Source organism: Xanthomonas sp. A1809, assembly GCF_017746015.1.
GTDB classification, from domain to species: domain Bacteria; phylum Pseudomonadota; class Gammaproteobacteria; order Xanthomonadales; family Xanthomonadaceae; genus Xanthomonas; species Xanthomonas euvesicatoria.
On sequence record NZ_JAGHWZ010000018.1, the window covers coordinates 1 to 57,671 of the forward strand.

General features: G+C 65.0%; 37 protein-coding genes and 3 pseudogenes. 13 read left to right on the forward strand and 27 right to left on the reverse strand.

The genetic code is table 11. The features are described 5' to 3' along the window. The 8 genes and pseudogenes from J7396_RS19820 to tssB form a co-directional block, all read right to left on the reverse strand. Window positions 1-585, reverse strand: a pseudogene (locus J7396_RS19820) (type VI secretion system ATPase TssH); the annotation flags it as partial. 32 nt (window positions 586-617) lie between these two features. Further along, window positions 618-1,628: a type VI secretion system baseplate subunit TssG gene (gene tssG / locus J7396_RS19825; RefSeq protein WP_209261981.1), complete on the reverse strand. Its 1,011-nt coding sequence runs from the start codon at window positions 1,626-1,628 to the stop codon at window positions 618-620. Continuing rightward, on the reverse strand, window positions 1,592-3,469 hold the full coding sequence (tssF, locus tag J7396_RS19830; protein ID WP_209261982.1) for a type VI secretion system baseplate subunit TssF: 1,878 nt from the start codon (window positions 3,467-3,469) through the stop codon (window positions 1,592-1,594). The genes tssG and tssF overlap by 37 nt, the downstream gene beginning before the upstream one ends. A gap of 2 nt (window positions 3,470-3,471) precedes the next feature. Beyond that, a complete protein-coding gene (gene tssE, locus J7396_RS19835; protein WP_008571949.1) occupies window positions 3,472-3,975 on the reverse strand; it encodes a type VI secretion system baseplate subunit TssE in 504 nt (167 codons plus the stop codon). Next, window positions 3,963-4,796 carry a type VI secretion system accessory protein TagJ gene (locus J7396_RS19840; protein WP_209262023.1) on the reverse strand — a complete coding sequence of 278 codons (834 nt, stop codon included), beginning with the start codon at window positions 4,794-4,796 and terminating at the stop codon, window positions 3,963-3,965. The genes tssE and J7396_RS19840 overlap by 13 nt, the downstream gene beginning before the upstream one ends. A 32-nt stretch (window positions 4,797-4,828) precedes the next feature. After that, window positions 4,829-5,332: a type VI secretion system tube protein Hcp gene (locus tag J7396_RS19845; protein ID WP_008571946.1), complete on the reverse strand. Its 504-nt coding sequence runs from the start codon at window positions 5,330-5,332 to the stop codon at window positions 4,829-4,831. A 99-nt stretch (window positions 5,333-5,431) separates the two neighbouring features. Continuing rightward, the gene (gene tssC, locus J7396_RS19850; protein ID WP_033478588.1) at window positions 5,432-6,949 is read right to left on the reverse strand and encodes a type VI secretion system contractile sheath large subunit; all 1,518 of its coding nucleotides are present in this window, start codon (window positions 6,947-6,949) and stop codon (window positions 5,432-5,434) included. Further along, window positions 6,942-7,448, reverse strand: a complete 507-nt coding sequence (tssB, locus tag J7396_RS19855; RefSeq protein ID WP_033478592.1) for a type VI secretion system contractile sheath small subunit — start codon at window positions 7,446-7,448, stop codon at window positions 6,942-6,944. Before tssB ends, tssC begins: the two co-directional genes overlap by 8 nt. Before the next feature lie 683 nt (window positions 7,449-8,131). On the opposite strand from tssB, the gene J7396_RS19860 reads away from it, so the two are divergent. The 3 genes and pseudogenes from J7396_RS19860 (at window position 8,132) to J7396_RS19870 (ending at window position 9,702) form a co-directional block, all read left to right on the forward strand. Then, entirely contained in the window at window positions 8,132-9,094 is a 963-nt protein-coding gene (locus J7396_RS19860; RefSeq protein ID WP_209261983.1) for a hypothetical protein, read from the forward strand. Between the two features lie 27 nt (window positions 9,095-9,121). Beyond that, window positions 9,122-9,289: pseudogene (locus tag J7396_RS19865) on the forward strand (DedA family protein); the annotation flags it as partial. A gap of 134 nt (window positions 9,290-9,423) precedes the next feature. Next, window positions 9,424-9,702 carry a hypothetical protein gene (locus tag J7396_RS19870; RefSeq protein ID WP_029819423.1) on the forward strand — a complete coding sequence of 93 codons (279 nt, stop codon included), beginning with the start codon at window positions 9,424-9,426 and terminating at the stop codon, window positions 9,700-9,702. Window positions 9,703-10,019: 317 nt separating this feature from the next. Here the strand turns inward: J7396_RS19870 and J7396_RS19875 are convergent, their stop codons facing one another. The 3 genes from J7396_RS19875 to J7396_RS19885 all read right to left on the reverse strand — a co-directional run bounded on the left by J7396_RS19875 (window position 10,020) and on the right by J7396_RS19885 (window position 13,024). Next, window positions 10,020-11,054 carry a Gfo/Idh/MocA family oxidoreductase gene (locus J7396_RS19875; protein ID WP_039416772.1) on the reverse strand — a complete coding sequence of 345 codons (1,035 nt, stop codon included), beginning with the start codon at window positions 11,052-11,054 and terminating at the stop codon, window positions 10,020-10,022. Window positions 11,055-11,297: 243 nt separating this feature from the next. Then, window positions 11,298-12,611, reverse strand: coding sequence for a sorbosone dehydrogenase family protein (locus J7396_RS19880; RefSeq protein WP_209261984.1), 1,314 nt, complete (start codon window positions 12,609-12,611; stop codon window positions 11,298-11,300). Continuing rightward, window positions 12,608-13,024 carry a hypothetical protein gene (locus J7396_RS19885; protein WP_011347345.1) on the reverse strand — a complete coding sequence of 139 codons (417 nt, stop codon included), beginning with the start codon at window positions 13,022-13,024 and terminating at the stop codon, window positions 12,608-12,610. The genes J7396_RS19880 and J7396_RS19885 overlap by 4 nt, the downstream gene beginning before the upstream one ends. Before the next feature lie 392 nt (window positions 13,025-13,416). Here J7396_RS19885 and J7396_RS19890 point away from each other — a divergent pair, with 392 nt between their 5' ends. Beyond that, a complete protein-coding gene (locus J7396_RS19890) occupies window positions 13,417-14,790 on the forward strand; it encodes a serine hydrolase domain-containing protein (protein WP_209261985.1) in 1,374 nt (457 codons plus the stop codon). Window positions 14,791-14,934: 144 nt separating this feature from the next. On the opposite strand, the gene J7396_RS19895 is transcribed toward J7396_RS19890, so the two are convergent. The 3 genes from J7396_RS19895 to J7396_RS19905 all read right to left on the reverse strand — a co-directional run bounded on the left by J7396_RS19895 (window position 14,935) and on the right by J7396_RS19905 (window position 17,148). Beyond that, on the reverse strand, window positions 14,935-15,639 hold the full coding sequence (locus J7396_RS19895) for a LytTR family DNA-binding domain-containing protein (RefSeq protein ID WP_057681690.1): 705 nt from the start codon (window positions 15,637-15,639) through the stop codon (window positions 14,935-14,937). After that, window positions 15,636-16,676 carry a histidine kinase gene (locus J7396_RS19900; protein WP_234878346.1) on the reverse strand — a complete coding sequence of 347 codons (1,041 nt, stop codon included), beginning with the start codon at window positions 16,674-16,676 and terminating at the stop codon, window positions 15,636-15,638. The genes J7396_RS19895 and J7396_RS19900 overlap by 4 nt, the downstream gene beginning before the upstream one ends. Before the next feature lie 196 nt (window positions 16,677-16,872). Next, a complete protein-coding gene (locus J7396_RS19905) occupies window positions 16,873-17,148 on the reverse strand; it encodes a hypothetical protein (RefSeq protein ID WP_057681692.1) in 276 nt (91 codons plus the stop codon). Window positions 17,149-18,250: 1,102 nt separating this feature from the next. Between J7396_RS19905 and J7396_RS19910 the strand changes: the two genes are divergently transcribed. The 6 genes from J7396_RS19910 to J7396_RS19935 all read left to right on the forward strand — a co-directional run bounded on the left by J7396_RS19910 (window position 18,251) and on the right by J7396_RS19935 (window position 28,917). Further along, window positions 18,251-20,986 carry a S8 family serine peptidase gene (locus tag J7396_RS19910; protein ID WP_209261986.1) on the forward strand — a complete coding sequence of 912 codons (2,736 nt, stop codon included), beginning with the start codon at window positions 18,251-18,253 and terminating at the stop codon, window positions 20,984-20,986. Between the two features lie 488 nt (window positions 20,987-21,474). Next, window positions 21,475-22,590, forward strand: coding sequence for an efflux RND transporter periplasmic adaptor subunit (locus J7396_RS19915; RefSeq protein ID WP_122272804.1), 1,116 nt, complete (start codon window positions 21,475-21,477; stop codon window positions 22,588-22,590). Continuing rightward, window positions 22,583-25,675 (forward strand): CusA/CzcA family heavy metal efflux RND transporter, encoded by a 3,093-nt coding sequence (locus J7396_RS19920; RefSeq protein WP_029819415.1) that lies wholly within the window; start codon window positions 22,583-22,585, stop codon window positions 25,673-25,675. The genes J7396_RS19915 and J7396_RS19920 overlap by 8 nt, the downstream gene beginning before the upstream one ends. Continuing rightward, a complete protein-coding gene (locus tag J7396_RS19925; protein ID WP_209261987.1) occupies window positions 25,672-27,168 on the forward strand; it encodes an efflux transporter outer membrane subunit in 1,497 nt (498 codons plus the stop codon). The genes J7396_RS19920 and J7396_RS19925 overlap by 4 nt, the downstream gene beginning before the upstream one ends. A 118-nt stretch (window positions 27,169-27,286) precedes the next feature. After that, a complete protein-coding gene (locus J7396_RS19930; protein WP_029819413.1) occupies window positions 27,287-28,309 on the forward strand; it encodes a HAMP domain-containing sensor histidine kinase in 1,023 nt (340 codons plus the stop codon). After that, window positions 28,306-28,917, forward strand: a complete 612-nt coding sequence (locus tag J7396_RS19935; RefSeq protein ID WP_209261988.1) for a response regulator — start codon at window positions 28,306-28,308, stop codon at window positions 28,915-28,917. Before J7396_RS19930 ends, J7396_RS19935 begins: the two co-directional genes overlap by 4 nt. Before the next feature lie 300 nt (window positions 28,918-29,217). Here J7396_RS19935 and J7396_RS19940 read toward each other — a convergent pair whose 3' ends face one another. Both J7396_RS19940 and J7396_RS19945 read right to left on the reverse strand, forming a co-directional pair. Continuing rightward, window positions 29,218-39,411, reverse strand: coding sequence for an autotransporter-associated beta strand repeat-containing protein (locus J7396_RS19940; protein WP_209261989.1), 10,194 nt, complete (start codon window positions 39,409-39,411; stop codon window positions 29,218-29,220). Then, window positions 39,408-39,665, reverse strand: a complete 258-nt coding sequence (locus tag J7396_RS19945; RefSeq protein WP_139790250.1) for a hypothetical protein — start codon at window positions 39,663-39,665, stop codon at window positions 39,408-39,410. The genes J7396_RS19940 and J7396_RS19945 overlap by 4 nt, the downstream gene beginning before the upstream one ends. Window positions 39,666-40,163: 498 nt before the next feature. Between J7396_RS19945 and J7396_RS19950 the strand changes: the two genes are divergently transcribed. Continuing rightward, on the forward strand, window positions 40,164-41,975 hold the full coding sequence (locus J7396_RS19950; protein ID WP_209261990.1) for an EAL domain-containing protein: 1,812 nt from the start codon (window positions 40,164-40,166) through the stop codon (window positions 41,973-41,975). 130 nt (window positions 41,976-42,105) lie between these two features. Here the strand turns inward: J7396_RS19950 and J7396_RS19955 are convergent, their stop codons facing one another. From J7396_RS19955 to J7396_RS19965, 3 genes are all read right to left on the reverse strand, one after another. Further along, the gene (locus J7396_RS19955; protein ID WP_008575406.1) at window positions 42,106-42,804 is read right to left on the reverse strand and encodes a DUF1349 domain-containing protein; all 699 of its coding nucleotides are present in this window, start codon (window positions 42,802-42,804) and stop codon (window positions 42,106-42,108) included. A 333-nt stretch (window positions 42,805-43,137) separates the two neighbouring features. Continuing rightward, entirely contained in the window at window positions 43,138-44,058 is a 921-nt protein-coding gene (locus tag J7396_RS19960; protein ID WP_029819408.1) for a M14 family metallocarboxypeptidase, read from the reverse strand. A gap of 101 nt (window positions 44,059-44,159) precedes the next feature. After that, window positions 44,160-44,669, reverse strand: coding sequence for a DUF892 family protein (locus tag J7396_RS19965; protein ID WP_008575404.1), 510 nt, complete (start codon window positions 44,667-44,669; stop codon window positions 44,160-44,162). A 367-nt stretch (window positions 44,670-45,036) separates the two neighbouring features. Here J7396_RS19965 and J7396_RS22650 point away from each other — a divergent pair. After that, a pseudogene (locus tag J7396_RS22650) lies at window positions 45,037-45,237 on the forward strand (hypothetical protein). 81 nt (window positions 45,238-45,318) lie between these two features. Here J7396_RS22650 and J7396_RS19970 read toward each other — a convergent pair. The 8 genes from J7396_RS19970 to J7396_RS20005 all read right to left on the reverse strand — a co-directional run bounded on the left by J7396_RS19970 (window position 45,319) and on the right by J7396_RS20005 (window position 56,587). Next, window positions 45,319-45,576 carry a KGG domain-containing protein gene (locus J7396_RS19970; protein WP_005916070.1) on the reverse strand — a complete coding sequence of 86 codons (258 nt, stop codon included), beginning with the start codon at window positions 45,574-45,576 and terminating at the stop codon, window positions 45,319-45,321. A 786-nt stretch (window positions 45,577-46,362) separates the two neighbouring features. Further along, entirely contained in the window at window positions 46,363-47,109 is a 747-nt protein-coding gene (cobA, locus tag J7396_RS19975) for a uroporphyrinogen-III C-methyltransferase (RefSeq protein ID WP_170922837.1), read from the reverse strand. Between the two features lie 81 nt (window positions 47,110-47,190). Then, window positions 47,191-50,001, reverse strand: a complete 2,811-nt coding sequence (locus J7396_RS19980) for a nitrate reductase (RefSeq protein ID WP_209261991.1) — start codon at window positions 49,999-50,001, stop codon at window positions 47,191-47,193. Beyond that, on the reverse strand, window positions 49,998-50,366 hold the full coding sequence (nirD, locus tag J7396_RS19985; protein ID WP_209261992.1) for a nitrite reductase small subunit NirD: 369 nt from the start codon (window positions 50,364-50,366) through the stop codon (window positions 49,998-50,000). Before nirD ends, J7396_RS19980 begins: the two co-directional genes overlap by 4 nt. Beyond that, window positions 50,363-52,780, reverse strand: coding sequence for a nitrite reductase large subunit NirB (gene nirB, locus J7396_RS19990; protein ID WP_244669772.1), 2,418 nt, complete (start codon window positions 52,778-52,780; stop codon window positions 50,363-50,365). The genes nirD and nirB overlap by 4 nt, the downstream gene beginning before the upstream one ends. Before the next feature lie 58 nt (window positions 52,781-52,838). Next, the gene (locus J7396_RS19995) at window positions 52,839-54,008 is read right to left on the reverse strand and encodes a nitrate/nitrite transporter (RefSeq protein ID WP_029819404.1); all 1,170 of its coding nucleotides are present in this window, start codon (window positions 54,006-54,008) and stop codon (window positions 52,839-52,841) included. 913 nt (window positions 54,009-54,921) lie between these two features. Beyond that, window positions 54,922-56,010, reverse strand: a complete 1,089-nt coding sequence (locus tag J7396_RS20000) for a CmpA/NrtA family ABC transporter substrate-binding protein (protein WP_136733685.1) — start codon at window positions 56,008-56,010, stop codon at window positions 54,922-54,924. Window positions 56,011-56,014: 4 nt separating this feature from the next. Beyond that, window positions 56,015-56,587 carry an ANTAR domain-containing protein gene (locus tag J7396_RS20005; protein WP_008575394.1) on the reverse strand — a complete coding sequence of 191 codons (573 nt, stop codon included), beginning with the start codon at window positions 56,585-56,587 and terminating at the stop codon, window positions 56,015-56,017. A gap of 80 nt (window positions 56,588-56,667) precedes the next feature. Here J7396_RS20005 and J7396_RS20010 point away from each other — a divergent pair, with 80 nt between their 5' ends. Beyond that, window positions 56,668-57,645 carry an NAD(P)-dependent oxidoreductase gene (locus tag J7396_RS20010; RefSeq protein ID WP_209261994.1) on the forward strand — a complete coding sequence of 326 codons (978 nt, stop codon included), beginning with the start codon at window positions 56,668-56,670 and terminating at the stop codon, window positions 57,643-57,645. The last annotated feature ends 26 nt before the right edge of the window (window positions 57,646-57,671 follow it).

Here is a 57,671-nt window from a genome sequence, read left to right on the forward strand (position 1 = left end):
GCGTGCTTGTGCGGTGAGGTCGACCGTATACAGCGCGAGCGCGGCAGTCCCACCAGCGGCGGCTGGTCCGGCGGGAGCGCTGGCCGCCGCAATATCGGTGGCATCGTCCTCCGGCGAGCCGGCGACGATGGCGTCCAGTTCGTCGGCCAGCGCCTCGGCCCGCAGCTTGCCGAACTCGCTGGACATGGCCAGCAAGCCGTGACGCAGGCTGCGCGTGTGCAGAATCGCCACCAGCAGGTCGCCGCCACGGATGCGCTGCCGGCCGTAGCGCAACGTGCAGTGCACCCAGGCGCGTTCCACTGCCTCCTCCACGCTGGCCGATAGATCGAAGTGCCCGCCACCGCCGCGCGGCAACCGGTCCAGTGCCGCGGTCAGGTCCTGCGCAAGGCGCGCCGCGTCGAGCGAAAAATGGCGCACGATGCGGTGCAGGTCGCCGTCTTGGGCCTGCAGCAACTGATGCAGCCAATGCAGCAGATCTACCTCGCGGTCGCCACGCAGCCTGCAGAAGGCGGTGGCCGATTCGATGCCGCGATACGTGGTCTTGTTGAGCTTGCCGAACAAGGCGGCGCGACTGATGTCTGCCATGGAAACTCCAGAAAAATGGATACAGAGGTCGATCAGGACGGTGTGAGCACCAGCTGGTCGGCATCGCGCGGGCGACGATAGTGACCAAGCCAGAGCGACAGGCCGATGCGCTGGCCCTGCCCCATCAGCGGCAGCGGGACGTCTTCGCGCGCCAGCACCAATTGCAGGTCCCAGGCCTGCTCGTCGCCGACGTAGCCGCGTACTGCGGCGGTCAGTACTTCCAGGGCCTGGCCGCCCGGCAGGAACTCGCGGTAACGGGCGATCTCCAAGGGACCGATCCGCAGGCGAAAGCGGTGTTGGGCGTTGCGCGCCGATGCGCCGAGCGTGGCGTCACGCCCCATGCGCGCAGCAGCACGTCCCATCCGCAGCCGTCCTTCTTCGGGTAACGGCAACCAGTTGGCAACGAATTCCTGCACCTGCACGGCGACATCGAACAGGCCGATCAGCACCGCACGCAGGCCTTCGGCATTGCGTGCCTGGGCGACGAAGCGGCCAGCGAAGTGCCGGCGTGCGGCCAACGGCATCGCATCGCGGCCGCGCAGCGCGGGTTGGTCCACGCCGGTCAGCGCATCCAGCCGCGCGCCAAAGCGGTCCTCGCCCGGACGATCCATCTGCACGGTCGGGCGCGCATCGGCCCAGGCGCGGTACCACAGCGCGATCATGCGGTGGTGGAAGATGTCGGCGAAGGCGGCGAAGGTCGGGTCACCAGCCCCTTCGCGTTCGATCGCGTGTTCGGTCAGATGCAGCGGCAGCGCGCCATGCGGGCCGAACAAACCCAAGGCCAGCGTCCGCAGCGTCGGCGGAAGACCGTCCGGGCCCGGTTGCAGGCTGTCGATATCGCGCGGCGGGAACTCCAGCGAGGCGCGCTGCCCCAAGCGCACCGGCTCCTCCAACGGCCGTGCTGCCTGGCCCAGACGCGGTTGCGCCGGATGCTCGCACTCCAGCCGCCGCAACGCTTCGAACAACTCGAAGTCCTGCGGCTGCGCCTCCAGGTGCGCCAGCAACGCTAGAGGATCGGCCGATTGCCGAGATGGGCTGGCCATCGGACGACCTCGTTACGTTCGAGCGTGCACAGCACGGTTTCGGTAAAGGAATTCAGCGATGCCTGGCGGGCGAAGACATGCCGCAGCACCGAGGCGAGCAGGTAGACGCCCTGCCCTTCGAACGCGGCGTCGTCGCAGGTCAAGGTGATCTCCAGCCCGCGGCCATAGGTGGCCGGGCCCGGCACCGGAATGCGGCGCACGATCGGGCGTGAGGCAATGCGGCGCACGCCCTCGACCTGGCGCCGCGCCGCGGCATCGTGCGGGTCGTGGTAGAGCGTGAGCATCTCGCGCACTGCGGTGGCGCCGTCGTCGCCGGCCTCCAGCAGCGAGAGATAGTTCAACTGAAGATGGCTGATCAGGCGCCAGCGGGTATCGCCGGCGGTCACGCCCGAGCGCGGTCGCGTTGGACCGGCCACGCAGCGGATCGCCGCCACCGGGCCGCCATCGTCCAGCACGAAGTCGGTGCTGGATTTGCCCACCGGCATATGCAGCGGCAGATCGCGGTTGCTGCACCACAGCTGCATGCCCAATTGCCGCAGCTGATGCGGATACGGCGCCTGATCGCCATCGACCAGCGACAGGAACACTTCGCTGCCGACGTAGCTCGAGCGCGGCCCGGTGCGGCGTTGCCCGGTCGACAGCCGCCGCGGCTGACGCCGCAGCGCATAAAACGCCGAGCGCCGCTCATGCCAGCTACGCGGCTGCGCGCCATAGAACGGCTCGAAACGCTGCATCGGCGTATTGCCATCGCCGAAGCCCTCGACCTGCTCCACGCCATGGATCTCGAAGTCCATCGGCCGCGTGCGGTCGGCCAGCACATGATGCTCGCAGATGCCGGGCTGCAGATGGATGCGATCGCCGCGCCTGGGGAACAGGTTGATGGCCGGGGTGCAATGCAGGCGGAAATTGCTCGCATCCACGGCATTGTCGAGCCGTTCGACGGCACGATCGAACCACACCACAATCTCGAACTCGGTGCAGGCCGCGCGCGGCAGCACCTGTGCCAGGCCATCGAAGGCGGCGAACAGGAAGCGCTCTGGGCAAGCGAAGTATTCCTGCAACAGACGATAGCCGCTGAAGGAGCGCTCACTGCGCGGCAGCAATGCCTGCTCATCGTCGAAGCCCTGTGGCTGCAGATGCTCGGGGCCGAAGTTGCGACTGAGCACCTGCCCATCCGCGGCGCGGGCACGCACCACGAATCCCAACGCATTGGCATGCAGTTGCTCATAGAGGCTGCCGGCCAGTCCGTCGGCGCCGGTGATGAAGATCGGCAGTGTGTCCAGCGCCAGCATGTCCAGACGCAGCCCGGCATTCACAGTGAAAACCAACCGCAGGCCGGCGCGCGCGCGCGACTCGACCGGCACGCCAAGCGTGGCCAGCGCCGCCGGCGAGGCCAGGTAGCTGGCGGCGGTCAGACGCAGCGGCCACAGCGTCACCGCATGCGCCGTACGATACTCGCAGGCCGTGCGGTCGCCGTGCCCAATCAACGAGCGCAGCGCGCTGCCACGCGGCACAAGATGCCCCGCCGGACCGATGCCCTCGCCCTGCTCCGGTTGCAGCTCCACCACGGCCATCGACGGCACCGGCGACAGGAAGTGCGGATACAGCATGTCCATCAGGTGCTGGGCGAATACCGGTTGCTGTGCCTCCAATTCGAGTTGCACGCGCGCGGACAGAAACGCGAACCCTTCCAGCAGGCGTTCGACATACGGGTCGGCGCACTCGATACCGCTCATGCCGAGCCGGCCGGCCACCTTCGGATACGCCTGCGCGAACTCCGCGCCCATCCCGCGCACATGCTGCAACTCGCGGTTGTAGTGGTGGAGCAGACGCGGATCCATGCTCAGTGCGCTCCGGACGACAGACTGAAGCGACCGGTTTCCAGGTCGAGATCGGTGCGCAGATACAGCGCCAATGGCAATGGCTGCGCCCAGAGTTCGGAGTCGATGACGAAGGACAGCGACATGCGGTCCATGCGCCCGGTATCGACCTTGGCGGTGACCTGCAGGCTGGCCGCAGCGAGCCGCGGCTCGAACGCCACGATGGCGGCGTGGATGCGGTTCTGCAGCTCGACCACGTCCAGTCCGGCCAGGCGCGCGCCGGCCAGATCGGGAATGCCGTAATTGAGCACCGAGGTGGCGACATGCGGATACGCTTGCAGCGCGTCCTCATGCCAATGGCGGGTGCAGTTGAGCAACCAGGTCAGGTCGCGCATGACGCAGTCGCGCAGCTTGGCCGGACCGATCGCGCGCGCGTCGCGGCTCTCGGCCAGCTCATGCCGACGGTCGTCGATCAAACGGTCCAGCAGCGAGGGCTGCAGCCGCTCTTGTTGGGTCAGTTCGGCCATGGCGCTGCCACCGCGGCGGTGTCGAATGCAATATGGCGAATATCGAGCAAGGGGTAGTCGTCTTCGCTGCCGGCCAGCAGGCGTTGCCCCAGACCGCAGGCAGACAGGTCTTCGCCCTGCCAGGTGGTGCGCTTGCCGAGACGGATCGCGCCGTCGTCGCTGTGGTGGCTGCCGGGGTAACGACAAGGCACCACGCCACGGCTGTGCGTGCCGTCGCGCCATTGAATTTCCACCGATTGCCACAGCATGTCGCGCAGACTGCCAGGCACCTCGAAACGCAGGCTGCGCAGTTGGGCGAACGGCAGCCAGGCGTAGCCCGCTTCGAGGATGACCTCCAGGCAAGGCCCAAACCGTGGATCGGCGTCCGCCAACCAGTCGAAACGTTCGCCATCGACGTGCCCCGCGATGGCATCGGCTTGAGTCAGCGCCAGCGCACGCCGTCGTGCGGCCTGCGCTGGCTCGCCGTCGCGATCGTGTTGCAATGCCTGCAGCAGATCGTGTTGCCACTGCGGTACCTGACCAGGCATCAGTGGCATCATCCGACCGGCCAGCACCTGCTCGCGCTCAAGTTCGGCGTCGAGAATGCACGCATACGCGCCAGCCACGCCGATCCAGGCCTGATCCAGGTCTGCCGCCAGCAGCAACTGCTGCCGCGCCCGCTCCCAGTCGCCCACCACGGCCAGCAGCTGGAACAAGCCGATGCGCGCTTGGGCATCGGCCGGGCATTGCCGCACCCACTCCTTGGCGGTCGCCAACGAGGCCTCGGGATTGTCTGCCTTGATCAGGCGAGCGCAGGCATGTTCGGGATGGACGGTGGACATCGACATTGGCGCTCCGGTCGGACTGCGTTGGCTCAGGACTTCTTCACTTCCTGCATGTTGAAGGTGAAGTCCTTGGTGCCGCCCTGCTTCTTGCCCTTGTCGTCCTGCGGCTGGAACGAGTACTTGAACTTGCCGAAATGCAGCGTCACGTTTTCGGTCAGACGATCTTCGCCACCGCTGCCGCCGGTGGACACCGAGGTGATCATCACGCCCTCGCTCAGCTCGATGGTGACGTAGTCGGTCTGCTCGCCGGTGGCGTTGGTCACGTACAGCGTGGCCGAATCCACACGCGCACCCGTGCAGCAGGCATTGAGCAAGGCGTTGGAGCAGCTGTCGACGTACTTGGTGACGGAAATATCCTGCACGTTGGCCTTGCCGCCGGCCGCATAGCCAGCGCCGGTGTGCAGGTTGCCGGTGTTGCTGGTACCCCACGACCAGGCAATGATCGGCACTTCGTCCTTGTGCTTGGAATGGTTGGACGCGCCCTTGATCTCGACGTCGCCCGAGCCGAATTTGAGATGCATATCGAAAGCCATGGAACTTCTCCAGTGGTGGGTGGTGCAGGAAAGGCAGAGCCGATCCGGCGGCTATGCCAGCCGCAGGTCGTTAGTGTTGAAAGCCAAGCCTGAAAGCGGTCAGGCGGCTTGCGCCGATGGCAAGCGCGAGACCAGGCGTAGCGATACCGTCAGGCCTTCGAGCTGGTAATGCGGGCGCAGGTAGAATTTGGAGGTGTAGTAACCGGGGTTACCCTCGACCTCTTCGACCACCACTTCGGCGGCGGCCAAGGGCTTGCGTGCCTTGGTTTCTTCGCTGGAATTGGCCGGGTCGCCGTCGACGTAGTTCATCACCCAATCGGTCAACCAGCTCTGCATTTGCTGGCGCGTGCTGAACGAGCCGATCTTGTCGCGCACGATGCACTTGAGGTAGTGGGCGAAACGGCAGCAGGCGAACATATACGGCAGCCGTGCGCTCAGCGCTGCGTTGGCGGTGGCATCCGGGTCGTCGTACTCCTCGGGCTTGCCCAGCGACTGTGCACCGATGAAGGCGGCCATGTCGGTGTTCTTGCGATGCACCAGCGGCATCAGGCCCATCTTGTCCAGTTCCGCCGAACGGCGGTCGGTGATGGCGACCTCGGTCGGGCACTTCATGTCCACACCGCCGTCGTCGGCCGGGAAGGTGTGCGTCGGCAGGCCTTCCACCGCCCCACCCGACTCCACGCCGCGAATGCGCGTGCACCAACCGTACTGCTTGAACGAGCGGTTGATGTTGACCGCCATCGCATAGGCCGCGTTCTGCCAGGTGTAGCGCGACGAATCGGCGCCCTGGGTGTCTTCTTCGAAGTCGAACGCTTCCACCGGATCGGTCTTGGCGCCGTACGGCAGCCGTGCCAGCGTGCGTGGCATGGCCAGCGCCAAGTATTTGGCATCCTCGCTCTGGCGCAACGACCGCCATGCCGCGTAATCGGGGGTGGAAAAAATCTTGGCCAGATCGCGCGGGTTGGAGAGCTCGCTCCAGCTTTCCATCCCCATCAGTCCGGGACCCGCAGCGGCGATGAAGGGCGCATGCGAGGCGGCCGCAATCTGGCTGATGCCGCGTAACGTGTCGACATCCTGCGGGCTGTGGTCGAAGTGGTAATCGCCGATCAGGCAGCCATACGGTTCGCCACCCAGCTGACCATACTCGGCTTCGTAGATCTTCTTGAACACCGGGCTTTGGTCCCAGGCGGTGCCCTTGAAGCGCTTGAGGTTCTTGGCGAGCTCCTTCTTGGACACGTTGAGCACGCGGATCTTCAACTGCGTGTCCGATTCGGTATTGCTCACCAGATAATGCAGGCCGCGCCATGCACCCTCCAGCGCCTGGAACTGCGGTGCGTGCAGGATGAGGTTGAGTTGCTCGGTGATCTTGCGGTCGATCTCGGCAACATACGCATTGATGGTCTGCGCGAGATCGTCGCTGATGATGTCGCTGCGTTCCAGCACCTGTTCGGCCAGGGTGCGCACAGCCAACCGCACTTCTTCGCCGGCGCGTTCGCTGCGTGGACGGAATTCGCGAGTCAGCAGCGCCGCAAAGTCGTCGGATTGACTGGTTAGCGGCTGGGCATCGGCAAGGTCTTGGGTAGCGGAAGAATTCTGGGTCGCCATGGGGTTACTCATCCGTCGACTTGGGGGCCGCGACCAGCGAGCGCAGCAAGGTGGGATCCTTGATCGCATCGGCGATCAAGCGCTCGGCGCCGGCCTTTCCGTCGAGATACGTGCCCAGATTGGCCAGTTGGGTACGCGCTTCCAGCAGCTCGGCCAGCGGTGCCACCTTTTTCACCACGGCGGTGGGCGAAAAATCGTCCAGGCTGTCGAAGGTGATATCGACAGGTAATTCGCCGCTGCCGGTGAGGGTGTTGGAAACGCTCATTGCCACCCGCGGTTGCATGGCACGCAGCCGGCTGTCGAAATTGTCGATATCGATTTCCACTGCATCGCGTGCTTCCAGCGCCGGCAGGTTTTCTGTATTGGCGCCGGACAGGTCCGACAACACACCCATGACGAACGGAACCTGCACCTTCTTCTGCGAGCCGTAGATCTCGACGTCGTATTCGATCTGCACGCGAGGCGCGCGATTCCTGGCAATGAACTTCTGACTGCTGCTGCGAACGGACATGCGGCCTCCGATGATCTGCGTGGTTGCTGGACGCTGCGGTTGCAGCGGCCGTGTGGCAAAGGCGTATCCCTTGCACCGGATGTGCATCGTGTGCGTTGCCGTCGGCGGAATGAAATCGAACGCCGGGATGGCAGGTATGGGTGTGCGTGATGGGCTTTCCCGCAGGATCCAATGACAACCACAGCGCACGCCGGCGGAGCACTCGAATGCGCTGGCTTCTTCCGTGCGGCATCCAATCGCTGGCTAGCCGCTGCCCATTGCGTCAAGCGGCGAGGCAATCCCCACGGCCACGCATTCGTTCAGGTAATCGCAGTCCGCGCAGCCTTCGATGGGAGTCGGATCTTGCGCACAGCGAATCGCTGGCATATTTCCGAGATGGACACGCGTGGCACGCGCCGTGGTTAGACCGTGCGAGCAGGCGGCACGATGCGAGCATGCGTCATGGCATGGCGGCGAAGACGCTGATCACGCTGCGCAATGTCCGCTTGCCTGCATGCAGGCACGCGGACATGGAACTGGGCATCAAGATGATCAGTGCACTATTGCGGGGCAGATAGCTTCAATCGGATGCGTGCATAGGTGCCATACGACCTCACCTCGTGCCGCCTAGGCTACGATCCACGGGCACTACATCACTTGTCCGCTACATACGGATGCAACACCGTCTCTGTCGGGTGCCTCTCATGTCTGATTTGCCGAACTACACGTCTGGCCCATTGGCAGGTTGCCTGTTGGCGTCTTTATTGATGTGTGCGAATGTCGGTTGGGCTGGCGCACCCGCGCCGGTCTCGGGTACGCCACCGAAGGCGGACGTCGATCTGTCCAGCACGTCCTTGCGCGCGCGGGTCCAGCCTGCACACGAAGACAGCCTGAACGCCTTCTCTGGTATCGATCAGCGCGCACGGGTGCATCAGCTAAGCGACCGCGAGTGGGCCTTGGTCGAACGCGCGATTGACGCATTGCCTGCGTTGCACCGTCAGATCCTGCAACAGCGTCTGGCGCGACTGAGCTTCGTTGATGCGCCCTGGAGTCCGGGTACGGCATTGACACGCGAGTACGACGGCGCCGATGGCAAACCGCTCTTCGAGATTACCGTGCGTGGAGATGTCCTCGACACCTCGCTCAGCGCCTTTCTCACCGGCAAGGATGCCCGCCTGTTCACTACAGACGCGTCGGGATATCGCATTCAACTGGATGCAGGGGCGGTTCCTGCTCTGGAGTATCTGCTGCTGCACGAAGCAACTCACGTCGTCGACAGCACCTTGAAGATCACCGCCGACGGCGGCCCTTTCCGCGAGATATGGACCGACTACCGCAGCTTGGCCGCTCCACTCGATCGCGGCCCGCTTGCGTCCTCCGTCTACCGGCGCAAACTAGCTCAGCCCCTGTCACAGGCACCGATGCTTTATCGGGCTCTGGCCGAATCTCCATTTGTGTCGTTGTACTCCACCGCTTCGGCAGGCGAAGACTTTGCGGAGCTTATCGCCTGGCGCGAGCTATCGCAGAGTTTCGGTGTCGGATTAACGATCTGGATACGCGACAGCTCCGGCAATGTCGTTGCGCGGTTCGACCCACTTGCCTCGACATCGGTCCAAGCGCGCATGGCCGAGGCAAATGCGCTCCTCATGAAGTTAGAGCGGCCGTGAGGCTTTGACCCATCTCACTTGGGAGATGGCAAATGGACGCTGCTGCTGAGCTGGATGCCGGTCATCGGCGACCCGTTCACGCTCGCCGCTGGGGTCATGCGCGAGTCGCTGCGTGCGGTGGTGCCTCTGCTGGTCGTTGCCAAGACCGCACGCTATGCCGTGGTTGCATGGGCGACGCTTGCGGTTGCACGATGACTGCCTGCCGTTGCTGATGCTGCTGACCCGAAAGCGCCAGATTCCAGTGCCCACGAGCGCTTAACGCGAACCGCCTATGCTGTCGGCGCTGCAGGGTAGCTGCAGCGCATGAGCGACACGACAAAGGAGATTGTATGAAGCAGCTACAGACGATGATCCTGGCTGGTTGCCTGATGGGGCTAAGCTCGATGGCCTACGCCGAAGTTGCCAACCTGACCAACAGCGCCGAAGGCGCCAATCGCGATGCAGGCATCGCGGCGGTGAAGAAGAAATTGCAGGAAGCCTGCACATCGCGCAACGGCACGCCGGATCTCGGCTCGTTTGAAGTGGTGTTCGAGAAGACGAGCAAGAATCCGGATGTTCCCAAGCCGTATTATGTCGACGGCAAACTCAAGTGCGATCTGCCGCAGTAAGTCTGGTTTCGATTGCTTGCACCGCAATATTGACTCACTGCAACGCGCAACTGGACTGGCGCCCCTGCTGTAGTGGGGGCGCCTTTTTCATGATCTTGAAATGCGTGACATGCGCCAGACGCTTTCTCGTCGGCACCAGGACAATCACAGGCCGTTCTACAATGTTCTTGGCTGAATGGCCAATGCTTGCGTGCAGGGAATGCGCGGCCATTGACCAGAGGTACGTGCTGCGATCCTCTGCCTGCAGTCCTCCAAGAGCAGATTCTTCCTGGATGGATGGCCGCCCTGCCCGCGCGTCGTCTCGGGTGGTTGCGGTCCTACACCATCCCTAGCTGCGAGCGCGCCACGTCCAAAGTCGTCATGATCTGAATGACCTCGTCGAGCGGATGCAGCGGCGATTCCATCAATCCCTGGCCGATGTAGCGAGCAGCTGCAGTGGCTTGCCAGGAGAGCGCGCGATAGCCGTCAACACCGGTGGGGTCGGTCCAGAGCAACGGTTCGATGGCGTCGCCGTTGCCGACCAGACGCAGCGTGGTCGGGTTATGGAAATCGCCTGCCAGATCGATACGGCCGGCGCTACCGGTGACATAGGCGGTGGAGCTGCTACGGGCCACGATGGAACTGACCAGGGTGGATTGCGCGTGCCCGCCATGCGACAGCACCACGGTCGAATAGGCATCGACGCCGGTCTGGGTGAGCGCGCCCACGGCCGTGATTGCGCTAGGTGCGCCCAACACCATCGAGGAGAACTGCACGGTATAGACGCCCAGGTCGAGCAACGCCCCGCCCCCGAGTGAAGCATTGCGTTGCCGATGCAGTGGATCGCGAGGCCCCGACTGACTCAGGTCTGCGAACACGTGGCGGACATCGCCCAACGCTCCATCGGCCAGTAGCTTGCGCACTACCGAGGTGTGTGGAAGATAACGGCTCCACATGGCCTCCATCAGGAACAGTCCGCGCCTACGCGCTTCCTGCACCAGGATGCGGGCATCCTGCGCGCAGGTGGTCATGGGCTTTTCGATCAGGACATGCTTGCCCGCACGAAGTGCGAGCAGGCCATGTTCCAGATGTTCGCTGTGCGGGGTCGCAATGTAGACGATGTCGACGTCCGGGTGATGGACGAGCGCCTCATAGCTGTCACAGGCGTGTTCCATCGCCCAGGTATCGGCGAACGTCTGGGCACGTTCGCGGCTGCGCGAGGCCACCGCGAATGGACATTGGCGCGTATTGCGACGCAAGGCATCGACGAATGCGGATGCGATCTTGCCGGGACCCAGCACGCCCCAGCGCAATGCCGGTTCGCCCTGGCCTGGCAAGAACAGGTCCGGCGTCGGGAATGTGGTCGGTAGCATGAGGATGTGCTCTGCATCGATGGTGTGGTGATGCTAGCAAAGCGCCGACGATGTCAACGACGATGCTCCCCAGGATGCGTCGCTTGCAGGGCATCGACACCTGAGTGAGCGCGAAGTCTTCATGGCATGACAGTGCACGCAATCGACATCGCGCCCCGTTGGAAGCAGCAATCAGCATCGCCGACTGCAGCGACGATACCGGAGCGTGCAACACCGGGATCGTCACTGCTCGGCTGGTCCTGCCTACCGGGGCGCAGCGGCCGCGGCGTCTGGTGTGACGCGCCAGACGATGTTGGCCAGATCGTCGGCAACGATCAATGCACCACGCGGGTCGACCGTGACACCCACCGGCCGGCCGCGGGTCTTGCCATCTTCGCCATGGAAGCCGGACACGAAGTCGATTGGGTCGCCTGCTGGTCGACCGTCGCGGAACGGCACGAACACGACCTTGTAGCCAACCGGCGGATTTCGGTTCCAGCTACCGTGCTCACCGACGAAGACGCCATCGGCGAACTTGGCGCCCATTGCGCTGGAAGAAAACGCAACGCCAAGTGCGGCGACATGCGAACCCAGGGCATAGTCCGGCACGATCGCCGATGCCACCTTCTGCGGATCTTGCGGCATGACGCGCGCGTCCACGTTCTTGCCCCAATAGCTGTAAGGCCAACCATAGAAACCGCCTTCGCGTATCGAGGTGAGGTAGTCCGGCACCAGGTTGGGGCCGATTTCATCGCGCTCGTTGACCACTGCCCACAACGCACCGCTACCCGGCTGGATGGCCAGCGCCGTGGGATTGCGGATACCGGTCGCGTACGGTTTGTGCGCGCCGGTTGCGGCATCCACCTGCCAGATCTGCGCGCGGTCGAGCTCGACGGCCATGCCACGTTCGGTGATGTTGCTGTTGGAGCCGATGGCCACATACAGATAGCGGCCATCCGCGCTGGCTGTGAGCGCCTTGGTCCAATGATGATTGATGGCCGACGGCAGGTCGGTCACCTTGGTGGGCGCCCCGCTCGCCTGGGTCTGGCCCTGCCGATACTCGAAGCGTACCAACGCATCCTGGTTCGCTACGTACAGCGCCTCGCCAATCAGCGCCAGCCCGTAGGGCGCGTTGAGTTTGTCGGCAAACACCGTTTTCAGTTCGTAGGTGCCATCGCCATCAGCATCGCGCAACAAGGTCAGGCGATTGCCGCTCTTGGCCTTGGAGGTGCCCTTGGCCTTGATCGCGCCGGCAATGACATCCTTTGGCTTGAGGTTTGGCGCGCCGCCACCACGGCCTTCTGCCACCAGGATGTCGCCATTGGGCAGCACCAGTGTCTGGCGCGGAATGCCAAGATCCTTGGCGATCGCGGTGATGCGATAGCCTGCCGGCACGGTGGGCTTGCGCTCGTTCCAGGCGGTTGGCTCGGCAATCTTCATGTCGGGCAGCAAGCCGCGGTCCGGCTCCGGCAGTTCCGGGGTTGCGCCGCGCTGACTGACCTCCGGTGCTTTGCCGCATGCGGCCAGCGCTGCAGCAAGAATGGAGACGGTGATGAGACTGGTGGTCTGACGCTTCATCGTGCACCTCCTACGCGCAGACCGGACAATCCTGCCCAGGTCGCAACCAATGCGAACAACGTCGCAATCGCGGACAGCGCCAGGGCTGCCGGCATGACGGCCCATGCGTCGCGGGCGTGATGCAAGGCATCGAAAAAGCCCACGATCCACGTAGCAATGAGCGCAATGATGTAGATCAGGTTACGGCTTCCGCGCACCAGCGCGACGATGGCGCACACCAACGCAATCGTGGTCAACACCATCGCGCCTACCAGCAGCCAGGATGCGAAGTTGCTCCACTGGATCTGGTAGCTGCTCCAGTAGGCGTAATCGCTGAGCAAGGCGCCGAGAAACAGCGGCCACACACCGCCGAGCACGGCTGCGTGGAACGGATGGACGGCCCATGGACGGGCCGGAACGGTCGTTGAATTCATAGCGGACTCATTGGGGCAATGGCGAAACGTGCCCCGATGCTGACAGCTTGCATGTGATGAGCAGCGTGATATTCGCGAAATTCGTGCCCGTGCAGATAACCGAAGCTGGCGCTGCCTGGTGCCTTTCGAACGCACGCAGGCTGCATCTATTGTCGCGTTCGATCCCTGGGCAGCCTGCTGCCGGGCTGCCTGGGAGGTGCCACCGCATCCATAGCGCCCACGCCCTGACCCCACGCGATGCCGGGCCATGTGCAGCGCAGACCGTCACTTACGGCTCCCGCTCATCCGCTCCGTCGACCGTTCGATGCCTGTCTCGACCGCACGTCATGCATCGCTGGGCGCTGCACGGCTCCGCTTCCAAGCTGCGCTCCATCCACTGAAGGAGCAGGTGTATGAAGACAATTGCGATGATGCTGCTGGCTACCGCGCTGAGCATGGCCGGCACGACCCGCGCGACGGGAACCACACCGCCGGCGTCAGCCACGGCCGAATTGGCGCGCGAGGCCGCTGCGTTTTTCAAGGACAGCCAGCCGGGCGGCGTGGTGCTGGTGACGCGTGGCGATCAGGTGCTGCTGCGCCAGGCCTACGGCATGGCGGACATCGAAAATGGCGTGGCCATGCAACCGGACGCGGCAATGCGGCTGGCTTCGGTCAGCAAGCAGTTCACCGCCATGGCGGTACTGCAACTGGTGCAGGTGGGCAAGCTGCAACTGGATACCTGCCTGGAGTCAGTGGACCCGGCGCTGAGCGGCCCGCTCGCCAAGGTCACCGTGCAGCAACTGCTCACGCATACCTCCGGCATCAAGAATGTCAGCAGCATCGCTGCCTCGCGCGCCGCGCGACGGGAAGACACCGATGCGCGGAGCCTGATGAACTATTTCAAGGACCTGCCGCTGGAGTTTGCTGCGGGCACGCGCTTTCGCTACAGCAACTCCAACTACATCGTGCTGACCTATCTGATCGAACGCATCACCGCTCAGCCCTACCCGGTCTATATGCAGCAGTCGCTGTTCCAGCCGCTGGGCATGCTGCATACCCGCTACGATGACCATCTCACCGTGATCGCCAAACGCGCGCATGGCTATCGCCGCGCGCAGGGCCAGTTGCAGAACGCCGACTTCATCAGCATGTCGCAGCCGCAAGGCGCGGGCGGTCTGATCAGCACGGTGGACGATCTGGCGATCTGGCACCGCGCATTGCGCGACGGCTTGCCGGTGTCGGCATCGCTGCTGGCGCAGGCGATGCGCACGACCACGTTGGCCGATGGCAGCGCCTCGCCCTACGGCTTCGGCTGGATCATCGGCCAGGTAAACGGCATGGCCGACGTGGAGCATGGCGGCTTCATCAACGGCTTCAACAGCTATGTGGTGCGGGTGACGCAGCCGGACGTCTTCGTGACCGTATTGACCAATGCCGAGTTCCTGGATCCGACCAACCTGAGCGTGCGTCTGGCCGCCATCGCCGCCGGGCATGCCTATGCGGCGACGGTCGCGCTGCGCAGCCAGGACCGCGCATGGCTGGGCCGTTATCGCTTTGCTGCAGATGATGTACGCGTGCTTGCGGAAGTGGACGGCGCGCTGCAACTGCAGCGCGAGGGAGAAGACCCGGTTGCCGTGCTGCCGCATGCCGACGGCCGTTACTACCTGGGCGAGAGCCTGGATGCGTTGAGCTTCAACAAAGACGGCAATGGCAACGCAGTCATGACCATGCACGACCGCTTGATGGGTGACAGCAGCGGCACTCGCGAACCGACCGGGGACAACTGACAAGCGGCTGCGCGGCTGCCCTCCGGCGGAATCGGTGCACAGAGTGGGCATATGCCACACGCATGCCCCGTGGCTCGCGTGCGCCATCGGCACTGATCTGGCAAATTGCCCCCACGTTGCCAGCCACCCAGAAACCGCCGAAAGCTAAAGGCTAAGCAGCTCTCTGAAGCGTGCGCTCTGGCGGCGGGACACTTCCACTTCCAGCCCACCGCGCAGGGTCAGCATCAGGCCGCCGTTGCTCCACGGTGCAACCTGCTCCACGAAGTCGAGATTGACGATGTACTTGCGGCTGGCGCGAAAGAATTTGTCCGGCGCCAGCTGCGTTTCAATCGCCCCGAGCGGCCGATACAGCAGTGGCGCGTGGTTCTGGAAGTACACCCGGCTGTAGTTGCCGACCGCCTCGATCAACCGCACATCGCGCGGCTTGACCAGGAAGCAGCGCTCGCCGTCCTTGATGAAGATGGCGCTGTCCATCGCACGCCGCACCGGCGGGGCGGCAACCGCGTCGCCTAGTTTCTCGATTGCCTGGGCAAGCCGCTGCGGTTCGATTGGCTTGAGCAGGTAGTCCACCGTGTTGTAGCCGAACGCCTTGAGCGCATGCGCGTCGAAGGCGGTGGTGAAGATGATGCGCGGAACCCGACTCAGGCGCTCCAGCACATCGAACGCGTTGCCGCCGGGAAGGTCGATATCCAGAAAGACCACGTCCGGCGTAGCCGATTCGATCAACTGCACTGCACTGTCCACATCATCGGCATGGCCCAGCACACGCAGCTGCGGGTAACCCTTGAGCTGATGCTCCAGTTCGAAGCGGGCCAGCTCCGAATCTTCCACGATCACCGCTTCAATCACGCGCCCTCTCCAATCCATACATGTGCCACCACACACGTGCCTTCTTCATGTAATTGCAGGCCGGCATGTGATCCGAACGAGAGTTGCAGGCGTTGCCGCAGGTTCGCCAGGCCCGTGCCGCCGCTGCCGCCGGCTTGCAATTGCCCGCTGTTACGCACATGGATATGCAGCGCATCATCCTGCACGGCAATGCCTACCTGCAGATCGCCGACGCTGCTGCTGAGCCCCAGACCGTGCTTGATCGCGTTTTCCACCAGCAGCTGCACGCAGAATCGTGGTACCCGTCGCAGCAATGCGGCTGCATCCACGTGTTCGGCATAGCGCAGGCGCTTGCCGAGTTGCATGCCGACCAAGCCCAGATAGTCGCGCACGACCGCCATTTCTTCGTCCACGGTCACCAGGGCTTCTTCGCCGCCGGTGAACTGGTAGCGCAGCGTGCTGGCGAAGCGGGTGATCTGTTCGCGTGCCAGCTCTGGATCGATGAGGATGAGCGCTCGAATATTGTTGAGCGTGTTGAAGGTGAAATGCGGGCTGATATGGCCGAGCAGACGTTGCAACTGCGCCTCCTTGAGCGCCAGCCGCAGATCGTTCTGGTGGCGAGTCGCTTCGGCTAGCCGCGTCTGTCTGCTGATCGACAGGTAGAGCAGGCTCCAGGCAATGTAGGCCGGCCATAGCAGGGCCGTGCCCGCGATCATCGGCTGCGCCTCGGACAGCGCCATCAACCCCGGCGAGAGTCCGCGCAAGCCCAGCAGTGTGCCGTGGACCGCCACATCCACGCCCAGCGCCGCCAGCAGGCTGGCAACCAGCAACAGGCCCAGCCAACGCACTTCGCCGTAGCCATCGGCTTGCAGTGTTCGATAGAGCCGGCGCAGCAGCAGGCTGCCCAGCAACCCGCCCACGCTAAAGCTAGCCACTGCGGCCAACTGCAGCCCATCGGGAACCGCTTCCTCGCTAGGCCGAGCCACGTAGGCAATCGCCAGGAACAGCGACCAGCCCAATGCCTGCATCAGCCAGAACATGCGCCCTACTCCGCGCATGCCGGGTATTTCCTTGCCTCTGTCACGCAGCCTCATCTCCGTCCGGCATGCCAGCGACGCGTTGCCACCGATGCCCGGGCAGAGAATAGGGCCGAGTGAAGGCGATTGCACGATGTGGATGACCGTCGATGCTTTCTCGCTGCATCGCTGATCGCACCGGGCGACAACGCAGTGGCCGTGTGCTGGCGTCTGCGCGCTAGCCCTGTGCGTTGCCGGGCGGGGTCGAGTGCGGGCGCGTTTGCTTCTTCAGCAATTCGCCGATGTATTGCCGGGCCAGTTTGCTCCCGATGTCCACTGCAGCCTGCAGCGAACCGAATGTGGGAGAGCCCGTCAACGGAACCGACTGCCCGCCTACCTGCAAGGTGTCCAGTACCACGCGCTGGCGCTCTAGCTGACGGGCCACCACGGCATAGGCAATGCCATGCAGCGTGCCTTCCATCGTCAGCAGATCCTCGGGCGATGTGGTGCTCATCCCCAGCGAGCATAGCGACGATCGGTCAGCGCGGCAGCAGCACACCTTGAACCGTTTACGCGATCGCAGTCTGCGCTGCAGCGAGCATCGCCAAACCTGTCGCCCGCACAGGTGGTGTTGCGCGGCGATCGGCCTTGTGTGATGTGGAACCGCGATGGGGCCTGGCAGAACCTGGCCACCAGCGTGCGCCGAACGGCGACACCGGACGCAGCCGCGCAGCGGCAGGCGATGCGCTTCCCGCCCATGACGGTAAGCGTCATCGCTGGCGTTTGACCCGGCCTGCCGTCGGGGAATGCAGCTGCGCGTGTCGGAATTTAAATCCACACACAGGAAAAAAACACGCGCCATTCAGCTGCGCCCCCGTCTGAAAGATCAACGACCTGGCTGCGAGATTTATTCGAAATTGCTGCCCGATCTTTAAGCAAGGTGCCGAACTAGTGAATTTGACCCATCTGAAGTGCAGGATTACGCACAATGGAGGTTCGCGCCTGACCTTATTTATTATATTCCCGGGAATATATTCAATTAATCGGCAAGAGGAAATGAGCAAATTAGTATAATTTTGCCAGTATCAGTCCGGCCACGAACGTCCTGCGCTAGAGCCCGTTAGATCCGCTAACTCGCGCTTGAATTCGCTACCCAGCGTAGTGATTTCACCGACAAGGCGGATGCGATTCCCTGATTCACGAAGACCGCAGTCGCATTTAGGATTGTCGCCCCGCGAGATTTGTGACGCATTATTGTTGAGTACGCTCCGACAATAATCTGCAGGCTCACCTGCTAATGCGCCTCTAATTCGTTTTGGCTATGGATTAAATCGGCAAATCCTATTTGGGCGATTTTTCTCTGAATAGCAACTGTCCATTCAGATTTCAGAGATCTCAGATAGCGCCGTTAAACAATCTCGCAAGCACTGAGTAATACCAAACGTATTTTTCAGATGCTCCGCGGGCGCACTCGTGGGGAAGAGGCGCAGCGGTCGAGAAATGAATAACGCGTGAAATTAATGCCTTCGCTGGCGATCGCCGGCGCGGGGTCCTTCTGCGCCAAATTTGAATCATCAGCAGTAGCGGCGCACTCAATAACTGGAACCGACCAACCAATGAATCGCTCGCTACTGGCAACCACCATCGCCTCCTGCCTCGTCCTGACCGCCTGTGGCGGCGGTGGCGGTGGCGGCAACGTGCGTAGCGACGCACCGCAGACCACGGTGATCGCGCCGACACCGACGACCCCGCCGCCGGCAGCGGACCCGCTGCCCAAGACCACGCCCGCGCCGACGCCGGCCCCGCCACGCTATCAGGGCGTGGGCAGCAATCTGCTGGTGCCGACCAACGCGGATCTGGCGCAGCAGGCGGGCGCGCGGGGCCAGGGCGTGAAGCTGGCCGTGCTGGACGACAACCTGGTGCCCAGCTACGCACCGATCAGCGGCAAGGTCGACAGCTTCAACGATTACACCGCCAGCCCGGGCACGCCCGAGTCGTCGGCCAATGCCTTGCGCGGTCATGGCACGATTGTGTCTGCGCTGGTGCTGGGCTCCGCGCAGGACGGCTTCGCCGGTGGTGTCGCGCCGGATGCAGACCTGTTCTATGCGCGCATCTGCGCCGAAAATTCCTGCGGCACGCAGCAGACCCGTCGTGCGGCGGTGGACATGGCCGCGGCTGGCGTGCGGATCGCCAATCTCTCCATCGGTGCCTCCTACCCCGATGCCGCCTCCAGTGCCAACGCTGCGCTGGCCTGGAAATACGCACTGACCCCGTTGGTGCAGGCCGATGCGCTGATCGTGGCATCCACCGGCAATGAAGGCGCGGCAGAAGCTTCCTACCCGGCGGCAACGCCGGTGCAGGAAGCCAGTGTGCGCAACAACTGGCTGGCCGTCGGTGCGATCAACATCGATAGCGCCGGCAACGCCGCCGGCCTGACCAGCTATTCCAATCACTGCGGCGCCGCCGCGCAGTGGTGCCTGGTCGCGCCGGGCAGCTACACCGCCCCGGCCCTGGCCGGCACCGAATTGCAGGGCCAGATTGCCGGCACCTCGTTCTCCACCGCCGCCGTCAGCGGTGTCGCCGCGCAGGTGCTGGGCGCGTATCCGTGGATGAGCGCTTCCAACCTGCAGCAAACCCTGCTGACCACCGCCACCGACCTGGGCGACCCGGGCGTGGACGCGCTGTACGGCTGGGGCCTGGTCAATGCGGCCAAGGCGATCAAGGGCCCGGGCCAGTTCGCAAGCAACTGGGCGGCCAATGTGACCGCTGGCTACGACAGCACCTTCAGCAACGACATCTCCGGCGCGGGCAGCCTGACCAAGAACGGGGCCGGCAAGCTCACCCTGAGCGGCAATAACAGCTATACCGGCGGCACCAGCATTAGCGACGGCGTGCTCACACTGTCCGGCAGCCTGCGTTCGGATGTGATCGTGTTGAACTCGGCCACGTTCGAATCGCGCGGCGGTGTGATCAACGGCAACTACAGCCTGGTCAACAACACCGGCACCACCGCGCTCGAGTTGGGCAAGGGCCTCACTGTCACCGGCCGGGCCAGCTTGAAGGGCAATCTGCTGTTGCTGCCGGAAGCGGCCGGTTACACCGTCGGCAGCACCGAGAAGATCGTCAAGGCGGGCCTCCTGCAAGGCACGTTCGACCGCGTGCAGTACGCCAACAATTTCTTCTGGACCGCGGCACTGTCCTACGACTCGACCACCGTCACCGCGACCCTGACCCGCAATGCCTCCGCGGCCAGCGCACAGGCGGCCGGTGCACCGCAGTCGGTGGTCAACGGTGCCAACCAGGCCGATGCGCTGGTCAAGGTGCTCGATACCCGGGTCGCCTCGGGCGACACCGACAACCTGGGTGGCCTGATCAGCGCCACCGGTTCGCTGATTGCAGCATCCGATGCGCAGGTTGCCGCGTCGCTGCCGACCCTGACCGGCCAGGTGCACGGCATCGAGCGCACGCTGGGCTTCCAGTCCGCGCTCAACGACGCACGTGTGGCCGCCGACCGCCTGCCCTACCTGGCCGACACCACCACGTTGACCACCTGGATGCAGGGCAGCTACCTGGACGGCAATCTGGGCCGTAGCGGTTTCGCTTCGGCCGATTACACCCAGCAGGCCACCACCTTCGGCGTGGATCTGCCGATGGGCAGCGGCGGCACCATCGTCGGTGCGGCCGTGACCTCCGGTCAGGACCGTGCGCACATCGCCGCGTCTTCGAGCCGTCTGCGCTCGGACCGGTATGCGATGACCGCGTACCTGTACCAGCCGATCGGCCAGGCGTATCTGTCGGCGATCGGTTCGTACGGCATGAGCAACGTCCAGACCGAACGCAACGTGCAGGCCGGCAGCATCGGCGAGCGCTTGCAGGACCGTCGCCACGACACCAACTGGTCGGCGCGCGCGGAAATCGGCCTGATGCCGCATGCCGGGTTGTCGCCGTTCGTGGCAGCCGGTGTGGTGAGCCAGACCCAGGATGCTTTCAGCGAAGCCTCGGTGACGGGCCTGGGCCTGAGCGCGAACAGCGATACCCTGCGCGCAGGGTACGGCGAGGTGGGTGTGCGTGGCCATCTGGCGCGCGGCAACTGGAGCTTCGATGGTCTGGTGGCGTATCGCTCGCTGCTGGGCAACCCGAATGCCGACTTCTCTGCGTGGTTCACCGGCCTGCCGGAAGCGCGTTTCAATGTCGCCGGCGAGCCGGTGTCCAAGCAGTCGCTGCGCGCCTCGGTTGGCCTGCGTTACCAGCTCAACGATGCGTTCTCCATCTACGGCAACGTGGGTGCCGAGCGCGCTCGTTCGGACACCAACAGCATCAACGCCAACATCGGTCTGCGCTGGCAGTTCTGATCGCAGCCGATGCAGAAGTGCTGCAGGCGATGCACGTGACGATGTCACGCACACTGCTGCGTGACAGTTAAAAGAAGGCCCCGGCATGTCCGGGGCCTTTTCGTTGACGGCCGCGTGCCAATGGCGAAACCGCCAAGCGCTTGGCTGACACGGCGTCTTGCGTGCCGGCCCCGCGCAGACGATACGAAAGTATATCGATGCGATGTCCATGGACTGGCGAAAACGCCCGAAAACCCCTGGTTTCGCGCGCTGACGGCTGGCACCATGCACGCCATCGACGCGGCTGCAGCACGCGTTGCAACTGCGCCGGCCCGGATGGCTGGCGCGCAACCTCACACCTGTGGCGATGCGCCATGGGTGCCAGGCGATGCCGATGTACGCCGCTGCCGGCAGCGCGCGTAGATCCATCGCCGATGCAACCGCGGCCTGCGTTCGCGCATCGCCGACCGCGGGTGCAACGCCTTCCCTCTCCCCGTACGAGTCATCGCATGTCGTCCCCCTTCCTGCGTTCTACGCTGGCAGCTGCCTGTGTGTGCAGCTTGCTGGCCGGCTGCGGAGCCACGCCGCCGCCGGCTGCTCCCTCGCCGCTGCTGATCCACACCAACACGCAGGTGATGGTGCCGGCGCACTCGCCCCTGCGTGCCAGCCTGCGCGTGCAGGCGGTGCGCAGCCAACCCATCGCCCCCCTGCTGCAGATGCCGGCGGTGATCGACGTGCTGCCCGAGCGCCTGGTGCGCGTCGTGCCGCCGTTGGCCGGGCGCGTGGTCGCACTGCCCAAGACCCTGGGCGACACCGTGCATGCGGGCGATGTGCTGTGCGTGCTGGATTCTGCCGAACTCGCCAGTGCCTACAGCGATGCCGGCAAGGCGCGCGCCACGCTGGAACAGGCGCGCCTGGAACTGGCCCGGCAGAAGGCGCTGGCAGCGGACAGCATTTCCGCTGCACGCGATCTGCAGGCGGCGCAGCAGGCCTTCGACAGCGCGCAGAACGATACACGGGCGGCCAGCGATCGCCTGGCCCAGCTGGGTGTGGCTGCGCAGGCGAGCTCGCACCGGCGCTATGTCGTGCGTGCGCCCATTGCCGGCCGCGTGGCGGAGCTGAGCGCTGCGCTGGGCGGCTTCTGGAACGACACGTCGGCGTCACTGATGACCGTGGCCGATATCTCGCAGGTGTGGCTCACCGCCAGCGTGCCGGAACGCGAGATTGGCCAGGTCTTCGAAGGTCAGCCGGTCACTGCCAGCCTGGATGCCTATCCTGGCCAACGCTTCGTCGGCCACGTGCAACACCTGGACGATTTGCTCGACCCCGCCACCCGCACGTTGAAAGTCAGGGTGGACCTGAATAACCGCGACGGCCTGCTCAAGCCGGGCATGTTTGCGCGCGCCCAGTTCCAGTCGCGCCCGCAACAGGCATTGGTGGTGCCCGATAGCGCGCTCTTGCAGATGGGACTGTACACGCGGGTGTTTGTCGAAACCGCGCCGTTCGCTTATCGCTCGCGCATCGTGGCCACCGGCCGCGCAATGGAGGGCTATACCGAAATCCTGTCCGGCTTGAAGGCCGGCGAGCGTGTGGTGATCAAGGACGGAGCCTTGCTCAATGATTGAGGCGATCATCACCACCTGCTTCCAGCGTCGCGGCATCGTCTGGCTGGTCTTCGTACTCATTGCGTTATACGGCACATGGAGCTGGACGCAGCTGCCGGTGGAGGCTTACCCGGACATCGCCGATGTCACCTCGCAGGTGGTCACGCAGATCCCGGGCCTGGGTGCAGAAGAAGTGGAACAGCAGATCACCGTGCCGCTGGAACGTGCGTTGATGGGCACGCCCGGCCTGCATGTGTTGCGCTCGCGCAGCCTGTTCGCCCTTTCCCTGATCACGCTGGTCTTCGACGATGGGACCGAAGGCTACTTCGCGCGCCAGCGTGTGCTGGAACGCATCCAGGCGGTCACCCTGCCCTATGGCGCAATTCCCGGGCTCGACCCATACACCTCGCCCACCGGCGAGATTTATCGCTATACGCTGGAATCGAAAACACGCAGCCTGCGCGAGCTGTCGGACCTGCAATTCTGGACGGTGATTCCGCGCCTGCAGAAAGTGCCAGGCGTGGCCGATGTGACCAATTTCGGCGGCCTTACCACGCAGTTTTCGCTGGCGCTGGAGCCGGACCGCCTGACCCGGTACGGGGTGTCGTTGCAGCAGGTCAAGAGCGCCATCACCAGCAACAACGCCGATGGCGGCGGCAGCGTGATGGATCGTGGCGAACAAAGTTACGTGATCCGCGGCATCGGCCTGCTGCATTCGTTGCAGGACATCGGCAATGTGGTGGTGAGCAGCAGCAATGGCGTACCGGTCCTGGTCAAGGACCTGGGCCAGGTGCGCTACGACAATGTCGAGCGACGCGGCATTCTGGGCAAGGACGGCAACCCGGACACGATCGAAGGCATCGCGTTGCTGCTCAAGGACAGCAACCCGTCGGTGGCCTTGCAAGGCATCCACAGTGCCGTGGAGGAGCTCAACAACGGCGTGCTGCCCAGGGACGTCAAGGTGGTGCCGTACCTGGATCGGACCGCGTTGATCGACGCCACGCTGCATACGGTGAGCGCCACGCTGACCGAAGGCATGCTGCTGGTGTGCGTGGTGCTGTTGATCTTCCTGGGTAGCCCGCGTGCGGCGGCGATCGTGTCGCTGACCATCCCGCTGTCGTTGCTGATCGCCTTCATCTTCATGCACCACCTCAAGATTCCGGCCAATCTGCTGTCGTTGGGCGCGATCGACTTCGGCATCCTGGTCGATGGCGCGGTGGTGCTGGTGGAAAACGTCTTGCGCCTGCGCGAAGAAAACAGCCAGCGTGCATTGACGGCGCGCGATGCGATCGACGCCACCCTGCAGGTGGCGCGGCCGATCTTTTTCGGCATGGCCGTGATCGGCTGTGCGTACCTGCCGCTGCTGGCGTTCGAACGCATCGAATACAAGCTGTTTTCGCCGATGGCCTACGCGGTGGGCGCGGCCTTGATCGGTGCGCTGCTGGTGGCGCTGACATTGGTTCCTGGCCTGGCGTGGCTGGCGTTCCGCAGGCCGCGCAAGATGATGCACAACCGCGTGCTGGAAACACTGGGGCAGCGCTACCGCGCATTGCTGGAACGCAGCGTGGGCCGACGCGGCTGGCTGCTGGCTTGCGCGGCGCTGGCCCTGTGCGTGCTGGCGGTGTTGGGGGGCAGCATCGGCCGCGACTTCCTGCCGTATATCGACGAAGGATCGCTGTGGCTGCAGGTGCAGATGCCGCCAGGCATCACTCTGGACAAGGCCGCCACCATGGCCAATGCCTTGCGCAAGGCCACGCTGGAATTTCCCGAGGTTTCGTACGTGGTGACCCAGACCGGGCGCAACGACGATGGCACCGACTACTGGACGCCTTCGCATATCGAAGCGAGCGTTGGCCTGCGTCCCTACAAAGACTGGCCGGCCGGCATGGACAAGCAGGCATTGATCGCTGCGCTCGGCGCACGTTATGCACGGATGCCCGGTTACACGGTGAGCATGATGCAGCCGATGATCGACGGCGTGCAGGACAAGCTCTCCGGCGCGCACAGCGATCTGACCGTGAAGGTGTTCGGCGACGATCTGCAGCAGGTTCGCGGCGTTGCCGACCAGGTGGCTGCAACCTTGCACAAGGTGCCGGGCGCTGCGGACATCGCCGTGGATGTAGAGCCGCCCCTGCCCAACCTGCAGGTACGTTTCGACCGCGCGGCGGCAGCACGCTATGGCATCAATGCGGCCGATGTGTCGGATCTGATTTCCACCGGCATCGGCGGCAACCCGATCGGGCAGATGTACATCGGCGAGAAGAGCTACGACCTCACCGTGCGCTTTCCGCAACGGTATCGCAACGATCCGCAGGCCATCGGCGCGTTGCGCCTGCGCACCGCTGCCGGCGCCGAGATACCGCTCTCGGCGGTGGCCAGCATCACCACCACCAGTGGCCAGAGCGTGATCGTGCGCGAGATGGGCCGGCGCAACATCATCGTGCGGCTCAACGTGCGCGGCCGCGACCTGTCCAGTTTCCTGAGCGATGCGCAGGCCACGCTCGCGCGGCAAGTGCACCTCGACCCGCAGCACATGCAGCTGGTGTGGGGTGGCCAGTTCGAGAACCTGCAGCGTGCCCAGGCGCGCTTGCTGGTGGTGCTGCCAACCACCTTGTGCATCATGTTCGTGTTGCTGTTTGGCGCATTCGGCAACCTGCGCCAGCCGACATTGGTGCTTGCCGCCGTGCCGCTGGCCATGATCGGCGGGTTGGCTGCATTGCACCTGCGCGGGATGACCCTCAATGTCTCCAGCGCGGTAGGTTTCATCGCCCTGTTCGGGGTGGCGGTCCTGAACGCGGTGCTGATGCTCGCGCAAATCAACCGGCTGCGCCAGGACGTGGGCATGTCCTTGCGCGAGGCGGTGGTGGCCGGTGCGGTGAGCCGCATGCGGCCGGTACTGATGACCGCGACGGTGGCAGCGCTTGGCCTGGCACCGGCAATGCTCGCCACTGGCCTGGGCAGCGATGTGCAGCGCCCGTTGGCCACCGTGGTGGTTGGCGGCTTGGTCACCGCCACGGTGCTCACCTTGGTGTTGTTGCCATCGCTTTACTACCTGATGGAAGCCTTCGTCGCAACGCGCCAGGGCCGCCCGGAGACGACCGCATGACCGACGTTCGCAACGCATTGCTCGCCAGTGCCGTGGCGGTATCGCTCGCCGCCTGCGCAGTGGGACCGGACTTTCAGCGCCCCGCTCCACCTGATGCCGATCGCTATACCGCCAATGCGTTACCGGCAACGACCGTGGCCGCCGACGCAGCACATGGTGGTGCGCAGCAGTTCGAGCCCGGGCAGGACGTGCCGGCCGCCTGGTGGCGCGCCTTCGGCTCGCCGCAACTCAATGCTGTGGTGGAGCGGGCCTTACGTGCCAATCCGGACCTGCAGGCCGCCGACGCAGCGCTCCGGCAGGCGCAGCAGACGCTGGCTGCACAACGCGGTGCCTGGCTACCGCAAGCGGATCTGCATGTGGATGCCAGCCGGCAACGCGATTCGGTGGTGCCGGCGCCAGATGCCGGCATCGACACACCGTATGCGCTACGCACCGCCCAACTCAGCGTCAGCTACACGCTGGACGTCTTTGGCGGCACGCGGCGGCAAGTGGAAGCGGCCGGTGCGCAGGCACAGGCCCAGCGCGATCAGCGCGATGCGGCGTACCTGAGCCTCACCGCCAACGTGGTGAACGCGGCCATTGGCGAGGCGGCCGTGCGCGCGCAGCTGGAGGCTGCGCGCGCGCAGGTCGCCATCGCCGAGCAGCTCTGCACGCTCACCGAACGCCAGCAGGCGCTTGGCGCCCTCGGTGCAGCGCAGGTGCTGGCCCAACGCACGGCGCTGGCACAGGCGCAGGCCGCGGTGCCGGGGCTGGAAAAACAGCTGGAACAGCAACGGACCCTGCTCGCGATTCTGGGCGGGCAGTTGCCTGGCGACGCTGCGGGTGCGGGTGCGGGTGCGGCATTTACGCTGGACACGCTGCAATTACCGGCGCAATTGCCGTTATCGCTGCCCTCGCGGTTGGTCGATCGCCGCCCGGACATCCGCGCCGCCGAAGCGCAGGCGCAGGCTGCCAGCGCATTGATCGGGGTGGCGGCCGCTGCGCGCTTGCCATCCATTACCTTGAGTGCGGCCGGCGGCGGCTCTGCTTCCAGTGTCGGGCGCATGTTCGCGGCCGGCAATACGCAATGGTCGGTGGCCGGCAGCCTGCTGCAACCGCTGTTCCATGGCGGCGCGCTTGCGCATCAGCAACGGGCGGCCGAAGCTGGCTACGCGCAGGCCATGGCGCAATACCGCAGCGTGGTGCTGAACGCATTTGGCGAGGTTTCCAACGCGCTCACCGCGCTGCAGAGCGACGCGCAGAACCTGCGTGCCTGTGCCGATGCGCAGGCCCTGGCCGAGCGCACGCTGGCGCTGGTGCAACGTCAACAGGCGGTCGGTGCGGTGGGCATGGCAGATCTGCTGCAGGCGCAGCAGGCCTACCAAAGCACGCAGGCCGCCACGGTCCAGGCACAAGCCGCCCGCTACACCGACACCGTGGCGCTGTATCAGGCCCTGGGTGGCGGGCCGTGGTGGTCGCCAGCGGCCCGGACGCCCAAGCCCGCGGCTCCATGAATCACGCACCGCAGCCAGCGCCGGTTGTGTAACGGCGGCGGCGCCAGCTGAGACAATCGCCGCCATGCGCATGACCTCTCTCTTCCGCTCGCCACCCACGCGTACCGACCTGCTCGGCATGGTCGGGCTGGTGGCGGGCATGGCGGCGATCTTCGTGGCCGATACCTTCACCGACTATGCGGTGGCGGCAGCCTTGTTCTATACGTTGGTGGTGCTGCTGTCGGTACGCCTGCTGACGCGCACGGGCGTAGTGCTGCTGGCGGCCACCTGCCTGGCGCTGATCGTGCTCAGCTTCCATCTCACCCCGGCCGGCAGCTACCGCGTGGGCGTGATCAACTCCTGCATCAGTGCGGTGGTGGTGGCGGTCACCACCTATCTGGCGGTGCAGATGGAAGCGGCCAAGGCGAGCGCACATGCCGCACAGGCACGGCTGTTGCGGCTCACCCGCAGCGGCAGCATGGGCGGGCTGGCCGCATCGATCGCCCACGAAGTCAATCAACCCTTGGCCGCCATCGTGACCAGTGGCAATGCCTGCCAGCGCTGGCTGGCGCAGCAACCGCCCAACCTGGCCAAGGCCGATGCAGCACTGGAGCGCATGCTCGCCGACGCCGGCCGCGCCAGCGCCATCATCGCGCGCATGCGTGCATTGGCGCGTGGCGAAGCCAGCCAACGCCAGCCGCTGGATTTGAACCGCACCGTGCTCGACATGATTGCCCTCACCCGTGGCGAAACCGAGCGCCATGGCATCGCGCTGTCGCTGGAGCTGGACCCTGCCCTGCCCGCGGTGCTGGCCGATGGCGTACAGATCCAGCAGGTCATCGGCAATCTGTTGCTCAACGCCGTGGAGGCACTGGCGACCTTGCCGGACGAGGCGCGCAGCATCCATGTACGCTCGCACACCGATGGTGGGTGGGCATGCCTGTGCATCGACGACACCGGCCCAGGCTTGTCCGATGACGCACTGGCGCATGTATTCGAAGCATTCTGGAGCACCAAGGACGATGGCATGGGCATTGGCTTGAGCATCAGCCGCACCATCATGGAAGCCAACGGCGGGCAGATCTGGGCCGAGCCGGCCGGTGTACGCGGCGCGCGCTTCGGCCTGCGTCTGCCCCTGGTCGCGACGGAGCGCAGGCCATGAGCGAGCCGGCCCCGGTGGTGTATCTCATCGACGACGATGCCTCGATGCGCGCTGCACTGGAGGATCTGTTCGCCTCGGTCGGCTTGCAGGTCTACGCGTTCGGTTCCACCGATCAATTCCTCGCGCACCGGTTGCACGAGGCACCCGCCTGCCTGGTGCTGGACATTCGCATGCCGGGCCAGAGCGGGATGGAGTTCCATCGGCGCATGGTCGAATCCGGCGTTGCCCTGCCCACCATCTTCATTACCGGCCATGGCGATATCGCGATGAGCGTGGAGGCGATGAAGAACGGCGCGATCGAATTCCTGACCAAACCGTTCCGCGATCAGGTCCTGCTGGATGCCATTCAGGACGGCATCCGGCGTGACCGTGCGCGCCGCCAGAGCGAGGCGGTGGCCGCGCAATTGCGTGCACGTTGGGAGTCGCTGAGTAGCGGCGAGCAGGATGTCACGCGATTGGTGGTGCAAGGTCTGTTGAACAAGCAGATCGCCGCGCGCCTGCACCTGAGCGAGATCACCGTGAAAGTGCGGCGTGGCCAGGCCATGCGCAAGATGCAGGCTGGCTCGCTGGCCGAACTGGTGCGCCTGGCCGAACGCATCGGGCTGTGATGCGCGCTGTGTGACCGGTGCGCAGGCGTGCTGTGCTAGCTGCCCGCGCACGCGCCATCGGCGGGCATCCAGCCGCCATGACGGCCTGCGTGCTCCAGGATGACAGCGCCATGACGCAGCACCCACGCAGCGCTTTTTCGGCTCTCGATGTCATGCATTGACCTGGTCACCGCAACGCACCTGACGCTCCGGTGCGTATCTTGCGGCGCGCGCGACAGACACAGGAATGCGGGCAAAAAGAACGCCCCGGTATCCGGGGCGTTTTTGTTTCCGGTGTCAGGCATGCGGCAAGACAAGACTTCAGAAGCTCACTCCCCAGGTCACCTGACCACCGTACGCCGTCTGCCCGTCGCCGCTGAGCCCTTGCAGCGACAGTGCCAGCCGGCTGCGTGGCGAGGTGACCAGGCTCACGCCCAGCTCGCCGATGGCCGCATTCTTGGCCAGGGTGACGCTTTGCACCGAGAACTCCGAGGCGGTGCCGACGAAGCCGGCCGAGCGCTGCACGGAACGGTCGCCGAAGGCATGCCGCCAGCCTGCCGACGCATACAACGCCGCCTTCTGGCCGAGGTCCCAATCACCACGTACGCCCAGCGTGGCGGTACTGAAGGTGTCGCTGGCACTGTCCACCGACAGCGCGGAGATGCCGCCGCGTTCGGTGAACCCGTCGGTCTTCAGGCGGGTGTAATCGGCCGCAATGAACGGGCTGTACACCGCGCCTTCGGTGCGCAGATTCCAGGCCGCTTCCAGCGACACCGTTACGGCGGTGGCGTCGTAGCGGCTGTCCATGCGCTCTTCGAGCACGCCGGGCAACATCACCCGGCGCGTGCTGTCGACGCGATAGCTGGCGTAGTCCACCGCACCCTGCAGCGAGAACGCAGACCAATCGGCCCGGCCATACACGCCGGCATGCGTGCCATCCACATCGGCACGGTCGCCCCATTCGCGCGACCAGCTCTCGATATCCTGGTTGCCGACCGCAATGCCCACCACGCTGCGTTCGCCGAAGCGGCGTTCCGCACCGGCCATCACGCCGTTGTCCTCGCGACGTACCGACACCGCATTGGCATCGCCATCGACACGGGTGGGCAGGCTGCGCCCGGTGATCCAGACCATGGTGTCGCCGACCAGCGTGTCCTGGCTGTCGCCACGCAGATGGTTGGCGATGCCGCTGTAGAGAAAGCGGCTGTCCAGCAGGGCCGTTGCAGTGCTGGCATGACTTTCGCCCGACAGCGAGGCAAACGCGGTGCGCACCGCCTCCGGGTCGTCGGGCAAACGCACCACGGCCTGATAGATCGGGCTGGTGTTCGGCAAGCCGTCCACGGCCGCCGCCGTGGACTGCTGGTTCGGCGTGGTGACCGCGTCCACCATGCCCACCGTATTGCGCCCGAACGTCACCGACAATCCGGTCGCGGTGGTGCTGACATCCGGCTCGATAAACGCGTAGTCGGAAATGACGTTGGTGAACTGCCCGGTGAGGCCGCCGCCGGCGCTGATCACCGGAATTTCCGTAAACAGCGGCAAGTCGGTCGCCCGCACCAGCGCCAGCGTGGTGCCGGTTGCCACGCTGGCTGCGCCGCCCACCGCCACCGGCGTGACGACACCGCCGTCGCCGGGCGTCACCTGCAACGTGGAGCCTGGTGCAAACGTGGCATTGCCGCCGACGCTGATGGTGCCACCGGCACCGCCGATGGCGACCGTGCCCGATGACACCAGGCTGCCGACACTGCCGCTGCCGGCGAGCGTGCCGCCCGGACCCACTGTGACCGGCCCGCCCAGCGCCGCGCCCGGGTTGGCCAGGTTGCCGACACTCAGGGTGCCGGCGTTGACCTCGGTCGGGCCGGTGAAGGTGCTGCTGTTGGCGGTGAGCAACAGCGTGCCGGTCCCCAGCTTGATGAAGCGACCGACCCCGAACAACCTGCCTGCATAGCTGCCGGCACTGTTTTGCAGGAAGGTCAGCGTGCTGTTGTTGGTGATGTCGCCCTGCAGGCTGGCGGTGTTGCCAACCAGCGTGCCCGCGTTGACGGTCGTACCGCCCAGGTAACCGTTGACGCCGTCCAGGGTGAGCGTACCGGTGCCGTTCTTCACCAGCACGCCGCTGCCGGTGACGTTGCCGGCGTAGGTCCCATCGGTCGCCTGGTCGAACACCAGCACTGCATTGTCGACGATGTTGCCCTGCAGACTGTCGGTGGTGCCGATCAGGCTGCCACTGGCGACGGTGGTGCCGCCGCTGTAGGTGTTGGGCGCCACCAAGGTCAACGCGCCGGCACCTTGCTTGATCACGCTACCGGTGCCGCTGACCGCGCCGGCGAACACGCCGTCGCTGGCCTGATCGAAGATCAACGTCGCGTTGTCGACCACATCACCCTGCAAGCTGGTGGTATTGCCGACCAGGCTGCCGGCGCTGATGACGGTGCCGCCGGTATACGTATTGGCACCAAGCAATTGCAGCACGCCGCTGCCGGTCTTTTCCAGCGAGCCAGTCCCGCTGACCGCGCCGGCATACACGCCACCGGTGGTCTGGTTGAACACCAACGCTGCATTGTTGGTGATATCGCCCTGCAAACTGGCGGTGTCGCCGATCAGGGTGCCGGCCGCAATGGTGGTGCCACCGGCGTAGCCATTGGCGCCGCTGAGCAGCAATGCGCCGGCGCCCTCCTTGACCACCGTGCCAGTGCCGGTGATCGAACCGGTAAACACGCCATCGGCCGCCTGGTTGAACGCCAAGGTTGCGTTATCGACGATGGCGCCTTGCAGGCTTGCGCTGTCGCCCACCAGCGTACCCGCAGTGAGCGTCGTGCCACCGCTGTAGGTATTGCTGCCGTCCAGCGTGAGGGTGCCGGTGTTTGTCTTGATCAACGCACCGCTGCCGCTGATGTTGCCGGCAAGGGTGAGGTCGGCCGGGTTGTCGACGGTCAGCGCCGCACCCAGCGTGACCGCGTTACCCAATGCCGCGGCAATGGCATTGCTCAGCACCGCATCGCCGGTGACCGACAAGGTGCCGCTCCCCAGGGCGGTGTTGCTGGCCACCGCCAGCGTGCCATCGCTGAGCGTCGTGCCGCCGGCATAGCTGTTGTTGCCGCTGAGCGTGAGGGTGGACGTGCCGTTCTTGATCAAACTGCCTGCACCGCTGATTGCACCGGTCAATGCCAGGTCGTTGCTGCCTGGCAGCGTCAACGCGCCGTCGAGCACCACCGCATTGGCCAGCGCCAATGCTTGATCGGTATCGAGCGTGGTGCCCGCTGCGGCAGTCAGCGTGCCGGTGCCCAGCGCCTGCGCATTGCCCAGCACCAGGCTGCCGCCGCCGAGCGCGGTGCCGCCGGTGTAGGTGTTGGCACCAGTCAGGACCAGCGTGCCGGTGTCGAGCTTTTGCAGCGTGCCGCTGCCGCCGATGGCGACGTCGATGGTGCCGGTCACGCCGGGGTCGACGCGGATGATGGTGTTCGCTGCGTTGGCGCTCAGTGCGCCACCGCCTGCATCGCTCAACACATAGCCATCGGTGACGAATTGCATGCCGGTGATGCCCTGGGTGCCCTGCACGCCCACGTTGCCCGCGGTGCCTGCGAAGACCGCAAAGCTGTTCTGCCAATCGCTGTTGGTCAGCCCATCGACCGACGTCCAATTGGTGGTGCCGGCGGTCCATGTGCCGGTACCGCCCTCGGCGCTGCCGTTGGCGACGGTCTGCGCACCATCCCAGAACTGCACGTTGCTGCCAGAAGCCAACAACACCACGTTGACCTGCTGCGCCAGCGAGGTCTGCAGCGTGAGCTGGGCGGGGTCGACCGTGCCCGGCAAGGTGCCGAAACCCATGCCATTGTTGGTCAAGGTGCCGGTGTAATCGATCAGGCGATACACGCCGGTGCCGAAGCCGCCGATGTCGGTGATGTTGAGCGTGCCATCCAGCGTGAGGTCGCCGTTGACCGCGAGCACACCGGTCTGGCTGGGTATCCCCAAAAACGCATCGAGCGTGGCATTGGGCGACATGCTCAGGCTGCCGGTGGTCAGCAGCGCACCGCTGGTCACCACCAGGCGGCCACCGTCATTCACAGTGACCGCGGCATTGACCACGCCGCTGCCGCTCAACGTGCCGCCGGTGCCCACGGTGACGCCACCGGCACTGCCCAGCGTGCCATCCACATCCAGCGTGCCCGCGGTGATCTGCGTGGTGCCGCCGATCGCGCTGGTGCCGGTGAGTTGCACGGTGCCGGTGCCGACTTTTTCGAGATTGCCGGCATCGTTCAACGCACCTGCGAAGGTGCTGCCGACGTTGCCAACGCCCAGTTGCAAGGTGCTGCCCCCCTGGATCGCGACATTGCCCAGGCCGGTCACGCTGCTCAATGCGGTATTGCTGCCGAGCGAGAGCCCCGCCCCTGCCGCAACGTCCACGCTGGCACTGGTCCCCAACGTGCCGGTGGCGGAGGTGGCCAGCACGCCGCCCTGCACCGACACCGGGCCACTGAACAGGTTGCTGCCGGACAGGGTCAAGGTCCCCAGGCCCGTCTTGGTCAGCGCGCCCGCGCCACTGAGCACGCCGGTCAACGCCAGATCGTCCGCACTGGCGATGGTCAGGTTGGCGCCCAGGTTGACGTTGTTGCCCAGGGCCAAGGCAATGGCATTGCTCAACGTCGCATCGCCCAGCACCGACAGGCTGCCCGTGCCGAGTGCGGTATTGCTGCCCACCGCCAGGGTGCCGGCATTCAACACGCTGCCGCCGAGGTAGCTGTTGCTGCCTCCCAGCGTGAGCGTGGAGGTGCCGTTCTTGATCAAGCTGCCTGCACCGCTGATGGCGCCGGCCAATGTCAGGTCGTTGCTGCCGGGCAGCGTCAACGCGCCATCGAGCACCACCGCGTTGCCGAGGGCCAATGCTTGGTTGGTATCGAGCGTGGTGCCCGCTGCGGCGGTCAGCGTGCCGCTGCCCAACGCTAGCGCATTGCCCAGCACCAGGCTGCCGCCGCCCAGCGCCGTGCCACCGGTGTAGGTGTTGGGACCACTCAGCACCAGCGTGCCGGTATCGAGCTTCTGCACGCCGCCGGTGCCGGTGATGGCCACATCGATGCTCGCCGTGGCACCCGGATCGACGCGGATGGCGGTCAACGGGTCGGTCACCGCCAGTGCGCCCGCGCCGGCATTGGTCAGCTGATATCCATCGGTCACGAACTGCAGGCCGCCGACGTTCTGCGTGCCCTGCACACCCACCGTGCCGGCCGTACCGGAAAACACTGCGAAGTCGCCTTGCCACGTGCTGTTGGCGCTACCGTCCTGGCCGGTCCAGTTGGTGGCTGCACCCCAGGTGCCGGCGCCACCATCGACAGTGCCATTGGCTGTGGTCTGCACCCCATCCCAGAACTGCACGATGCTGCCCGGCGCGGTCACCACCAGATTGAGTTGCTGGCCGATGGCGGTCTGCAGGGCGAGCTGGCTGATGTCCACGCTGCCCGGAAACAGGCCGATCAGCATGCCGTTGTTGGTGAGCGCGCCGGTGTAGTCGATCAACCGGTACACGCCGGTCCCGAAGCCACCGAGATCGGTGATGTTGAGCGTACCGTCCAGGGTGAGATCGCCATTGACGGCCAGCAAGCGGGTTGCGCTTGGCGCGCCCAACGCCACATCGACGAACGCGCCTGGCGCGAGCGTCAACGCGCCCACGCTCAACGACGAACCGCTGGTCAGTGCGAGCCTGCCGCCATCGCTGACGGTGACCGCCGCACCCACATTACCGGCGGCGCCGGTGCCGGTCAGCGTGCCCCCCGATGCGACGTTCAAGGCGCTGGTGCCGAGACTGCCGACCACATCGAGCGTGCCCGCACTGACCTGCGTGCTGCCACCGATCGCGCTGGTACCGAGCAAACGCACGGTGCCGGCCCCCACCTTGTCCAGGTTGCCGCCACCGCCCAGGCTGCCGGCGAAATCGCCGCCGCCTAGTTGCAGCGTGGCGCCGGTATCGGTGTCTACACCGCCCGCACCAGTGAGCGTGTTGATCAAGCCACCGTTGGTCAGGTTCAACAGCGCACCTGCCGCGACATCGACATTGCTGGCGTTGCCCAATGAGGCCGCGGTACTGGCCACCACGGTGCCGGCCTGAATCGCCAGCGGGCCGGTGTAGCTGTTGTTACCGCTCAAGGTCAGCGTGCCAAGACCGGTCTTGACCAGGCTTCCGCTTCCGCTGATGGCACCGCTTGCCAACATGTCTGCGGCGTTATCCACGGTGAGCGCGGCGCCCAGCGCGATGTCGTTGCCTAGCGCCACGGCGACTGCATTGCTCAATACCGAATTGCCGAGCACCGACAGGCTGCCGGTGCCGAGCGCATTGTCGGCTCCCACCGCGATGGTGCCTGCAGTCAGGCTGGTACCGCCGCTGTAGCTGTTGCTGGCCGTGAGCGACAGGGTGGTGGCGCCATTCTTGACCAGGCTGCCGGTGCCGCTGACGCTGCCGTTCAAGACCAGATCGTTGCTGCCCACCAACGTCAGTTGATCGTTCAACGCGAGGTTGTTGCCTACCGTCAACGCGGCAGTGGCATCCAGTTCGGCAGGGCCGTTGACTCGCATGTCACCCACGCCAAGCGCGGCATTGTTCCCAAGCACCAGCCTGCCCGCGTCCAGCGCAACGCCACCGGTGAAGGTATTGGCGTTGCTCAACGTCAGGATGGCGCTGCCCTGCTTGTCGAGGCCACCGATGCCGCTGACGACGCCGTTGAGCGCAATATCCTGCGTGCCAGGCAGGGTCAGCGTGCCATTCAAGGCGACTGCATTACCCAGCGCCACGACGGTGCTTGCATCCAGCGTGGTACCGCCTGCGGCAGTCAAGGTACCTGCGCCCAATGCCGTGTCGCTGCCAACCAGCAACGAACCACCCTGCAGTTGCAGCCCACCGCTCCAGGTGTTGTTGCCATTGAGGGTGAGCGTCTGCGCGCCGGTCTTGATCAGGCTGCCCGCGCCATCGATCGCGCCATCGAGCGTGAGGTTTTGTCCATCGATCGTCAGCGCACCGTTGGTGGTGAGCGCGTTCTGCAAGGTCACCGCAGAGGCAGCGGTGAGCAGCGTGCCGTTGGCAGCAGTAAGTGCGCCGCTACCGAGTGCGGTATTGCTGCCCACGACCAGGGCACCGTCGTTCAACGCGGTGCCGCCGGTGTAACTGTTGTTTCCGTTGAGCGTGAGCGCTCCGGTGCCTTGCTTGACCAGGCTGCCGGCGCCGCTCACGGTACCGCTCAAGCCCAGGTTGTTGTTGCCGGTCAATGACAACGCACCATTGAGCACCACATCGTTGCCAAGCGTGGTGGCGGTGGTGGCCTGCAGTTGCGTTCCGCCGGCTGCGGTCAACACACCGCTGCCCAGCGCCGCGCCGCTGCCGACCGACAAGCTCCCCGCGTTGAGATCCACGCCGCCACCGAAGGTGTTTGCGCCGGTCAGTGTCAGCGCTGCTGCACCGTCTTTGACCAGGCCACCGATGCCGCTGATGCCACCGGTGAGGGTCAGGTCCTGGCTGCCGCCAAGTTGCAGATCCGCATCCAGCACCACGTTGTTGGCCAGCACGCGTGCAGCGGTGCTATCGAGCAGGCCGCCACTCACGCTCAGGCTGCCCGCCCCGAGTGCGCCATCGCTGCCCAGAATCAGGCTGCCTGCCGTCAGGCGGGTGCCGCCCAGATAGGTGTTGTTGCCGCTGAGGGTCAAGCTGGCCGGGCCGAGTTTGTCCAGGCTGCCGGCGCCACTGATGCCCCCGGTCAGCGTGAGCGCGTTGCTCCCAGCCACAGTGAACTGCCCTGCCAGTGCAATGGCATTGGCGAGCGTGCTCACTGCTGCGTTGTCCAGCGTCGTGCCGGCCGCTGCGGTCAAGGTCCCGCTCCCCAGCGCGGTATTGCTGCCCACCGTAAGCTTGCCGGTGTTGAGCGCGGTGCCACCGGTATAGGTGTTGTTGCCGCTGAGCGTGAGATCGCCGCCGGCCTTGACCAGGCTGCCTGCACCGCTGATGGCGCCACCCAAGGTCAACGCCTGCGCGCCATTAAGGGTCAGCGCGCCGGTGCTCAGCGTCACTGCATTGCTCAGCGTGGCAGCGGCGGTGTTTTGCAAGCTCGCAGAGCCAGTGACATTCAACGTACCGGCGCCCAGTGCGGTGCCGCTGGCCACCTGCAAGGTGCCGGCATTGAGGCTGGTGCCGCCGGTATAGGTGTTCAGACCAGCCAGCGTCAGCGTCCCGCCACCGAGTTTGTTCAATGCACCGGCGCCACTGATGGTGCCGGTGAGATTCAACGCGTTGCCGCTACTGCCGACGCCCAGGTTTCCGGTCAGCGCAATCGCGTTGCCCAGCGTGGACGCGGCCGTGGCATCGAGCTCGCCTCCGCTGGCGGTGAGCGTGCCGGTGCCCAGGGCCGCATTCGAACCGACCACCAGTCGCCCGGTGCTGAGCGTAGTGCCGCCGGTGTAGGTGTTGGCGTTGGTCAGGGTGAGATCGCCAGTACCGCTCTTGATCAAACTGCCGGCACCATTGATGGCGCCGCTGAGCGTGAGCGCTTGTGCGCCGGTCCAGTTCAACGGTGCGGCAAGGCTGATGCCATTGGTCACCGTCAACGGCGCAGTGGTGCTCAGGCTGGATGCGCCGGTGACATTCAATGCGCCCGTGCCCAGCGCGGACGCGGTACCCAGTTGCAGCGTGCCCGCTGCCAGCGTGGTGCCGCCGCTATAGGTATTGGTGCCGCTGAGTGACAGCGTTCCGGTGCCGGTTTTATTGACACCGCCAGCGCCGGCCAGCGTGCCGCTCAAGGTCAACGCGTTGCCGCTGGCTCCCAGGCCCAGCGTATTGGCGAGCGCAAAGTTGTTGGTCAGGGTCAGTGGTGCAGTGTTATCCAGCAAACCGCCTGCCGCAGTGACCGTGCCAGTGCCGAGCGCACCGGAAGTCTCCAGCAGCACGCTGCCTGCACCCAGGGTGGTGCCACCGCTGTAGGTATTGCTGCCGCCCAAGGTCAGCGTGCCGGCGCCAACCTTGTTGAGCGCCCCGGTGCCACTGATTGTCCCTCCGATTCGCAGCGCGTTTGCGCCGCCAATACCCACCGTGTTGCTTAGCGAAAACGCATTGGCCAGGTTCACTGCGGCACCTGCCAACAGGCTGCCGCCGGATGCGGTGACCGTGCCGGTGCCCAAGGCACTGTTGGTGCCCACCGTCAACGCGCCATCGACCAGATTGACGCCACCGCTGAACGTGCTGGTACCGGTCAGCGCCAGTCCGCCGGTGCCGGTCTTGGTCAATCCGCCGGTGCCGGTAATTGCGCTGCCAACGGTCAGGTTATTGGTGCCCTGCACAGTCAGGCCGCCCGCGCCAAGCGCAATGCCATTGGTCGGTGCAAGGGTCAGGCCAGCAGCGGTGGCTTGGAGCGTGCCTCCGTTGGCGGTGATGGTGGTGCCCAACTGCGCAGGATTGGCGAACTGCAACACGCCACCATTGAGCGCGCTGTTGGCGAAGTTGCTCGCCCCGCCCACCGACCAGGTGCCGCTATTGACGCGCAAATTTCCGAAATTGATGTATTGCGCGGTGCTTAAAGTTCCGGTGCCGGTGCTGCCGCTGCCGGTACCCACCGCAGAATTTTGCAGGATCAGCGTGTTGTTTCCGCCCAGGCCTCCATCCACCACACCGGTTTGCGCGAAGCTCAGCAAACCGCCCGGGCCGAGCAATTCCAGTGCAAGGCCTCCCCCGCTGTTGACGCTGCCACCGGTGACTGCAGTGAAGCTGTTGGTGCTGCCCGCCCCCATCGAAACACTGCCGTTGATGGTGCCTGAGTTGACGAACGTGTTGCCGGTGGCCGAACTCTGAAAGCCCACCCGTCCGTTGATGGTGCCGGTATTGACCGCGTTGACGGTGCCTCCACCGGTCACCGCGATCACCGGCGTGTCCGACCCCAGGATTGACAATCCCAGCAACGGGCGACTATCGATCACGCCAGCGTTGTTGATCTGCACCGTTCCATTGCTGGCCGACGTCAGCCCCAGCGCCATACCGTCGAGATTGAGCAGATTGGCGCCCAGCAAGCCGCCGGTGCCGTAGAGCGTGCCGCTGGCAAGATTGTTGACGGTGACTGCAGTGGAGCTGGCATTGCCCATGGTCACGCCGCTGCTCAGTACCGAGAGCAGCCCAAGCACGGAAGGGTCGATGGTGCCGGCGTTGTTGAGTGTGGAATTGGTACCGCTCAGGGCGATGGCGGTGCCGCCCAACAGGCCTGCGGTCATCTGGCTGCCGGAGGCGACATTCACGGTCAGGTTGTTGGCGCTACTGGAAAAACTGTTACTGGTGACCGGCGTACCCGAGCAGGTGACGGTTGCGCCCGCCGCGGGGATGGCCGGCGTGCATGCGCCCCAGGCCAGCATCGGTGCGGCGGCCCCCACCGCAAGGACCACCAAGGCCGGCAATTGACGACGGGGTGAGCCAGGCTTGCGACGCCGACGCACCAATTCATGCGTCACCACCCAATTGCCAATGGCTGCGTTCCAGACCAGCGCAAATGCACGATTCATTTGAATTCCCCCTGATTGCCGGGCAGAGACCAGCGCGCACCCAGGCGCGCGCCTCCAAAGACGGGATTGGAATAACGGTAGAGCTGGTTTAAAGCAGCCAGGCCACCTAGACGAATAATGGCGATTAGCCGCGAACATCGCTTGCAGGGAGAAGTTGAGTTAATACCACTCTCTATTCGCCGCGCCATTAAATTAATAGGCGATTCAATACGATTGAAACTGTGCTGAATATCACTAACTCTCACCTCATCCATGACACAGGCCAGATCTGTGGACTGGTTTGCTCGTGCCCGCTAAATGCAGGTTTTTCAGCCTCATCTGTACTGACCCACACCATCTATGCTGGATTCATCACTTGCAAAGCGGAATTTTGAATTTTTTGAAGTGATTTGAACGGATGAGCCCGAGCTTGATAAAGCAGACTGATGCGCAATTGAGCTGGGCCGGCAACTTTGACTTATAACAATCGCGTTCAACGAAACTTGCTGCGTTGCAAAGCCCGACACACCCTCCAGCAGGGTGCCAATCAGTTTCGGAGTTTGCTTTAGAGAGTAAGACCATTTTGTAGTCGACAGCGGACAGTGGAGTGCGGTATTTGTATATCGCGAGCGCAACAGCATGGTTTATTGTGGGGACTGCCAGGCAGCTCGACGTTTGCAGAAAAAATCGAAAGTGATTGGCTCGACACGTAGTTCGTGGAGTTTCCGTCACCTATCGATGACCTCGGTTTGTTTCTAGTAGCGGTGCAGTGTGTGATCTTCGACACGGAACCCGATGCCATGACGCTTGCCCCGGACGACAAACCGCAGGATCGCCACTTCGACTGGTCAGGCGTGCCGATCGACTTGGGCGGCATGGAGCCCCTGGAGCAAATCGCACGATTGCTCTGCCATGCCCTGGTGGCGCCGGCTGCTGCGCTGACCATCACGGAGGGCGGGCGCCTGCGTGTGCTGGCAGCGCGTGGCATCAGCAGCAGTCATGTCAAACAGGCCATGGAGCTGTGCCAGCAGGTTCCGCCAGCGCTAAATGGCGTGACCGAGTTGATCGAGCATGCAACGCTCGCGCAAATTCAACTCGGCGATGCCGCGTTCCCCGGCTTGCCCGCGCGCTTCATCGCCTGCGTGCCCGTGGGTGCGCCGCAGACAGGAATTTCCGGAACCCTGTGCGTGATCGACACGCGCGAGCGACGGCTGGCAAGCCAGGAGCATCAGCAACTGCTGATGTTCGCCAACGTGGCTGCCGCACAGCTGGAACTGCAGTTCGGTGCGGGCCGACGCGAGCCGCACAGCGGCTTGCTCAATACGCGTCAGCTGCAATCGGATCTGGACGCCCTCGCCTTCGGCAGCCATAGCGTGCCTACCATTGCAGCGTTCATTGAGGTCTACGACACTCAGGCCGCCAACGAGGCGCGCCAGGCGCTGGGCATGCAGCCGCTGGAAGAGCTGGTTCGCCACGCCAGCTACGTGTTGACCCGCGCCTTGCGCGGCAAGGCCACCGTCTACCACGTGGCCTCGATGCGCTTTGCGTTCTTTCTGCTCAACTCCGCGCCGGACGAGATGGAAGACCTGCTGCTGGATCTGCGCGACATGCTGCACAAGCCGGTGGATGCCGCCGGCGTACCGATGTCGCTGACCTTTCATGCCGGTGTGGTGCGCTTCGCCCCGCAGCAGCCGGACACCAACGATGTGATGCGCAAGGGCCTGGTGGCGCTGGGCGATGCCATCAACAATCATGCCATCGTGTGCTGGTACAGCGCTTCGCACGACGATGCGATTCAACGCTCGTACCGCCTGGCGCTGGATGCCGAACAGGCCCTGAAAGCCGGCGATTTCCGGCTGGTGTTCCAGCCACGCATCAACCTTGAAGACTTATCGGTGACCGGCTTCGAGGCGTTGCTGCGCTGGCATCACGCCAGCCTCGGCCCGATCGGTCCCGACGAGTTCATCCCGCTCTTCGAAAAAACCGCACTGATGTGCACGGTCACCAATTGGGTGATCGAAAGCGCCTTGGTACAGCTGGCGGAATGGCGTACTCAGGGCTTGGATTTTTCCATCTCCATCAACCTGTCGTCGCGCGATTTCGGCAACATCAACCTGGCAGCGGATGTGATCAACCGCTGCAAGGACCTGGCGATTCCCACCACATGCATCGAGCTGGAAATCACCGAAGGCCGCTGGCTGCGCAGCAATGTCGAAGCGGTGCCGCGGCTGCGCGCGCTGCGCGATGCAGGCGTGAGCGTGGCCATCGACGATTTCGGCACCGGCTATAGCAACTTCGGCTATCTCACCGAGTTGCCGGTCAATGTGCTCAAGCTGGACCGGTCGCTGGTGACTGGCATCGCCACCAAAACCGGCATGCAGATGCGCGCCGAGGCGGTGGTGCGCCTGGCCAACGCGTTGGGTTATCGCACCGTGGCCGAGGGCATCGAGCACGCCGATGAGATTGCGTTGCTGCGGAGCTGGGGATGCGATGAGGCACAGGGGTATCTGCTCGCCAAACCCATGGAGGCGCATCTGGTGGCCGACTACGTCAAACAAACCGGGGCGCTGCAGCGTCTGCCGTAGAGCCGCGGCGGTGCGCGGATGCGCCGGACAGGCAATCGCACCACGCCGCGCCGTGCGGATGCATGCACGATGCCTTGCGATGCGATGCACGTCCAACCTGCTGCCTGCAATGCAGCAATGCTCCTAGCGCTCAACTGAGATCGTGCAGGTCCTTGCCCAGCGGCGCACTCAGTGCCCAATCGGAGAACCGCACCTTCAGACCTGAGCGCTCGGGCGTGCAGCACATCGGTCCGACCAGATAGGCGCTTGCCGGCGGAAACGGACACAGCCGCACCAGCGGCCAGTGACGGCCATCCGCAGAGACCTGCAGGCGCAGCACGCCATCGGCAACCGTGGCACGGATCCAGAAATCCTTGGGGTCGGCTTCGTACGGCCCAGTTGCCCAATCCGAAACCGGGTTGGTCAACACGCTGCTGAGCATGGCGCGCCCGTCGCTGAGTTCGATCCCGGCCTTGACCCAGTGCTGCTCGTCCACGCGCACCATGATGCCGGCCTGGTCGTACAAGGCTTCGTACTGCGCGCGCACACGCAGCTGCGCGGTGAAGCCTGCGCCCGCCTTGATGCCCAGAAAGTGCCCGCTGTCGCGGGTGAATCCGTAATGCGTCTTGCGCCAGAAGTCGGTCGCCTGGTCGGTCACCACATCCAACGTGTCGCCGTTGATATCGAGTGTCTTCGGCCGGTTGAGCCAGGTTCCGGCGTGCCAGCTGCTGTCCTGCGCCATGGTTTTCCTCGGATTGTTCTGTTGTGCAAACGCGCCACCACTGAGCGTCATCCCGACCATGCCAGCCAACACCCGCCTGCGTGCGCCATTGAATGCATCGTGTTGCATGGATCTGCGCTCCTGCGACTTATGAACGCGTAGTTTACGTGCTGTACGCGCAAGGCCGCATGGGTGCGGCCCCTCCTCTGTTCGCCATGCAGGCAAGGCGCCGGTTCGTGCTTCGACGATGCGCAGCCGTGCAGATGGGCCGCATACATGCGACGTCGTCGCAAAACCCAGGCCCGAATCCGCGCGGGCAATTGCGGGCGCGCGACGTAAAGCGATTTGCCGGCCAACCCTGCCGCGTGGCGCCGAAGAGCGGCCAACAAACGTAGCGAACAGTCGTCAGGTGGGCCTGGCGGCTGTGCAGTCGTTTTGTTAGCTGCTCCAGGTGCCCTGCCCTCAGTGCTGCGCCAGTGCGTAATCGATTGCCGCGCAGATTGCCGCCACCTGCGCAGCATTGCATTGGTCGGGTGTGGCGCGTGGGCTATCCGGATAGACCTCGGTGGTCGTGCGATACCGCGCATCGGTGACGCCGGCGCACAAGCCCAGTCGCCGCACCGGATAATTGATGACCCCATGCCCCACCACCGGTGCACCGATGAGCTGCCCATCCGCATCGGCAGGCGCGATATGCGTTACCTCGGCCACCGCTGCGATCACCGCTTGCTGGAAGGCGGGCTGCGGATCTTCACTGTCGCCGACCAGGTAAAACCCGTCCGGAATGCTCCCCGGCACAAACACCGCGCCGTCGCGCGCCGCCAACGCCGGGCGAAACTCGCTCTCGTCGCTATCGGTGGTTTCGTGCAGATCGATATGCACCAGCATTCGGCCGGAAATCGAGGCCACCAGCCGCATCAGCGCAGCCGACTCTTCGGCCGGGCTGTCGCGGCGAAACGCGCGATTCGGATCGACTGCATCGGCATTCCAACGCTGGATGCGTTCATAGCCCCAGGGATTGATGCACGGCGCCACCAGTAGATTGCATTTGCCTGCGTAGTCGGCAGCACGCTGTTGCAGGAATTGCAGCGCACCTTGCACGCCGCTGGTTTCGTAGCCGTGCACGCCGCCGGTGACCAACACGCACGGCAGGCTGTCGTCCCACTGCGCGCTGCGCAGTGCCAGCAACGGATACTCCCCTTGCGCATGGGTAATGGTGCCGTACTGCACGCGCTCGTACTGTTCGGCCAGTGCGGCGACCTGCTGCACGACATCCTCCGCATAGCTGCGTTGCTGCAGCTGGCGTGCGCGCCATAGGGCGCGTTCCGGCTCACCCCACGGTTGCCCGGGCGTGCCGATCGGATACGTTGGGTTTGTCGTCATTGCAGACACCGGTGCGAAGGAGCCGCCAAGGGTAAGCGCTCTGCGCACAGAAGCAAAAAGGCCCCGCGCTGCGGAGCCGATGAAACCTGCGTCGCTGATGTTTACTTCTTCGCCGTGACCCCTGGGGTGGCGTCGCGGACCAGGAACTCTTCGGTCAACTCCGGCAGATGCGCCAACAGCCAATCGGCCATGGCCTGTTCCTGGGGCAGGATCTGCTCGCACACGCGCTGCGTTTCGGTATCGCCCACCGTCTTGGCGGCACCCAGCAAGGCGGTGTAGGTCGCGATCTCCAGGTTTTCGAACACATAGCTGGCCATGGCACCCTTGACGATTTCGTCGGAGGTGGTCATGCCGCCCATTGCCTGCCCGAACGCGGCCATCTTGCCCATCGCGTCCTTGATGATCGACGGCGAACCGCCCAGGCGCTCGATACACGACTCGACCAGGCGCTGTTGCCCCAGCGTCTCTTCCAGATGCTGCTCGATGCGGGCTTTGAGCTGGGGGTAGTGCTCGATGCGTGCAGCCTGGGCCTTGAGCATCTGCTCGGCCTGCTGCTCCATCGCATGCGCATCGCGCAGCCAGTCCATCAGGTTTTCTTGGGGTTCGGCCATGGGGTTCTCCTGTGTGTTTGCGATATGTCCAGCCTGCAGCGGCGCGGATGAAAGATGTGACTGTTCCAAGTGAACGCTGCGTGCGACGTCTACGTGGCATTGACATGACGCGGAGGCACTGGCGGCTCCGCCTTCCACAGCCTGTCTGTATGTCGTCGCACGGAACTGAGGATCTGCGCGGCGATCGCTGAGGGATCTGCATGCAATGCGTGGGTCACTGACCGCGCTGACCATCTAAGGCCCCGGGGCCCTGCGAGCGATGGTGGGGACGCTTCATGCCGCCGTGGCGCAGGTGAGCCCCAAACCGGGTGGGCTGCAAATCCTGCCGATGTTGGAAACGGCATCGTGGCTGGAGTGAAATTTTTCCATGCAATCGATGTCGGACATCAATGCACGACTGCAAAAATTTCTCGCTTGCGCTTGATGCGTTGCACAGCAGGCGCTCATGAATCTTTCCAGGTGCACAGGCCATCACGCACGATGACGGCGTGCAAAAATCTGCAATCGATTGCGCATTACCGCGTGCAGCAATCGGCTTGCTTCAAACCGAAAACAGCACAGGCGCTAGCCGCATGGGCGTAGCGCCTGTGTCCAGCCTTCCGCAAGATTCGCTCCCAAACCGGCGCGCCATGGCGCGCCGATGGCTGGATTAAGCGGATTCTTCCTGCGGCTTGGCCTGCTTGGAACGCCCGCCCTTGCTGCCGATCCGCGACATGTGATCGCGATCGCGGCTCACGGCCTGGCCACCCTTGCGGCCAGCTTCGCGCGCTTCGTCGCTGGTAAATTCGTGCGCATTGCCGCTGGCATGCGCGGCTTTGCCGCCGCTACTCGCCAGCAGGCGGCGCTTCTCCGGATCCAATGCGGCAAAGCCGCGCCGGCTACGGGTCGTGTTTTGTCCGTCTTCCACTGTGCCTCCTCTCGATGCTTCGGTTACGCCTGGGTATTGGGCTAACCGCAACATTCGTGCCAACCCGGAAAGGCAGGCTCCGCGGTGCATTGCGGATGGATGCAGGAAAAAACGGCTGCGCTCGCTGCGCAAATCTTGCACACCTTCGCATCGCCGGACGATTCGGCCTACCTCTTAGGTAGATAGCGCTATCACGGGGCGCAACCCGTCTGCAGCCGCTGGACGGGTTGCGCAGGCGCCGCAGGGATCAGCCGCTATGCCTGGACCAAGCGCCCGCCCCTGATGCAGGTGTGTTGCAATCTCGCGTAGTCCGGTTGCGACGCATGGTGCGGGAACAGCCGTCTGCGTACAGCTCACTCATCGTCTGCGCGCGCCAGTCGCCTCGGTGCCGGCGTGCGCAGCGCCTCGCAAGACGTGTGCTGCCGATACCGCAGATCGCTCGGCCAATTCGCCACTGGACTGCCAGACAGCGGCGCAGCCACAGGTTGAAACAGGCAAGGCCCGCACACAGACTGCGCGTGGATCTGGGCACGCACTGATGCGCCATCAACGCCTCAGGCGTTGCTACCCGCCTTGCGAAAGACTTAGCGGTTGTGTGCAAGTGGGTACCACTGGCCGACGTTGACGCCGGGCCGGAACCATTAGCCGTGCCGTGCCGTCCACGCCCGGATGCGGCTGCCCCAGAGGCTGGGCAAGCAGTCTCCGGACGCGCACGCACCATGTCGGGCGGCAACCGTGAGTCCGAATCGCCCTGCCCCGCAGCCGCGTCAGCGGTGGTGCGCCGCCTCACCCCACGGCCTGCACCATCATCGGCCCATCGCGGTCGTCGCACGCTGCAGCAGCTTCGGACAGAGCACCGCCCACCAGCAACAAGGTCGGCAGGCCCGGTGGCAGCGCGGCGGCTGTCATCCCCAGCTCGCCCAAGGTGGTGAGGCGACGTTGCTGCTCCGGCCGTGTGGCGGCCTGCACGATGGCGGCGGGCGTGCTGGCCGGCAAATGCGCCAGCAATGCAGCGGCCAGCGCATCCGCGCGGCGCAGGCCCATGTAGATACCCAGCGTCGTGCCGCTGGCCGCCAGCGCACCCCAATTCGGTTCGCCGTGGTCGTGCGTGTGCGCAGTGACGAAGGTGATGCCATGGCAATGGCTGCGATGGGTCAGCGAGACCTCCAGTGCGGCCGCCGCAGCGAAGGCCGCACTCACGCCGTTGATCACCTGCACGCCGACGCCGGCACGCCGCAGAAAGGCGATCTCTTCGCCGGCGCGGCCGAACAGCAGCGCATCGCCCCCTTTCACGCGCACCACGCGCAGGCCCTGCAACGCGTAGCGACGCATCAGCCGGCAGATGAACTCCTGCGGTGTCGAACGGCATCCGCCCCGTTTGCCCACCCGGATCACGCGCGCCTGCGGTGCAAGTTCGACGATCTCCGGGTTGGCCAGATCGTCGAGCAGCAGCACCTGCGCCGACGCCAGGGCCTTCACCGCCTTGATGGTGAGCAATTCCAGATCGCCCGGGCCGGCAGACAACAACACCACATCACGTGCGCAGGAAGGTGTGACTGACATGGGAGTTCTCGTTGGGTGTGGAGGGACGGTGCATTCAGAGGACAGGTGCACTCACGCAAGCCGCGTTTGCCGGCACAGCCGAGTGAGTTGCGGCACGCAGGAGCCGCACACGGTGCCGCAGCCCAGGCGTTGCTTGAGCTGCGCAACATCGGCGCCGTCGTCGATGGCCGCGTGAATCGCGGCGGCCGAGACATGCATGCAGGTGCACACGATCGGGTCGCTCGGTGCGCTGTGGGTATGGGCGAAGACCGACAGCCGCGCACCCCGCCACGGTTCACCCGCCAGTGCGGTGGCAAGCAACGATCGATCGGCGTCGCCGGGTTGCGCGGCAGTGAGCAGCACGCCGTCGATATGGTGATGCCCGTCTTGCATGCGCCAGCCAACGCGGCGCATCAGCCCGCGGCGCAGGTCGCGGTACTCCAGCACATCCGCGCCGGCCGGCAGCTGCAAGGCGACGACCAGGCGATCCATCCAGCTGGCATCGGGTGCGCGTTCGCAGGCGGCATGCAACACGACCCAATCCCCGGCTGCACGGCGCTTGTTGCCGCTCGAGGGCTCGGCATGCAGGCGCAGGGAGGCATAGCCGCGGTCGCGCAACAGCGGTTGCAACGCCTGCTGCAAGGCGAGTGCATCCCCACGCCGCGCCGCCAGCAGATGCCAGCCGAACGCGGTCTTTTCCACCCGCACGGCCGTGTGTTTGAGTTCGGGCTGTTGCGAACGCGCATCCACTGCCGGCGTGCTGACTTCGTTGATGCCGCCGCTGGACAGGCTCTGCCCGCTCCAGTGCATGGGGGCAAACACCGTGCCCGAGCGCAGTTCGTCCGACAGTTCCAGCGGCAGCACCAGCGCACCGCGTTTGCTTGCGATCTGCACCAGTTCGCCGGCCACCAGCCCACGCCGCTGTGCATCGCCTGGATGCATGCGCAGCGCCGGCTCGGGACTATGCGCGAATGCCGCCGCGACCCGCCCGGTGCGCGACATGCCATGCCACTGGTCGCGCAGGCGTCCGGTGAGCAGCCGCATCGGGAACCGTGCCGAAGTGGCTTCGGCCACCTTGCGATACGGCGTGGCGTGGAAGCGTGCACGCCCGTTGGCGTGCGCGAATACGCCGTCGGTGTAACGCCGGGCCTGCCCTTGCGTGCTGCCTGCCGGAAACGGCCATTGCTGCGGGCCATGATCCAGCAGCGCGTAATCCAGGCCGCCGATATCCAGGTCGCGGCCGATCGTGAGCGCGCGATGCTCGTCGAAAATCTGCGCAGGGTGCTTGAATGCGAACAGGCCCGGCCCGCGCACTGGTGCCAGGCGCGCTTCCAGCCGGCGCGCCACCTCGTTGGCAATCCACCAATCCGCACGTGCCTGCCCGGGTGCTTCCACCGCCTTGCGCACGCGAGTGATGCGGCGTTCGGAGTTGGTCACCGTGCCGTCCTTCTCGCCCCAGCTGGCGGCCGGCAGCAACACGTCGGCATACGGCACGGTGTCGGTACCGGAAAAGGCCTCCTGCACGATCACCAATTCGGCGTTTTCCAGCGCGGCGCGAATGCCGGCAACCTCCGGCATCGAATGTACGGGGTTGGTGCACACGATCCACACCGCCTTGAGCGTGCCCGCGCGCAGCCGCTCGAACAATTGCACGGCCGGTGCGCCTGCCGTTGGCGAGATTCGCCCGGCTGGCACGCCCCACAGCCGTTCCAGTTCGGCGCGGTCGTCGGCATTTGCAATCTCGCGATGCGCCGCCAGCATGGTCGCCATGCCGCCGACCTCGCGTCCGCCCATCGCATTGGGTTGACCGGTCAACGAAAACGGCCCCGCGCCCGGCTTGCCGATCTGCCCGGTGGCCAGATGCAGGTTGATCAGGGCCAGGTTCTTGTCGGTGCCGTGCACGGATTGGTTCAAGCCCATGCAATACAGCGACAACGCTGCACGGCTGCGCCCGAACCATTCGGCCGCCTGCACCAAATCCTCGTGCGCAATGCCGCAGATCTCGGCGCTCATGCGCGGCGTGTACTCGCGCAGCATCCGCTTGAGGGCATCGAACTCCTCGGTGTGTGCCGCGACGAAACGCGCGTCTACCAGGCCCTCCCAGATCAGGTGATGCAGCATGCCGTTGAACAAGGCGACGTCGGTGCCGGGCTCGATCGCCAGGTGCAGATCGGCCATGGCCGCCGTGTCGGTACGCCGCGGATCGATCACGATCCAGCGAATGTCGGGGTTGCGCGCGCGTGCCTCTTCCAGCCGGCGAAACAGCACCGGATGCGCATAGGCCATGTTGCTGCCGGCAAACAGCACGGTGTGCGCCAGCTCCAGATCGTCGTAACAGGTGGGCGGGCCATCGGCACCCAGCGCAAGCTTGTAGCCGGTCACCGCGCTGGACATGCACAGCCGCGAATTGGTGTCGATGTTGTTGGTACCGAGCAGGCCTTTGGCCAGCTTGTTGAAGACGTAATAGTCTTCGGTCAACAGCTGCCCGGAGAGATAGAACCCCACCGCGTCCGGGCCATGCTCCTGGATGATGGCGGCCAGCTTGTGGGCCACATGGTCGAGTGCCTGCTCCCAACCCACTGCGGTACGCGGCGCCTGGCGATGACGGCGTAGCTGCGGTTGGAGCACACGCCCCTGCGTGCTGGCCACCGTCTGCGGCAGTGCCAGTCCCTTGCTGCACAGGCGCCCGAAATTGGCCGGGTGCAGCGGGTCGCCTTCGATGCCGACGATGCGTTCGCCATCGGCGTCATGCTCGCTGTGGATCAGCACACCGCAGCCCACCCCGCAATAGCAGCAGGACGAACGCGTGATGCGGTGCATCGGTAACGCGGCCTGCGGCTGCGCGGCTTCGTCGCTTGACAGATGCTGCAGGCCTTCGCTCATACGGCGGGCTCGGCGACAGCATCCGGCGCGGTCGCCGGCTGCAACACGATCCATACCGCATCGGCTTCCACCTTCACCGGATAGCGCGGCGCGCAACCCACATCCGGCGCACATGCCTGCCCGCTCTGCAGCGCGATGGCCCAACCATGCAACGGGCAGGTCACGGTGTCGCCGGCAACAATCCCTTGCGACAGCGGTCCACCCTTGTGCGGGCACCGGTCGCGTAGCGCGAATACCTGGTCGCTGGCAGTGCGGAACAACGCGATCGGTTCGATGCCCTCGATCTCCAGCACGCGTGCGCCCAGTGCGGGCAATTCCTGCAAAGCGCAGATGCGGATCCAGGCAGGCGGCTTATGCATGCTCATTGCTCCACCGTGGCAGCCGGCGCCGCAACGCGCAGCGGTTGGTATTCCTGTCGGCGCTGGCCGGCGATACGCGCCTTCCACGGGTCGACCAGACCCTCCAGCGAATACAGCAGGCGCTCGTACAGCGCACGCCGGTTGGCGGTGTCGTCCACCACTTGCGCACGGATGTAATCCAGCCCTACCCGCGCGATGTAGTGCACCGTGCGATCCAGGTAATACGCCTGCTCGCGGTAGAGCTGCAGGAACGCGCCGGTGTATTCGCGCACTTCGTCGGCGGTGGCCACCTTGACCAGGAAGCGTGCCACCTCGGTCTTGATGCCGCCATTGCCGCCGATATGGATCTCCCAGCCGGAATCCACCGCGATGATGCCCACGTCCTTGATGCCGGATTCGGCGCAATTGCGCGGGCATCCGGACACCGCCAGCTTCACCTTGTGCGGGCTCCACATGTTGGCGAGCATGGTTTCCAGATCGATCCCCATCTGCGTGCTGTTTTGGGTACCGAACCGGCAGAATTCGCTGCCGACGCAGGTTTTCACCGTGCGGATGGACTTGCCGTACGCATGGCCGGAGGGCATGCCCAGATCGCGCCACACGTCGACCAGGTCTTCCTTCTTGACCCCAAGCAGATCGATGCGTTGGCCGCCGGTCACCTTGACCATGGGCACCGCATACTTGTCGGCGACATCGGCAATCCGGCGCAGCTCGCTGGCATTGGTCACCCCGCCCTTCATCTGCGGAATCACCGAAAACGTGCCGTCTTTCTGGATATTGGCGTGCGCACGCTCGTTGATGAAACGCGACTGCGGGTCGTCGATGGCCTCATGCGGCCAGGTCGACAGCATGTAGTAGTTGATTGCCGGCCGGCAGGTGGCGCAACCGTTGGGTGTGCGCCATTCCATGAACGCATAAGCCTGTGCATGCGTGAGCAGTTTGTGCTCGCGGATGGCGCGGCGCACCTCGCCGTGGCTGAGGTCGGTGCAGCTGCATACCGCCTTGGTTTTCGGGGTTTCCTGAAAGTTGGAGCCCAGGCAATTCATCAGGATCTGCTCGACCAGGCCGGTGCACGAGCCGCACGAACTGGCCGCCTTGGTGTGCTTTTTCACCTCGTCCACGGTGAACAGGCCTTGCTCGCTGATCGCCTTGACGATCGTGCCCTTGCAGACGCCGTTGCAGCCGCACACTTCATCGCTGTCGGCCATCGCACTGGCGCGGTCCTGGCCACCGGTGCCGGCATCGCCCAGCGCGCTTTCGCCGAAGATCAGTTGATCGCGCTGCGCCTGAATCGGCGTGCCGTCCTTGAGCAACTTGAAGTACCACCCGCCGTCGCTGGTGTCGCCGTACAGGCACGCGCCCACCAGGACATCGTCGCGGATCACCAGCTTCTTGTAGACGCCACCGGCCGGGTCGGAGAGCACGATTTCTTCGCAGCCGTCGCCGCCCATGAAATCACCGGCAGAAAACAGGTCGATGCCGGTGACCTTGAGCTTGGTCGATGCCACCGAACCGCGATAAATGCCGATACCGAACTGCGCCAGGTGGTTTGCGCAGACCTTGGCTTGCTCGAACAGCGGCGCGACCAGGCCGTAGGCAATGCCGCGATGGTTTGCACACTCGCCCACCGCGTACACGCGTGGGTCGAAGCTTTGCAGGCTGTCGTTGACCACGATGCCGCGCGAGCAATGAATCCCTGCCTCTTCGGCAAGACGCGTGTTCGGGCGAATGCCGGCCGCCATGACCACCAGATCGGCGGGAATCTCGCTGCCGTCGGCGAACTTCACCCCGATCACCTCGCCCTGCGCATTGCCCAGCAGCGCACTGGTGGCGGTGCTCAGCTTGAAGTGCAGGCCACGCGCGCGCAGGGCCTGTTGCAGCAGGTTGCCGGCCACCGGGTCGAGCTGGCGCTCCAGCAACCAGCCGGCCAGATGCACCACCGTCACCTCCATGCCGCGCAGCTTGAGCCCATTGGCCGCTTCCAGCCCGAGCAACCCACCACCGATCACCACCGCGTGCTGCTTGCTACGCGCGGTATCGATCATGGTGCGCGTGTCCTGGATATCGCGATACCCAATCACCCCTTTCAGGTCGTTACCGGGAATCGGCAGCACGAACGGCACCGAGCCGGTGGCGATCAGCAGCCGGTCGTACTCGGCTTGCGTACCATCGGCCGCAATCACGCGGCGGCGCACGCGGTCGATGCGCGTGACTTCCTTGTTCAAATGCAGGTGGATGCCGTTGTCCTGATACCACTGCAACGGATTGAGCACGATGTCGTCGAATTCCTGCTCGCCGGCCAGCACCGGCGAGAGCAGGATGCGGTTGTAGTTGGGATGCGGCTCGGCGCCGAACACGGTGATGTGGTACATGCCCGGCATCAGCTTGAGCAGTTCTTCCACGGTGCGGATGCCGGCCATGCCATTGCCGATGACGACGAGTCTGGGTTGCTTCATTGCCTGGGCTCCTGTCGACATATCAGACGCGCGCCGCGCCTGCGGTTGACCATTCGCTGCGCCACTGCGCCTTCACGCCGGCCAGCAACGCCCAGCCGCCGAGCGCGAAGGCAGCGAACAACCACATGCCGATCGCGTAGCTGCCGGTGTGCTGCTTGAGCACGCCCAGCCCTGCGGCAAGCGCAAATCCACCGATGCCGCCTGCCATGCCGATCAGGCCGGTCATCACGCCGATGTCCTGGCCGAAGCGCTGCGGCACCAGTTGAAACACCGCGCCATTGCCGGCGCCCAGGCACAACAAGGTCAGCACGAACAGCGCCAGCGTGATCGTGGCGCCGCCGGCACCAAATCCGGCGATTGCCACCAGCCCGGCGACCAGCAGATACACCGCCAACAGGGCGCGCGTGCCGCCGAGGCGGTCGGCAATCACGCCGCCGAGCGGGCGCATCACCGAGCCGGCCAGTACGCACGCTGCGGTGGCCCACCCCGCGGTACGCGCATCGAAATCGAACTGGTCGTGGAAGTAACCAGGCAGTGCGCTGGCAAAGCCGGAGAAGCCACCGAAGGTGATCGCGTAGAAACACATGAAGCGCCATGCATCGCGGTTGCCCACCAGCACGCGGCCATAGTCGGACCACTGCTTGCGCGCGACCGGCGTGGGTGCTTCCTTGGCGATGGTTGCGAACACGACCAGCGTCAGCACCAACGGAATGCACGCCAGGCCGAACACGTTCTGATAGCCGAAAGCGGCCGCCAGCATCGGGGCGAACAACGCCGCCAGCACCGTGCCGGAATTGCCGGCTCCGGCAATCCCCATCGCGGTGCCCTGATGCTCGGGCGGATACCAGCGCGAAGCCAGCGGCAATGCCACCGCGAAAGATGCACCGGCAATCCCCAATAGCACGCCCAGCAACAGCACCTGCCCCATGCTGTGCACGCCCAGTTGCCATGCACCGAACAGTGCTGCGATCACCGCCAGCTGCGCGACCATGCCGGCACGCTTGGCGCCGATCCGGTCGGCGAACATGCCCAGTACCAGGCGCAACACGGCGCCGCACAGGATCGGCACTGCCACCATCAAGGCACGCTGCTGCGTATCCAGCCCCAGCGATTGCGCGATCGGCACCTGCAGCGGACCGAGCAGATACCACACCATGAAGCTCAGGTCGAAATACAGGAAAGATGCGAACAACGTGGGCGTATGCCCTGATCGCCAGAACGAGCGCTGCATAGAGACCTCTTCGAGTGCGATGGCCAAAAAAAAACGGCGCCCTCCGGTAAACCGGAAGGACGCCGTTGTCCTGGATGCATGCGGCTCGCCGTTGAGCCGCTGGCATCGTCTGCATGTTGTTGCAGGCACGCCGTTGTACCTGCACGTGCGTCCTACGCAATCAACGTGCCAACTTTCTCACCGCGGCCTCACTGCGCTGCAAGCGCTTGATAAATTAAGGGTTGGCGGCTGGTTGCCGGTCTCGCGCGAGGTAACGGGTAGCCGCTGGCGCAGCTCACCATTCCCGGCTTTCGTGCAGCAATGCACCAACAACGTGCGTTGCTGGCGGACGCGATCGATCGATATTCCTGCGACACGCCGTCCCTCCACGCATGATCGTGGCGCCAGGCCGGCCATTGCGCGTCAGGGAAGCTAGACGGCGTGACTGGGTGCAGTCGAACGCATTGGCGCGACTGCCGAGATCAAACGCCTGGCCGATGGAGCGCGCGGCGCCCTCACCGCTCGCAGACACGCTGCAAGTACGTCCGTGCAGGCTCGATGGCCGCATCCATGCCGCAAGCGGCGAGGACACCGCACCTGGGAGTTGGCCGGCGGTTTGTGGAAGAGCGAGGAAACCGCCTCGTGCGGCTTGCTGTTTGCTCTGTTTGAAACCTGGCGCACCGACCATCTCCACTGGCCCTTGCCGGCCCACCGTCGCGGGAGCTTACGCGGCATGGATGCCGTGTAGAGCCTACATGGACGTACTTGCAGCCTGTCCTGCGCTGGTGGGCCGGCAAGGGCCCCTGCAGCCAAACTGCAGACCAGCCGCTCTCCCTGCGATCCCTCTACGCTCTCCAGCCATCAGCGCAGACTCCAGCACGCCTGATCCATCGCGTTACGGCGTATCGAACAACCGATTGCTGCGATGATCGCTGTCCGGCGCGACGACACCCACACGTGCGGCGGCACGCCGATAGTTGTCGAGTCGGTGGATATCGCCGAGCCGGGCGATGTCGTCGTCTTGAACGTCATGCCATCCCCAGCGCTGGAACTGGCCCAGGAACCACTCGCCGTCCGACAGCCACGGCATATTCACCACCCCGCCGCGGTGAAAGGCCAGCGCAGTCGCATCATCGGCGGCAGCGCCGCAACCAACATGCGACTCAACCTCGGGATGCGCCCCCAGACACACCGCCAGGTGCGTCGCCGGCACCCCGATATGCTGCGGCTCGGCCAGCCACTGCGCACAGTGCGCGCGATTGGCTGGCGCCGCGTCCAGCCAACGGCAGGCCTCCAGCACGCAAGCGGTCAAGCGCTCGCTCAACTCCGGCTGCAGTGCTGCAAATTCACGGCGGCAGGCGAGCACCTTCTCCGGATGGCCAGGCCACAACTCGCCGCTGCGGATCACACGCCGCCCCGTGCCCTGCGCTTCGGCCACCGCCGCCCACGGCTCGCCGGAGCAATAGCCGTCGACCAATCCGCTGGCCAACGCCTCGGGCATTTGCGGTGGCGGAATGCTGAGCACATCCACATCGCCGATCGGGTCCACCCCGCCTGCAGCCAGCCAGTAGTACAGCCACAGCGCATGCGTTCCGGTAGGAAAGGTCTGCGCGAACACCGCACGCCGCCCCAATCCTGCCAATGCCTGTGGCAGCGTGCGGCCGGCCGCCAACGCGTGCGCGAGTGCAGGCGCCAGCGTGATCGCCTGGCCGTTGTGATTGAGCGTCATCAGCAATGCCATCGGGCATTGCGGGCCGGCGATGCCCAGGTCGATCGCATACACCAAACTGGCCAGGGTGTGGGCTGCCTCCACTTCACCGGCCAGCAAACGGTCGCGCACGCCGGCCCAGGATGCCTGTCGTTGCAACTCCAGCTGCAGACCATGTCGATGGTCCAGACCCAGGTGTTGCGCAGCGACCAGCGGCGCGCAGTCGATCAATGGCAGGTAGGCCACGCGCAGGACGGGATATTCGGCTTGACTCATAGATTCATCCCAACAACTCGGCCATGGCCACGATGCGGCGCGCCACTTCGGCCAGTTTGACGCCCTGCTTCATCGCCTGCTGGCGTAATGCGGCATAGGCATCGGCCTCGCTCAGGCCACGTTTTTCCATCAGCAAGCCCTTCGCACGGTCGATCTGCTTGCGGTCCTGCAGCGCCTGCTGGACCTCGTCCAGGCGCTTGCGCATGCTGCTTTCCTGCGCAAAACGGGCCAGCGCCACCTGCACGATCGGCGCCAACCGCGCAGGCGCCAAGCCATCCACCACGTACGCCGTCACGCCCGCGCCGACCGCTGCATGGATCAACGCATCGTCGCCATCGCCGGAGAACATCACCACCGGCCGCGGCGCATGCGCATGCAACATCGACAGCTGCTCCAAGGTATCGCGGGAAGGCGAATCCACGTCGATCACCACCACATCCGGCTGCTGGCGTTGCACGGCATGCAGCAGCGCGCTGACCGAGGCCACGTCATCGAGCACCGTGTAGCCGGCGCGCGTCAGTGCCTGGCGCAGTTCGCCGATCGGCTTTTCGGTATCGTTGACCAGCAAAACACGCATTGACAGCAGCGAGGCATGGACGTGGCCTGATGGTGCCATGCAACATGCCGCTCGTGCGAGCCATCTTTTCGGAGTGTCCGATGCCGTTGTTCCCGTTGTTCGCCAACCTGCAGGGGCGCGCCGTGCTGGTGATCGGTGGCGGCGAAGTCGCCACACGCAAGGTGCTGGCGCTGCTGAAGGCGCAGGCGCACATCCGGCTGTATGCGCATGCGCTTTCGCCCGAACTTGCCCAGCTGCTGCAGGCCGGGCGCTTCGAGCAAATGACAGGCGAGTTCGATCCTGCCTGGATCGACACCGTGTGGCTGGTCGTCGCCGCCACCGATGATGTGGATCTGAATCAACGTGTGGCCGCAGCGGCCGGCGCACGCCAGCGTCTGGTCAATGTCGTGGACGATGCCGAGCTCTCCACCTACCAGGTGCCGGCCATTGTCGACCGCGATCCGCTGGTGATTGCGATTTCGTCGGCGGGCGCGGCGCCGATGCTGGCGCGCCGACTGCGCGAGCGACTGGAGCGCGAACTGCATGCGTCGGTGGGTACGCTGGCGGCCTTGTTCGCCCGGCACCGCGAGCGCATTCGTCAGCAGTTGCCGGACATGAACCGGCGGCGCCGCTGGTTCGACCAGGTGATAGACGGGAAGGTGCCGCAATTGCTGCAGGCCGGCGATACCGCCGCCGCCGAAGCCGCCTTTGCCGCTGCGTTGGACGCGGTGGACAGCGTTCCGGCGCGCGGCAGCGTGCAATGGGTCGGTGCCGGCCCGGGCGATCCCGGCCTGCTCACGCTCAATGCCTTGCGTGCCCTGAACCTGGCCGACGTGCTGCTGCTGGCGTCGGACGTGCCCGCCGCGGTGATGGAACTGGCGCGCCGGGATGCGCAACGGCGCGCCTGGCCGGAGACGCCGGGCGCGCAGCAGGCCGTCGTAGTGGAGTTGGTTGGCGCCGGGCTGCAGGTCGTGGTCCTGCGCATGGGCAGCGGCGATGCCATCCCGGCGGAGCTGGACGCCGCGCTGCACGCGCAGGGCATCCTGTCGGTGCGGGTTCCGGGCTTGCCGCTCCGCTAGATTTTTCCAAGCGCGTTGCCGGATTC

What these genes read in the sequence shown, in the direction of transcription:
- tssE (WP_008571949.1), bottom strand. Translation starts at nt 3,975, where the DNA reads ATGGCCGAACTGACCCAACAAGAGCGGCTGCAGCCCTCGCTGCTGGAC.
- J7396_RS19915 (WP_122272804.1), top strand. Translation starts at nt 21,475, where the DNA reads ATGTCGTCCCCCTTCCTGCGTTCTACGCTGGCAGCTGCCTGTGTGTGC.
- J7396_RS19870 (WP_029819423.1), top strand. Translation starts at nt 9,424, where the DNA reads ATGAAGCAGCTACAGACGATGATCCTGGCTGGTTGCCTGATGGGGCTA.
- J7396_RS19875 (WP_039416772.1), bottom strand. Translation starts at nt 11,054, where the DNA reads ATGCTACCGACCACATTCCCGACGCCGGACCTGTTCTTGCCAGGCCAG.
- J7396_RS19965 (WP_008575404.1), bottom strand. Translation starts at nt 44,669, where the DNA reads ATGGCCGAACCCCAAGAAAACCTGATGGACTGGCTGCGCGATGCGCAT.
- J7396_RS20000 (WP_136733685.1), bottom strand. Translation starts at nt 56,010, where the DNA reads ATGAGTCAAGCCGAATATCCCGTCCTGCGCGTGGCCTACCTGCCATTG.
- nirD (WP_209261992.1), bottom strand. Translation starts at nt 50,366, where the DNA reads ATGAGCATGCATAAGCCGCCTGCCTGGATCCGCATCTGCGCTTTGCAG.
- tssC (WP_033478588.1), bottom strand. Translation starts at nt 6,949, where the DNA reads ATGAGTAACCCCATGGCGACCCAGAATTCTTCCGCTACCCAAGACCTT.
- J7396_RS19930 (WP_029819413.1), top strand. Translation starts at nt 27,287, where the DNA reads ATGGTCGGGCTGGTGGCGGGCATGGCGGCGATCTTCGTGGCCGATACC.
- J7396_RS19885 (WP_011347345.1), bottom strand. Translation starts at nt 13,024, where the DNA reads ATGAATTCAACGACCGTTCCGGCCCGTCCATGGGCCGTCCATCCGTTC.
- J7396_RS19905 (WP_057681692.1), bottom strand. Translation starts at nt 17,148, where the DNA reads ATGAGCACCACATCGCCCGAGGATCTGCTGACGATGGAAGGCACGCTG.
- J7396_RS20010 (WP_209261994.1), top strand. Translation starts at nt 56,668, where the DNA reads ATGCCGTTGTTCCCGTTGTTCGCCAACCTGCAGGGGCGCGCCGTGCTG.
- J7396_RS19920 (WP_029819415.1), top strand. Translation starts at nt 22,583, where the DNA reads ATGATTGAGGCGATCATCACCACCTGCTTCCAGCGTCGCGGCATCGTC.
- J7396_RS19890 (WP_209261985.1), top strand. Translation starts at nt 13,417, where the DNA reads ATGAAGACAATTGCGATGATGCTGCTGGCTACCGCGCTGAGCATGGCC.
- J7396_RS19960 (WP_029819408.1), bottom strand. Translation starts at nt 44,058, where the DNA reads ATGACGACAAACCCAACGTATCCGATCGGCACGCCCGGGCAACCGTGG.
- tssF (WP_209261982.1), bottom strand. Translation starts at nt 3,469, where the DNA reads ATGGATCCGCGTCTGCTCCACCACTACAACCGCGAGTTGCAGCATGTG.
- J7396_RS20005 (WP_008575394.1), bottom strand. Translation starts at nt 56,587, where the DNA reads ATGCGTGTTTTGCTGGTCAACGATACCGAAAAGCCGATCGGCGAACTG.
- J7396_RS19940 (WP_209261989.1), bottom strand. Translation starts at nt 39,411, where the DNA reads ATGAATCGTGCATTTGCGCTGGTCTGGAACGCAGCCATTGGCAATTGG.
- J7396_RS19840 (WP_209262023.1), bottom strand. Translation starts at nt 4,796, where the DNA reads ATGTCCACCGTCCATCCCGAACATGCCTGCGCTCGCCTGATCAAGGCA.
- J7396_RS19845 (WP_008571946.1), bottom strand. Translation starts at nt 5,332, where the DNA reads ATGGCTTTCGATATGCATCTCAAATTCGGCTCGGGCGACGTCGAGATC.
- tssG (WP_209261981.1), bottom strand. Translation starts at nt 1,628, where the DNA reads ATGGCCAGCCCATCTCGGCAATCGGCCGATCCTCTAGCGTTGCTGGCG.
- J7396_RS19945 (WP_139790250.1), bottom strand. Translation starts at nt 39,665, where the DNA reads ATGGATGAGGTGAGAGTTAGTGATATTCAGCACAGTTTCAATCGTATT.
- J7396_RS19980 (WP_209261991.1), bottom strand. Translation starts at nt 50,001, where the DNA reads ATGAGCGAAGGCCTGCAGCATCTGTCAAGCGACGAAGCCGCGCAGCCG.
- J7396_RS19910 (WP_209261986.1), top strand. Translation starts at nt 18,251, where the DNA reads ATGAATCGCTCGCTACTGGCAACCACCATCGCCTCCTGCCTCGTCCTG.
- nirB (WP_244669772.1), bottom strand. Translation starts at nt 52,780, where the DNA reads ATGGCCGGCATCCGCACCGTGGAAGAACTGCTCAAGCTGATGCCGGGC.
- tssB (WP_033478592.1), bottom strand. Translation starts at nt 7,448, where the DNA reads ATGTCCGTTCGCAGCAGCAGTCAGAAGTTCATTGCCAGGAATCGCGCG.
- J7396_RS19955 (WP_008575406.1), bottom strand. Translation starts at nt 42,804, where the DNA reads ATGCAACACGATGCATTCAATGGCGCACGCAGGCGGGTGTTGGCTGGC.
- J7396_RS19935 (WP_209261988.1), top strand. Translation starts at nt 28,306, where the DNA reads ATGAGCGAGCCGGCCCCGGTGGTGTATCTCATCGACGACGATGCCTCG.
- J7396_RS19925 (WP_209261987.1), top strand. Translation starts at nt 25,672, where the DNA reads ATGACCGACGTTCGCAACGCATTGCTCGCCAGTGCCGTGGCGGTATCG.
- J7396_RS19880 (WP_209261984.1), bottom strand. Translation starts at nt 12,611, where the DNA reads ATGAAGCGTCAGACCACCAGTCTCATCACCGTCTCCATTCTTGCTGCA.
- J7396_RS19900 (WP_234878346.1), bottom strand. Translation starts at nt 16,676, where the DNA reads ATGCGCGGAGTAGGGCGCATGTTCTGGCTGATGCAGGCATTGGGCTGG.
- J7396_RS19860 (WP_209261983.1), top strand. Translation starts at nt 8,132, where the DNA reads ATGTCTGATTTGCCGAACTACACGTCTGGCCCATTGGCAGGTTGCCTG.